We start from the raw sequence: 55,826 nt of genomic DNA on the forward strand, positions 1-55,826 counted from the left end.
GGGCCTGTATAAGCTGGTAGCTCATGTTTCAAGGCCATAACTGCATTGACACCACCCTTGAACTCTGGTTTCTCTACTGTTGGAGCGGCTTGGTCGCCTACAGTTGATACTGGACCTGTATAAGCTGGAAGCTCATGTACCAAGGCTTCAACTGCATTTACACCACCTGTAAATTCAGGTACCTCAAGCACTGGTGCTGGTTCTTCACCCTTGCTTGATTGAACCGGTTCTTCTGTCAATTCTTGATAGAAGCTCGCCAATTCATAAAACTCAGCCTTGCCACCTTCCCAGACCAGTTTAACATCTAGAAGAGAACCACTATTTCGGATAGCAAAGGTTTGGAGACTAGATGTAATAGCACCAAGATCTGTCCAACTTTCTTGACCATCCTTAAGTGTTCTCGCTTGAACTCGTGCTTTCGCTCCTTCAGGAAGGCTTGAAACAAGACGAAGATGGTTGGCATTGGTTGGTTCTGACAAGTGGTAAACCATTTCACCCTTATCATTTTCCGCCTTATAGCTAGTCAAGACTTTTCCATCTACGAGATTAGTATAGAAGTTGCCTCGGCTTTCGCCACCATTTCCTTCTACAGTTGGATCATTGATTGGTTTGACAAATTCGCCATCATTGATCACCAATTCTGTAAAGCCTACAAAACGAGCATCATAATCAGCTGTATAGAGGACACGAAGATAGTTTGCTTTGACTGGTGTTGTCAATTCACCCTCGATGTAACGATTTCCTGGCATCTTAGAATCATGTGTCCAACCATCTGTCAATGAATCATCGTGTTGGCTATTAGCCACACCATCTCCTACTGTCACAACATCTGTCCAAGTTTTACCGTCTTGGCTGACTTGGATTTTACCATCACGAAGATAGTTTTGAGTTCCGTCTTGGATGTAGGCTCTGATCTTCTTGATAGTGCGTTCGCTACCAAGTTTCAAGGTTACATGGCCATCTTTATGGGCATAGTCTGAAAACTCAACGAAGTTGTTGTACACACCATCAAACAATTGATCGAGGTTATTAATCTTACGAACATCATTACTTCCATATGTTGGATGAATGCCCATAGTTGTAGATTCTAGTTTGGTTGGTTGCACTTCTTTAGTCGTTACAAGGAGAGAAGTTGATGGAACAGCCTGTTCTTGGTCTGTTTTATTAACAAGACGAACATAACGTACCAAGTGGGTTGCGACAGATCTGTCTGTCAGCTGACTAGCTGGTGTCCATTCTTGCGCATTTACAGAGTACTCTAGACTTAGGGCTGGGTTGGCCTGGCCTTGGAGCTGGATGCTCTTGACTTGATGGATTCGGTCAAGCTTCATACCTAAATAGCTATGAGCAGGAAGTTTAGTTCCAGCTGGAATTTGAAGCTCGTAACTGCCCAAGCTATCCACTACTGGTGTTTCCTTCAAGGCATCCACGTTGGTGTCTGTTAAATCGCTATTTCCAGAACGTGTCTCAACAGAGAAGTCTTGGATACGCCACCAAAGGTCACTTGCCTTGGTATTGCGTACTCGGATGTAACGAGCATTGATAGCTCTAGTCACTTCCTTAGTTTGTTCTCCTGATAGGCGATCTAACTCTTGCCATGCAGATCCATCTGTAGAGTACTCAAGTACACCTGCGGCAAGTTTATCGCCAGTTCCTTGGCGAAGACGAACTTTAGTGACTGACTTGACTTCACCTAGGTCAAGTTGTGCCCAGGCATCTACTGGAGTCGTATTGCTGCCGTCAGCATTTGCCATCATAGCTTCTGTATTATCTTTACCATCAGTAATTTGACTTGCTGATGTTCTCAATTTATAAACTAGATTTGAGCTGAGGCTAATTGTAGCAGTTTGTTGTTTACGAGCGTTCTCTACTGGACGATTTACTGCAATCTCGCGAACTGCAAACCAGGTGTCATCACGATCTTCTGTAGCAATCATACGCACTGCTTTAGCTTTGATGTTAAGATTTTCAAACTGAACAAGTGACTCATTACCAACATAAGTTGGTTCTTTCAAACTTACCCAATTATCTTTTTCATCTTGATACTGCACTTCAGCCTTACTAAAGGTATCACGTGGATTTGCCTGAGTTCCCATAGCAAAGGTCAATGTTTGGATATCTACCGGTTTGTTAAATTTCATACCGATATAATCACCTGTCTTAATACTATTTGGTGATTTAATCAAAGCATGAGTTGCCAAGTCACCATCCGTTACTTCTGCCAAACCACCTTCTACACCTGTTCGATTGGTAATAAAGGTGCTGATGATTTGATCTGGATGCAAGACTTTTTGAACTTCAGAAGCTAGAACTTCTTTCAAGGATAGGATAAATGGACGGATATGTTGAACACCCAATTCAGCCTTTTCAAGATGGTCTACATAATGGAAGGTATGAGTTTGAGACTGTTCGTACAATTTCAAACCTTTATAGTAGCTATCCCAAAGTTTGGCTGCATCATTTGTAGCCATAGCCTCTGTTCCTGTTAGGAAGGCATCAAGGGCATTCATTTGGTCGATTGCATTATCCAACCAATAGTGGATCTGTGCAACCATTTTTTTATCACCTGATGCTTTATAAAGTTCAGCCGCTTCTTTAATCTTGGCAAATTCTGCACGCAAGGTTGCACGTTCTGCAGTTACATCCTGACCCGCTTTGAGCTTAGTCATGAAGTCTGTCAATTTTGGAGCTAATTCAACTGATTCTTCTAGTTTAACGACACGACCATCCATGTTTTGGTTAATCATATGCTTACCAAGTTCGCGGAAGGCTGCTGATACCTTGCTATCTTCAAAATGACCATTTTCAACAAAGTTGAAGGCAATGTCATTGAGTTTCTTAGCTTCTTCTTCTGACTTCCACTGTTTCCATGTATATTGAGCTCCAGCAAAGAGGGCAATCTTAGATGGTTCAGACTGTTGCATTGGATTCAACATGATCCCAGACAGCAAGCTTGGATCTACATTCGGATGAAGGAATTTCTCACCACCACCTAGAATCAAGTGTTGTTTAGAGTTATCTGTAACTGGCCAGTTCACCCAAAGTGATACTGGACGATAAGTCTTACCACCTGCAGTTAGATTGTTCTTGAGAGTTGATAGGAAGCCTTCAGAAACTTCACCCCAAATCTTACCACCCGTCAAGGTCATAGAGGTTGAACTTGGGAGATTTTCATTTAGAGATTTCAACTCTGCTTCACGTCCATTACCCCAATACTGACCTGGAACAAAGATCATTTCTTTGCGAAGTCCACTATAAGTTCCTTGCATTTCTGTCAACCAGTTGGTCATATCCTGCATCAAGCGGTTGTAGCTATTATAGCCTCCAACTGGGCTTGGTGCATCATCGGCTAGAATACCAAATTCACGGACACCCACTTTCATCAACTGAGTAAATTTAGCCTTGATGGTTGCCAAATCTTCTTGGTAATGCGCTTCATTACCAAAGCGGATACGGTTGTTCATGAATGGATGAATGGTCCAAACATAGCGAGTTTTACTTTGATTTCCGACGCGAGCAAGTTCACGAATTTCAGCTAGTTTTTCTTCTGGGTAAAGTTCACGCCATTTCTTGTTGTGGTATGGATCATCTTTTGGTGCGAAGAAGTATTGGGTCAATTTCAAATCGCCACCAAAACGCATGAGTTCAGCACGATCTGCATTAGACCATGGATTTCCATAGTAACCTTCGATGAAACCACGGTTCTTGATTTCAGCGTAATCTTCCACTGTCACATTGCGAAGAACTGGAACTTGACTTTCTTTGAGCATGTGTTTCAAGGTTGTCAAACTATAGAAGACTGCATCTGTGTCTTTTCCGACGATAGAAATCGAATTATCCTTGATGGTCAAGGCATAGGCATCAATCTTGTCAAAGAGACCTGCTGAAACCTTGGACATATTTTGCTCTGCTTGTGAACCTTGTCCATGCACTCCAAGATAAATATTAGTTGCGCCAGCAACTGCTGATTTACTAGTAGTATAGGATACTTGATTGTCCTGCAAGACACTCTTCAAGCGATTGCGAGTATAAATATCGAGTTGATTGCCCATAACCAGATTGACTTGCTTACGAAGGGCTGTGACTCCTTCTCCATAAGTCACTTTTTGTGGAGTTGGGAAAACTTTGTACTCTTTCTTGAGATAGTCTGCGCTCTTGCTAGCAGCTGCAATGCTGTCTTCACTAGCTGGTTTACTTGCAGTAAATTGATCCGCCAATTCAACTGTTCCATCACCTGTTTGCTCGACTTTTGGAGTTTCAGGTGTAGATGGTTGTTCTGGTTCTGATGTCTCTTGTCCCTCTTTGATAGGTTTCAATAGATGAACTTCAGCTGCACTTGCAAAGCCCCCAACACCTGATAGAACTTTCAACTCAACCTTGTTAGTCTGAACAGGAGCAAAGTTGACTGTTTTTTCTTGAGCGTTGTTGTCCCAGTTTCCTTCTGAAACCTTGACCATTTGGCCATCTTTTTGTGCGTAGATTTCGTAGCGAGTAACGACTCCATTTCCACCACCTGGACGTGGGAGATAAGTCAAACCATTGACTTTTTCTGCTTCTTTCAAAGTCATGGAAAGAGTGTACGGAGCAGTATCACCAGTCCATTTAGTATGCCAGAATGTATTCGGATCATTGTCAAAGGCTTTTTCAACAACTCCTTCAGTCGCTGTTCCTGGTGTTTCTTGACTAGTTGCAGAAACTGTGAAATGATCTGTTGGAATCAAACGAGGATTTACAAATGGTTTATCTGTCAACTCTGCACTATGTAAAATTCCTTTGAACCCACCGATGCTTTCAAGCGGTAGAACCAAGCTATTGTGAGCAAAGCGAGGGTAAGCTGGATTCGCGATACGTTCAATCTTCTCACCATCCACATAGAATTCCGTTGATTGTGGTTTGGTCACGATAGAGATTTGATAACGTTTATTCTTTTCGAGTTTTTTCTTGAACTGGATATGGAACTGTTCAAATTGATAAGCAAGATAGCCGTCTTTATCAGCTAGATAGATACGGTTGTCTCCACTTGTTGAGAAGGTTTGTTCACCGTCTCCAGTGACAGTTACATCAAACTTCAAGACATGACTTGGACCAACATCACCAGCCAGGCCTTCAATACTACTGTCTTTATCAAATGCTAAACCTTGATCAGATGCTTTTACTTTCTTACTTGCATAGTTTTCCACTGTTTCAGGATTGATAGTAAACAAATCACTTTGATCAATCTCTTTATCAGGATTTGACTGTGGCGCATAAGGGCTCGTTGGTAGGGTGCGTTCTGCAAAGGTCGCAGCTGCACGGTCAGATCCCCAGGTGCGTTCTGCAGTGGTTTGCATGCTCTTGAAGAAGCGTTTGAAGATATCATAAGATGTCAAACCTGTCTCATGAAGATCAATATTGTCATTCCAAACTGCGTGGCCACCACCAATTACATTTGGATTTGATGCTTCTAGAAGTGGACCATGACCTGTTCGGAAATCATTTGGTGTCCACCTATTGTATTGTGTTTCATAGTTAGCATAGTCACCATAAGCTGTTTGACGATTATCACCATTTGGTACACTATAGGTTGGAATATCTGTTATGTTGATAATCTTAGCTCCCTGAGCAATAGCTTCTTTTGGTTGCTGCCAGCCAATACTCCAGATATCAACTTCTACATCTTTCCAATCAACCGCTGTTTTACCTCGTTTCGCACTAAGCGACCCCCAAATACGAGGTGTATAGCCTTTCCCTTTAATGTATTTAATAAGGTCATTGACATAACGACGATAGCTTTCTCTGCTTCCGTAGTATTCATCCGTTCCGATATGAACAGTAGACACCCCATGAAGTGGTGCATCTGGACCATCAAGAAGTTTGTCATAAACTGATTTGACAAAAGCCAGCGTTTCATCGTATTTATTATCTAGATCGAGCATGGCTACTCGCTCTACATTATGTTTACCTCTGTAATCGCTCAGGCTACCTTGATACATGAGGTCTGGACGAACTTTGACAAATGACAGAGCATGACCTGGTGTGTCAATTTCAGGTACTAGATTGATATGCAAGGCCTTAGCAAGTTTAATCAGATTTTGCATCTCTTCTTTAGTATAGTGCTCATCTGATGTTAATTTTTGACCATTCTTACCGACAATATCTGTCTCTACACGGAAACCTGTCTTAGCATGTTCTAGAACGTACTTAAGCTCTTCTTCTTGTGTTAGGTTCTTACCTGCTAAGTGCTCTTTTAGGAAGATATAGTTATCGTTGAGGTGCAACTGCAAGTCGTTCATCTTGTAGTAAGCCATGTTGAGCATGATGTCTACAAGGGTGTCATAAGGAATAAATTTACGACCTGTATCTAGCATAAAGCCACGGTGGCTGAAACTTGGGAAATCACGAATTTCTCCATTTTGGAGATTGCTTTCCCCCATTTGAAGAAGAGTACGAGTGGCGTAGAAGGCGCCTGTGTTCGTTGCAGCTTCGATGGTAATGACACCATCTTGAATAGTGATGCCATAACCTTCCTTACCATACCCCTTATTTTCAACTTTTTTAAATTCAATTCGTTTTTGAGCCTGCTTATCACCTGTCGCAAGTTCCAATCCACGGCTTGCAAGGTCTGACTGGTAGAAGGTTGCAGCCTGATCAAAGCCTGAATCTCCTGTCGCAAGAACTGTATCTGAAGTGATAGAAGATTGACCTTCTTTTCCATACCATTGTTGAACAGCTGGTGCTACTTTTGGTTTGACACCTACACCTTCGTCCTGATGTAGCCCCTTGATGACTACTTCAAATTCTTTAGTAAAGGTATGTGAATCTTTAATTTGCTCTACCATAACCTTAACGCGTTGATCAGTCAGAGGCTTATAAATGTGATTTTGAAGGTCAATCACACCTTGTTTGTTGCTACCTATAAGACTGACTTTTCCTGGTAAAGTTGGAAGTACTAAAGATTGTCCATCCTTAGCGACTGTCAATTCCGTAACTTGGCGAATATCTGTCACTTTAGTTGGATCAGGGATATTCGAATAAGCTCGAATTTCTTGAATACCAACGTTTCTCCAGCCCATTGTGCCCGCTTGATAGTCATTGATTTCTAACTTGAGATATTTAGCTTGAATACTATTGGCTAAGTCAACTTTCTCATCTAAAACAGGTTCTCCAGTCTTGGTATGAGCTAGTTTCCATTGTTTTTCTCCACTAGCATTTACATCATCTTGACCTGCATAGTAGAGGCTCCAAGATTTGATATTTGGATCATTTTGTCCCTTGCGGACACGGCGATCCCAATCAATCTCTACATGCCTAATAAGTGTAGTTTTTGGAAGAGTTAATTCGAAAGTTGGTTTGTTAATATTTGGATTTGTTGCCCAACGAGTATCAGGATCCCCATCTACTGCCTTGTCAGCAGTAAAAGGAGTTCCAGTTTCTGAGTCGTTTGCTTGGACAGTGACACCTTCTAAGTGGTTACGATCTTCTCTATCTTCAATTTGATTTTCAACCGGTTTGATTGTAGGTGTAGCTGGTTCTACAGGTTTAGAATCTGCTTTTGGTGTTTCAACCGGCTTCAGAGTCTCAGCTGGTTTGGGAGCTGTTGGAGTTGTTGCTGGGCTTGTTTCTTCAGTTGCTGCAGGACTTGTTCCTGCAGTATTTTCATGATTTTCATCATGACCTGTATCTGCCGTCGCTTCTGATTCAGCTTTCTTTAAAACAGCTGCTAAATCATCTGGCAACTTGTCTAAAGGCTGAGCTTGTGTGATTGTTCCTTCTTTCTCAGGTGTTCCAACTGTCTCTGCAGCTTGCACTACATTTGCACCAAAGATACTAGCACCGATCATTACAGAGGCTGCACCAATTGCAAATTTTCGAATACTATAGTGACAGCGTCTTTCAAAAAAATGTCTATCCATCTTTCTCCTATTCCTTTCTCCCACTTATTACAGTAAGCGGTCTCATTTTCCATTTGAAAATGGAGAGAACCTAGAGGTTCTCTCCAACTAAGTTATTTCTGTCTGAATTCTAGTTCCTGTAAGTTATAAAATTCAGTCTTCTTTAATTTTCTTTTCGTTTTGTCGCAAGGACAGCAGCAGATAAGGCAAGACCGACGCTAGCTAGGAAGATAGCTGTATCCGATTGGCTTTCTCCCGTTTCTGGCAATCTCTTCTGCTCTTCTGTTGAAACTGAAGTTTTAGATTCTGCAAGTTTTCCTTGACCCAATTGACTAATCCGATACTCAGGTTTTTCAATAGTTGGTGCTGCTTGATCGCCTGCTGTAGCCAATAGTCCTGTGTAGGCTGGCTTTTCGTTTACCAAAGCTTCTACTGCATTAGCTCCGCCTTTGTATTCTGGCAATTCATGAACTAAGGCCTCTACTGCATTGGCGCCACCTTTGTATTCTGGAACTTCATTGACAGCTGCTTCTACTGCATTAGCGCCACCTTTATATTCTGGCAATTCATGAACTAAGGCCTCTACTGCATTGGCGCCACCTTTGTATTCCAGAACTTCATTGACAGCTGCTTCTTCACCTGCTGTTCCAACTGGTCCTTTATACTCAGGTACATCAAGAATTGGTGCTGCTTCTTCACCTGCTGTTCCAAGCGGGCCTTTATACTCAGGCAATTCAAGAATTGGTGCTGCCTCCTCACCTTTGCTACTTGTAGGAGCATCTGGTTTCACAGTCTGATCTTGTAGTTGGTTGAGATATTCTGCAAAATAGGCAACCATTCTTTCAGTCAAGAGATGGTTATCCGTAGCATATTTCATGCTAGCTACTACACTTGCTACTTCCTCTTGATTTTCTTTGCTGGTCAATTTTTGAGCTTTCGCTAAAGCTGTTTCATAACCTGACAAATCAAGAGCTGTTTCTGCCACCTGTGGACGACTAAAGATCAACTCAGCAGCGGCTTGATATTTATCCCCACCATCTCCATAAGACTTGGTACCTGTCAAAACAATTTTCTTAGCCTTAATTGTCTTACCAAAGTCAATATCTTTTGGTTTATTGTTATCTGGCCAATCAGTTGCAGTGAAAGTATGTTCTTTACCAGACTCATCTGTCACAACCAGTTTCACATCTCGCAAATTACCATTTGATCCTGATCCGCGTGGTACATAACGGAAGCCTGTGATTTCCGTCGCTTCTTTCAAGACCATAGTTGCAGGTTTACCAACATCTCCACCATTCCAAGACGTATGCCATAGACTTGATAAGTTACCATCAAAGGCATTGGCTAAATCTTCTCCCGCTTGCGCTGGAGCATTTAGACTTTCAAAGTCTTCTGCTACCAAGGCTGTTTTCTTTTGTACCAAGGCATTCTTCAGAGCGTCAATCTTAGCAATCTCAGCACGCGCTTCTTCCACGCTAATGTCATCATCTGCTTGACTGAGGTTAAAGACAGCTTCCTTCAAGGCATCCATAGATTCCTTAGTATAGTTGGTCATAGCAACCGTTGGCAAGTAGTTCTTCAGAGCATTTTCTGTCAACATCTTACCAGTTAGAGTGATTTCCTCGATTTGAAGTTTATCCATGATGAAGTCGTTGTAACCACGGAAGTTAGCATTTCCACCAGAATCTCCACGAGTATTGCTTGCGTTACCAGTTGAGTAGATACCCACCCAAGTATCGCCTGTTTCTGCACCTGTTACGAGGAAGGTTACCTTCTTGGCTTTCTTAGAATCTGTCCAAGTATTTGGTAGTTCATGCATTTCCAAATTGCTTGCTTGATTACCGCGACGACCTGACTGGAATTCTCCCTTACCGACTACAAAGGCATAGGTATTGTCAGAGCCTGCTTCGTATTCAAAGGTTACACGATAAGTCTTACCAGCTTCAAAACGGAAGTTTTGAGGAATTGTTTGGTAAACCAAGTTACGACGGCTAACTAGCCCATTTGTCTTCAATGACCAATTTCCTTCGATAACATCATCGACTTTCTTACCATTCCAATCACGTTGTGTATATGGATCATGTTTTTCAGATAAGTGAGTACGATTATCCTCAACTCCTTCGATACCACCAATTACAAATGGGAAAATACCTTGAGCGACATTTTCAAAGTCTTGTTTAAATGTTCCTTTAGCTGTATCATGATTATCTCCGTACATACTTGAATTGTTTTCAAAGGTACGAATTTCATCAAAGTAAGTTGCTTCATCACCAGCTTCACGACTCAAAGTAAGAGTGACATTTGATACATCTGAACCCGTTGTAAAGAAGGCATACATGTTTTGGAAGTAACTTGTATCATCAACTGTAGCATTGTCACGACGAGTATTATGGGCATAGGCCTTGACATAGTTAAGAGCTAGTGACTTATTGGTATAGCTAGTCACTTCTTTTTCACCAGTATTTACTGTGATACTTGCCTTAGCATTACTACGATTATCAACACCGACATAAACGGCATACTTAGTATTTGGTTTCAAGCCAGTCAGTTTCTGAGTAAGGCTGACTGTGCTCTTATTGCCTTGGATACGAAGCATTTCATTTGCGCCTTGTGATTTGACAATTTCTGCCTTAGAAACATCACCAGAAATAGTCCAGTGTTTCAAAGTTCCACTGTTAAATCCTTGGTCATAGATGTGCATGCCTTCGCTCCATGACATTTCAGGATTGGTTTGTTTTGAACGGTAGAGAACGTATGGTTGATTTGCAGTAAGATCAAGGGTAATCTTGCCATCTTTTACAGTTAATTCTTGCTCTTCTGTCTTACCTTGGTCAGTTAGCTTGTAAAGATAAACCTTACTCTTTGCCCAATCGCTAGGAAGCGTCCAAGTTGTTGCACCAGCTTGCGTATTGAAGTAGTACATCTTTTCCTTATCACTAGCAAGTTTCTTACCATTTGCATCCCAGTTCCATGGAGTCAAGTAAGCTGAACCATCTTGGATGACACGTCCATTGAGAGTCACTGTACGTTCACGGTATTGCGGGCTATTGACATCATTTGACTTACGAGTCACAACAACTTTGTTATTATCAGCATCTACCAATTCCACTCGCATTTCTGGAGTCCACTTATAAGTGCTACCGTTATCAGACATGGTGACTGGTGTACCATTTTCCCATTTACTTACAGTGAAGTGTTGGAAGTACTTGGTCATGACATCATGAGCAAATAAGTTGGTTACATAGCCATTGTAGTCACTTCTTCCTTGCCAACCTTCAAAGTCTTTCATGCTGTAGCCACCTAGAAGTGGATAGTTCGCTGCACCACCGTAACTTCTGTAATCCCCAACCCAAGAATCTTTTTGGTGGTTGCGGATAAAGCGCGTGATGGCACTGTTGATACCTTTATTAGTGTAGCCACCATAGGTCAAGTCAGCTGCCCAGTGTTGGAAGGTAGAGTCGTATTCACCACCATGACCCCACTCGATCGCAAAGCGCCAGCCTTGTTTGTTAATTTCTTTTGCAAGAACGTGAGTAGCCCAGGCACCGTTATCACCTGATTGGCCATTGCCCCAAACGTCCACATAGATAAAGTCGAGACCTTCACCAAGTTTGTTTTTCAATTCTTCCCAGCGAGCTAAGCGACCATGCGCCAAATCATAGGCAGCATCAATGTTAATACCTTGGTCTAGCCAGTTCCAACCATAACTATAGCTTCCATCTGGATTCTTACGAAGAATATTTTCGTTAAAGTATTTAGACTCAGGATAAGTTTCAGAAGCGTTGACGTGGATACCTAGATGAGCTCCATATTTCTTCGCTTTCTCAATCAAAGCCTTGAAATCTTCGACACCACCAATACGTTTACCAATATCAGCATAGTTCAAATGGCCTGAGTCATGACCTTCACTACCATAACCTTTGAGGAGAACACCTTGTCCAAGACCATCTGTATGGAGATTGATCTTCTTGATACCATCCAAGGTCATAAGGAATGGATTTTGTGCTTGAGAACCAAAGTTCATCGCGATACGGTAAGCTGTGATATCCTTGACTTTTCCCCAGCCTTGAGGGTTGTTCATGATACTACGATAAGCAATGGCACCATCTTGCCAGTCCACTTTTTTATCCGCATTAGCATCTTCAGTAATCACAACCTTAGCACTTGGAAGTTCTTTAGTGTACTCTGGGAAGACAATACCCTTATAAGCTTTTTCCCATTGCCACTCAGAACTATGAATTCCGACATAGTTGGCATTTCCAACGGTTTCTTTATAAGCCGTCAAACGGGTCCAGTCATTAGAGCCACCACCGTAACTGTTTTGAGAATTACTCCAAACACCTGCAGCAAGCTTATCTGTAGAAACAAATCCATACATGTAACCCTTAGCCAAATCCTTCATTGGATTGGTTACTTCAATATGATCATCCCCGCTGACATGCGTATTGTTTGACATAGTTGCCCCATCAAACTTAGCACCAGCTTGCTCACTAGAAACAGATACTAAAGCATTCCCGAGGAAACTAATAGTAGAGAGTAATTTTCTTTCATCGTCAATCTTTTGACCTGGAGTGACTTGATTGTGGTTGACAATCTTAGTTACATCAAAATGTAATTGATTGTCCACAACTTGCAGACGAACTGTCATATCCGCATTGATAAGATTAGCCTCATCACGGAGTTTCATTTCATATTCTGCAGTTGTTTCATTGATTTTCTTATAAGTAACCTCAGGGGTGATTTTATGGTTATTGATAAATACTTTATTGAACTGTTGAACCTGTCCAGGCAAAGTATGGCCATTCAGCGTGTATTCCTTAACACGTGGAAAGGCTTGGTCAATCACCGCTTTTAGTACTTTAGATTGGATAGTATCATAAGTCACTTTACTGTCATCTACTACCGCACCAGTTTCTTTTTCAGCAGTAGCTTCAGTATTTTGAACTCCATCCTGATTGTCAGTCTTAATATTTACAACTGTCTTTTCAGTACCATATGTACCAGCTTTAAGTAAGATTTTCTTTTCATTTTTAAGATTTTCATTAACAGCAGCTGGCAAAGTAACCGTATCAAAAAGCTTTACATCATTATTTGTTGCATTCAGCTGACCATCTGATTTTAAGCTAATAGTCAGATGATTCACTGAGCCATTTACTGGAGCTGCAACACGGCCTCCCTGATACCATGTGCTATTACCTGGTGTCTTATATTCCCAGAACCAACCTTCTTTGTCATATCCAACAAAGACATTATTATTTGTATCTTTAAATTTCAAGAAAACACCAAAACGTGATTTGCCTGTTTCAGATTCTTCTTTGAAAGTGAGATCTACATTCGCATTCCCATTCGCATCCACAGTCAATCCTTGCTTTTCAAACAAAGCTGGTTTGCTAGCATTGTCATTTTGATCTGTTGAAGATAACTTATTGTAACGAACACCATTTTCTTCACGAATAGCAACAGTCCCTTGCTGTTCTTTTCTTGCTACAGTTTGCCATTCAGGAGTGACTTCCTTTGGTGTCTCTGGCTTAGCTGTCGCTGGTTTTTCTTCTTTCGGCTTATCTGCTTTTGGCTTTTCTTCAACTGGTTTTTCAGTTTCCTCTAAATTCGCTGGTTTTGAACTAGAGATTCCCTTAATATGATCTTGAATCCATTTTAATTGAGCTGGAGAGAAAAGGATCCCTCCACTACGGACACCGACCACACCATTTTGATGAACGCCAATCAATTTACCATCCGTGTCAAAGATACCGCCACCGCTAGCACCTGGTTGTCCACCTTGATAACCAACTCCTTGAACACCTTCACCATAAGATTCAGCAAAATCCACAGCAGTGTTAATAACTGGCGCCAACTTACCAGCAGGATAGCCAAACATATTGACTTTATCCCCAACTTTCTTAACAACTGGCTTTTCAGTAACTTCAACAGGAGCATTTTCAAGAACTGTACGCAATCTCACAAGAGCCAAATCGTTCTTATAGCCCTTTAGATAACCATCTCTATCCCAGTGAATCACATCTTTTTTACTAAATTTTACATCATCTAAACCAGGGTAGGATATACTAAAAATATCGCCATCCCCTTTATCATTATCCACAACTTTACGGATATTTCCATCTTGTTGATCCTTGATAAAGTTGTGAGAAACAGTCAAAACAAGATCCTTACCAATGACAATACCACTACCTTCTCCTGATGGAGTCTTAATCTTAACAGTAGCGCCATAGTTCAATTCTCCATTTTTTGTTTTGGCAACATCTTCAGGAACTAGACTACCAGTATCTTGTGCTAATTGATCTTTATTTACCTCTTTACCATTATCAGTAGCTTTTTCAACTTTACCTTCTAATTCTTTCGGCAACTTGTCAGTAGTTTCTTTGTTTTCCTTTTCAAGAGCTAGTAACTCTTCTTCAGTTTTTGGTCCATCCGTTGTTTCAGCAGAACCTGGATTTGCTGCTGCAGCTTCCTTATCGAACTCCCGTCCATTATCGCTCGCTTTTTTATCCAAATCAGCCAGCTCACTTGGCAAATTATCTGTTGAGCCAACTGTTGGTGTGTTAGCCAATACTGGAGCCGTAGCAAAAAAACTAGCCCCAATCATAACTGAAGCAGCACCTAGTGCAAATTTACGAATGCTGTATGTACATCGTTTTTCAAAAAATCGTTTATCCATTAACTCCTGATTCCTTTCACCAATCTTCGTAAGCGTTTACATTTCTTATTCGAAAAATACTCCTTTCTATCTGAAAAGTGCAATGCTTAACGTTTATAAAAATAATTACACTTTTAATATAACAATTTTTAATAGATAAAGCAATAGAAAAGCTAGGAAAATTGCTAATTTTTTTCTTCATTCTGACAAAACCATACTCTGAAATTAAGGGGAAAATTGTCACATAATAAAAAGGATTTAGCATTCCTATCGAATGCCAAACCCTTTATCAATCAGTTTCTATAGATGATTAAAATCTATTTCACATGTTTTGCGAGTTCTTCTTGCGCTTTTTTATTGGATTCTTCTTTTTCTTTCATCCATTTATCTTGAGCTTTTTGGTATTCATCAGCAGTAACTGCCTTGTCTTGAAGTTCCAAGTATTTGTAAAGGAGCGGATCGCTTGTCCCCTTGTTACCAGAGAAGGCAAACGGCATCGTAAATGGTACCATCTTAGACAAGATTGGGCGACCAGTGAGTGATGTTGTTGGAATAATCAAGGCACTATCTGTCAACCAAGCTTGGGCTACAGCATACTTATCATAACGTTTTGCTACATCTATTGTCTCGTTTTCAGCTTCAATTACCAATTTCTCATAGTCGTTTAGACCAACCTTCTTAGCTGCAGCATTATCTGTACCAGAATCAAAGCCAAGGTAGGTTTTAGTGTTTTCACCAACTGATGGTTTGATAATATCGAGGTAAGTAGATGGATCCGCAAAGTCTGGAGTCCAACCAACATTATCTGAAATATCCCAATCTTCCCCAGCTGCTGTTTCAGCAAAGTAGGTAATATTCAAGACTTCATCTTTTTGTAGTTGTTGAATATCAATTACGACATTATCTGCACCCAAGGTTTCTTCAACCGATTGTTTGAAAGACTGTACACGTTGAACTTTTGTAGTTGCTGTCTGGTCAACTGGCATATCTAGGTGAATTGGGAATTGTACTCCCTCAGCTTGTAGAGCTGACTTAGCTTTAGCAAATTCTGCCTTGGCTTTTTCAGGATTATATAGTCCATCTTGGGCATCAGCAAGGTTCACATCCTTCCATTCATCCCCATAAGTCACCAATTTTTCTTTGACCATATCGCCAAAGTTTTTCCCATCTGCTTGGACAAATGTTGGTGGTACAAAAAGATTACGCAAAATTTTGCTTGCACCACTGGCACCGTTCACTTGTGAAGCATAGGCCGTACGATCAAAACCAAAAGCAATAGCTTGGCGGAAATCCTTGTTTAAGAGAGCCTTTTTAGTAGAGGTCTTTTGTTCGTCACTAGTCTTAGAAGTATATTTATAGGACTGGCGGTCAATATTTGTACCAACTAGATAAGTCGTAGAGTCTTGTTGGGTATAGACAATATTATCCTTCATCGTTTTTTCAAGTTCTGCGAAACTTGCACTTGTTGGATAGAGGCGGGCTGCTGTAAGGCTACCATCTTTAAAGTTTTCTGCAGGTTTGCTGGTATCTTGACCATCCCAGAATGACAATTTTATCTTATCAACATGAACATTATCCTTATCCCAGTAGTTAGGATTTTTTGCAAATTCAACGGAAGATTTAGCCACAAGAGATTTTAACAAATAAGGACCATTATACAAGATACTGCTTGGATCTGTCGCTTTAGCAAAATCATCCCCTTTTGAGTTCAAAAACTCTTCATTAACTGGTGCCAAGACACCCATTGTTGTTTTAGAATTCCAAAAACTTTCAGGTTTGTTCAAAGTGTATTGGACTGTTTGATCGTCAAGGGCTTTAATTCCAACTTGAGAAAAATCTTTATTTTCCCCTTTAGCATAAGCATCCAGACCCTTGATTGAATCTTGTACCAAGTAAAGAGCTTGTGATTTCTTATCTGTTGCATATTTAAGACCTGTTACAAAGTCTTGAGCCTTGACAGGAGCATATTCTTCACCTTCAGATGTGTACCACTTGGCATCCTGACGAATCTTATAAGTGTAGATCAAACCATCTTTAGAAACTGACCAGTCCTCTGCCATAGAGGGAACAAGATTCCCATAACGGTCATTTTCAAGCAATCCATCAATGACGTTACTAGTAATGTTTGAAGTAGCTGCCTTGCTGGTTGTCAAATAGTTGAGATTATCTGGGTCTGTCTCGTAGGTAAATGCAAAAGTCTGCTCACCTTTAGTAGCAGAACCACCAGAACAAGCCGCTAAGACACCAGCTGCTAATAAAGTGACTCCCGCAAGAGCCAATACTTTCCTTGTTTTCATAGTATCCTCCTTTGTTTTTCTATCCATTATAGACCCTTTGCAATCTATTGTCAATATATTTTTCTGAATTTTCATTTTTAGTTGTTATTTTCTGATAACTATCGAATCTTATTTCATTTTTTAATCTCTTTTTAACTATAAGAAAAGAGGGAATTCAGTAACTCCCTCATCCATCTATTTAAATCATTTTTAGATTCATTAATTGAAAGCTTGCAATGCGGAAAGAAGATAAGAACCCTCACGAATTTTTTGACCTACGGCCTTAGCATTTTTGACCAAACCCTGATACTCTTCTTGAGACAAATGTTCCAATACTTCTTCCAAGTCAAGTAAACTCTCAATACTAATTCCACACTCTTTTTCTAAGACGAAATTAGCCAAAGCAGATTGCCCCCAGACAATAATAGGGAAACCAGAAGCCAAATAAAGGGAGGCCTTGTGGGAATTATTGTATCTCAAATACTCACCAAACACTCCGCTACAAGTTTTAGAACTATCACCGTCCCAAACCAAACCAAAGCTTCCTTCTAATGCTGATGGTAGTTCATCTGGAAGAAAGGAACCAAAATAGGTTTCATTGGATAGCTTTCTAGCCTCATCAAAACCAACACCATAAAGGTTATATGCCGGTCTTGCAGGCAACTCATATAAGTAACCTGCTTTTTCTTGAGCTAAATTTCCAGCTACAATAATAGCTCCTTCCTTCGATAAATCTTCTTTATCCTGATAATTCGGGATCAGATAGTCAAAAATGCCTAAACTAACTATTTTCTTCTCAGAAATCCCCTTATCAACAAGCACTGATTTCATAACTGGATTATGAGCAATAAGACCATCAGCTTGTTTCAAAAGACTAGACTCTTGAAGATGAACACGAATCTTATGCTTCAAGGGTACTGTATCCAAATTAGCATAGCGCAAAACTTCTAAATCATGGATAATAAAGTGAACCTTCACTCGTTTACGTTGCATTCTTTTGACTAAATGAGTCGTAAAGAAACTATGATGAAGCATAGGAAATTGAATCAGTAGCTGATCCCCTTCCTTCAACTTAGAGATAGCTTTGGATAGGGCTTTGGCCTTATGTCGTTGGGCTCTAATAGTCCCCATTTGATACCAATCATCTACCATCAATAACAAAGGACTATAGCCCTCACGAACTACTATTTCTTCAACATCGTTTCGAGCCTTATTTCCCGCATTTCGTGCACCAGAATCCTTCAGAAATTCTTCTTTTAGATAATATTTCATCGATCAACTTTATCCTTCGTTATCTTATTTAAACTCTTCCTCTACAACATTTAGGGCACGTTCAATGACCACATGCATGTCGTAGTATTTATAATCGGCCAAACGTCCGCAGAAAATGACCTTATCATTCTGCGCTGCTTCTTCTTGATACTTAGCAAACATAGCATTGTTTCTCTCATCATTGATTGGATAATAAGGTTCATCTCCTCGTTTCCAATCTGCTGGGTATTCACGAGTAGTGACCGTTTTATCTTGCGTACCATACTCAAAATGTTTATGCTCAATAATACGAGTATAAGGAATTTCTCGTTCTGTATAATTAACAACGGCATTTCCTTGATAATTTTCCTCATCTAGAACTTCATGCTCAAAACGAAGACTACGGTATTCTAACTCACCATGTTTATAATCGAAATATTGGTCAATCATCCCTGTAAAGACAACTTTTTCAGCAGAAGCTTCTAATTCCTGACGATTGGCAAAAAAGTCAACTCCAAGTTCTACTTCTACATCCTTCAACATATTTTCGATGATGACATTATAGCCCCCAATTGGAATACCTTGGTAACGGTCATTGAAGTAGTTATTATCAAAAGTCAAACGAACTGGTAGACGTTTAATGATAAACGGTGGAAGGTCAGTTGCGGAACGTCCCCATTGCTTTTCAGTATATCCTTTAATCAACTTTTCATAAATATCTGGACCGATCAACTTGATAGCCTGTTCTTCCAAATTTTTCGGTTCAACGTCTTTCATGTGAGCCGTTTGCTCAGCAATCTTATCTTTGACCTCTTGAGGAGTTTTTGTCCCCCACATAGCATAGAAAGTATTCATATTGAAAGGTAGATTATAAAGGCTACCCTTGTAATTAGCCACAGGCGAGTTGATGTAGTTGTTAAATTCAGCAAATTGATTAACATAATCCCAGACTTTCTTATTAGAAGTATGGAAGATATGAGCACCATATTTATGAACATTAACACCTTCTACATTCTCACAATAGATATTCCCACCAATGTGGTCACGTTTATCAATAACTTTTACTTTTTTTCCACGCTTGGTTGCTTCATAAGCAAAAATTGCTCCAGACAAACCAGCACCAACGATTAGATAGTCGTACATATTACACCCCTTTATTTCTGAATAACTGTTGTTTTATATCTCGTAGATTTATAACTTTAAAAATCAAAATCAAACTGATATAAATTATTGCCCCCAAAATAGCAGAAAGTCCTACATTTAATACAGACGGTAAATTCAATAAGTCTTTTACAAAAAACAGAATTCCATACATCAATCCTGATGAAATCATAATTTTTATCATAGTTCCTATAATCGGAACATCTCTTAGATAAGAGCGAGTAAAGAATAACTGTATAGCCCAAACCAGAGACTCTGTTAAAACAGATACAATTGCTGCCCCTATATAGCCCAATTTGGGAAGAAAGAGAAGATTTAATCCAACACTAACAATAGCAGGAATTGTAGTTGAAAGCATGAACTCTCTATTTTTATTATGGGGAATCAAAATTTGAATCCCCATAATATTTGTCCAACCAATAAAGAACATTCTTAGAATCATAATAGCTATTGCATAGCGTGCATCTTGAAAATCTTTTCCCAGAAAAAAGTTAACAAAATCATCGTTTATAATTAACATACCTGCCATAATGGGGAAAATAACCAAATTATAAATTAGAAATGACATCTCATGCATTTTATTAACTGCTTTATGATCCCCTGATGATAAAAGATTTGAAACTCGTGGTAACATGACACTTCCCAATGAAGTCACTAGGGTCAATAAAATATTAACAAGTTTCAATGCTTGATCATAGATTCCTACATCTTTTGTTGAAGCTAAAGCTCCCAGCATTGTACGATCCAAAGTAACATAGAGCGATATGGCAATCTGAGGTAAAAACAATAAGATAACTGGCTTCAAATGCTGCTTAGCATATTCCCAATCAAAGTGCGGTTTCCCAATAAACTCTCTTGCCGGCAACCACATACTTAGTTGTCCCAACAATTCAAAAATGGTAAGCAAGAACACATATAAATATAGGTCGCTAGCTGATTTTATAAATAGAAAAATAGCAATGACGCCAACTAGTTTCACTGTAATATTTCTGACTGTAATTTTTCGAAAATCCTCTAAACCTTGGAATAGCCAAGAAATATCTAAACCTTTAGAAAGTAAACTTAATCCTAAAATATAAGCTACTGGGTTTTGCATTAACGAAAAAGTGAGACAAAGCAAAATATAGAGAGTCAGTGATAAGATGGTTGCTCCAAGTTGTAAAGTATAAATTCCCCAGAAATTTTTACGAATTGTTTTTCGATTACCAGAAATTTCCTTTGTACCATAATTGGCTACCCCCAAGGTAGCCAACAGGATAAAGTAGGTAACAATAGAATTATAATAACCATAAGTTCCTAAATCATCAGAACTAAATACTCTGGTAACATATGGAGTCGTAATAATCGGTAAAATAATGACTAATAATTGATATGAAAGATTGTATGCATAATTTTTAAGAACCTTCATAGGGAGCATATTCCTCACTTAACTACTATTATAAACGGCGAAAATTAATCTGTCCAAAAATGATGATGTTAAATAGATTAAACTTTTTTTGGTACAAAAATCACTTAACTAGCCTCAATTTAGAACCAAGGATACATATAACACAAAAACTTTAAACATCTTGATAATTATACCTATACTTACTCCAAGAAATACCCATCAATAACAATAATGGATTGTACATTAATTCAAAAAATTGTGGATCAAACATTGAGTGAAGTATCAGTACAATAAAAACAAGCATCTCAACTGTATTAAAGTGTCCTCTTTTATTTAGTTGATAGAAACTATACCAAATAACAACTAGTAGAATCACTCCATAATGCAACAAAATATTTACAAAAGATGAATCAACGTATAAATAATTATCAAAAACAGACGTAGCCCTTTGTTGCAATTCCCAATCAATTCTTTGACCAAACAGATGTACACCATATAAAGATAGTGTCTTATGTCCTAAACTTAGTCTTCCTGTCAAAGCTACGTTTAAAATTTGAAAGAGTTTACTGTTTGCGTTATAAAAATAAGTCAAAATGATAGGAATAAGAATCCCTGCAGTCAACGTAATTTTACCAATGGCATTCAGGATTTTTTGACTAACTACTTTATTTTTAAATATGTACACCAATACTAATGCTAGAATTGAAAGAAAGAAAGCTGATTTCGTATCAGTATTAACGTAAAAATAATAATTCAGTATTCCAAACAATAAAATTTCTGACAATCTGATTTTACTTTTTCTTAAATATAGATATACCAAAGTCAGATGAAATAAATAATTAGCACCGAGAGTAACATATTGGTATCCTTGGCTAAAACGGAATCGCCCTCCTAATTGAACCCTCAGCGTATTTTCAATAATGCCAAACTTTAATAGACCATATATAGAAATCATTAATAGTACTATCGAAACTGTCCAGAGAATCAAAACTTTTCTAAAATTCACATTGTTTATAGAAATAATAAATAAGATTGTTGAAATTATTGTGAGGGCATCAAAAAGCTTATGTGTTGTAATCCCGATAATTATAGCCAAGCAGAAAGCGGAAAAGAAGAATATCAGAAACTTACTCGAGTGTCTCTCTAATAGTAGTTTAAACAGAAGTATGACAATAGACACTATCATAGCAACTATTCGAAAACGATAAATTTCAGGGTATTTATAGACTAAGTTTGTTTGAGCTATAAAATTAAAAAGCAACCAAATAAAGAAAGCTGAAAAATATAATAACTCTGATAATTTTATTTTTATTTTCATATTTTTACCTAAGTTTGTTTAAATTATCCAATCTTATTTCGAATAGTGTTATACAATTTTGCAGATACGAGAAACAATATATATTTCAATTTATTTTTCCTTGTAACATTTGAATTCGGAATAACATCTTTGAAATATTGAATGTATTCTTTTCTAATTTTATTAACTTCAGCATACATATCTGAACTAAGCATAGCATGTACAATATGCAGACCATTAAAAACATAGCGAACATTCAAGGCTCTTCTCATTTCCCTATCACCTGAATAGTCTCGTTCAATATAACTTCTATTCCATTCCATTGCCTTGTAAAAATCTAAGAGACGATCACTATACTTAGAATTTACAATACTTCCTGGTCTTCGATAGTATTTATAAAGATTTAGATCACTAACAGCAATATTTTCACAGGAAGCAATATGCTCATAAGCAAGAGCTAAATCTTCATACAACATCCCATTAGGATATGGAAACCTTAATAAGATCTCTTTTTTATATAGTTTACCACCTGAATGTGTCCCAACATAATTTCCATAAAACATTTGTTCTAAAGCTGTTCTACGATCTAATTTTCCAGAATATTTCTCTCTGAAATCTCCTAGGAAATCACTATTTTCATAGTTTCTAACTTCAATCACTGGAGTTGCTACAAGATCAACTCTATACTTATCTCTAAGTTCTACTAAATATTCAATGGCTCTATGGTCATAATAATCGTCTGAATCAATGAAAACAATCCAATCTGTTGAAGATTCTTTTACCCCAGTATTGCGGGCATTGGACAATCCCCCATTTTCAATATGCAGAACTTTTATTCTGTCATCTTCTCGAGCATATTGGTCACAAATTTCTCTAGAACTATCCGTCGAACCATCATCTACTAGGATTATTTCAATATTTTTATATGTTTGTTGTCTTAGACTTTCTACACAATAACTCAAACAGTTCTCAACATTGTACACTGGTACAACAATAGAAATCTGATCCATTATGATAATCCTTCCAAAATGATACCAACAATACGCTCACAAGCTTTTCCATCTCCATATGGATTACTTGCTTTACTCATCTTGCTGTACTCTGTTTCATCTTCTAGAAGCAGTTTGAAATTAGTATAAATATTTTCTTCTTCTGTTCCTACCAATTTCAAGGTTCCTGCAGCAATTCCCTCTGGACGTTCTGTTGTATCACGCATTACCAATACTGGTTTACCTAAAGAAGGTGCTTCTTCTTGTACACCACCAGAATCTGTTAAAATCATGTAGCTTTGATTCATAAAATTATGGAAATCAATGACTTCTAGAGGTTCAATGATTTTCATACGTTCATTGTCGCCAAACACCTTACTTGCTAACTCACGAACCTTAGGATTCTTGTGAATAGGATATACGACTTTAACATCTTCAAATTCATTCAGGATACGATTAACTGCGTTAAACATATTTTCCATGGGTTGACCAAGATTTTCACGTCGATGAGCTGTCAGCATGATGAGTTTACTGTCCTTAGCCCACTCTAAAATAGGATGGTCATAATGATCTTGAACGGTTGTCTTCAAGGCATCAATAACAGTATTTCCAGTAACATAGATATTCTCTCTTCCCTCTTTTAGAAGATTCTCTTTAGCCACTTCTGTCGGAGCAAAATTGAAATCCGAAATAATTGAAGTAGTCTGACGATTGAATTCTTCAGGAAATGGACTTTGAAGATTATAAGTTCTCAATCCTGCCTCTACATGTCCAACTTTAATTCCCATGTAAAATGCAGCTAAAGCTGTCGCAAAAGTGGTTGTAGTATCCCCATGAACAAGAACAATATCTGGTTTTTCCTGCTCTAAAACTGCTTGAATTTTATCTAAAATACTTGTCGTGATTGTAAATAGTGTTTGATTTGCCTTCATAATTCCTAAATCATAATCAGGAACAACTTTAAAGACATCTAAAACCTGCTCTAACATTTCTTTATGTTGACCAGTTACACACACAAGTGTTTTGATCGAATCATTTTTCTTCAGTTCATTCACTAAGGGACACATTTTTATTGCTTCTGGACGCGTCCCAAAAACTAACATTACTTTTTTCATTTTGAATCTCCCATTAGTTTTTGATAAAATTTACGATAATTCTCTAAAAATAAAGGATAACTAAACTTCTCTTCATAATCTTTTTTAGCTTGATGAGCTAACCTTCTTCTAAGAGTTGAGTCAGTCGCCAGACTCTCAATAGCAGAAGCTAAGGCCCTAGCATCTTTGGCGGGAACCAAGAGCCCATTTTCTTTAGTAACAACTTCATTAATGCCAGGGATATCTGTCGCAACCATGGTTTTTCCATTCATAAATGCCTCAATAACATTTAGAGCCAAACCCTCAAATAATGACGAAGACACTAGGAAATCAAAACTATTAATACACTCGACTATATCCTGTCTATACCCTAAAAAAGTTATCTTATCTTCTAAATCGAGTTCTTTAACCTTAGTTTCTAATTCGGCTCTCAGCTCTCCATCCCCAACGATAAATAAACGAAGGTTTTCATCTGATATCAAAGAAATAGCATCAATCAAATAGGTCAAACCTTTTTGTTCAGATAATCTTGCAATACAGCCTAGCTTGATTCCATCAAACTTCATAATCTCATCAACTTGTCTATTTGACTGTTTCAAGATCACTCCGTTATAGATAACAGTGCTGTCTGCAACTCCCACATCATCTTTCAAATTTTGATTAACTGCTTGACCCACTGCAATACTATAGGCATTTTTCAGTGAAAATCTATATAAAGACAACTTATCTTTAAAGACATTATGAGCAGTGTAAACGTGGACTAGCTTGGGATTAATCAGTTTTAACAAACGAATATAAAAAGCTGCCATTCGATGATGCGTATGAACCAGAGTAATATCATTTGTCTTAATAATTTGATAAATAGTAAGAAGCAACTTCAACACAGTAAGAGGATTTTTGCTGTCTATATCTTGAATTTTATGATGGATAATTCCTTGGGCCTCTAATTTTGATTCCCAAAGGCCTCCTGTAGAAGCAACATGTACACTATCAAACTCATCTTTCAAATCAGAACTCAACTGGTACACGATTCTTTCCGCACCACCAATATCCATCGTTCGTGAAATATGTAAAATATTATTTTTTCGTTTTTCGTTTCTCATCTAAAACTCGCTTAATAAAGGTAACATTCCCTACAAAGTATCGTTTAAAGAGACGCTTTGGCTCATTAGCAACTCGGAACAACCACTCCAAGTTTGATTTCTGCATCCAAAGTGGGGCACGCTGAATGTGACCAGACAATACATCAAAACTACCACCTACACCCATAAAAATAGAATTCACTCCATTATCCATAAATTTTTGGATGATGTATTCTTTTTTAGGTGAAGTAATTCCAACAAATACAAAGTCGGGATTCTTTTCACGAATATCTTCCTGAATATCTTGCTCATCTTCCTCAGAAAAATAACCATTACGATGTCCAACAACTCGTAGATTTGGATACTCTTCTTTAAAATTTTGTAACATATCTTGCAAAACTTCTTCTTTAGCACCAAAAAAATACACTGAATAAGATTTTTCATCGGCTAATTTTAATAATCTTTGCATTAAATCAATTCCAGCAACTCGTTCTGGAACTTGGTAGCCCAAAAATCGAGAAGCTAGAACTACTGATGCACCATCTGCATTGATGATCTCAGACTCGTTAACTATCTTCTTAATAGCTTCATCTGATTGACATTGGTTAATCTTATCAGCGTTTACGCCCATTAAATGAAGAGGACGTTGTTCAATTACAAATTTCTCAACCTCTTGTACTGTTTCATCCATTGTTAAAGGGTCAATTCTGACCCCCATTAAATTAAAACTATTCAAATTAATCTCCCCATGTAGACTCAAAATGACCCTTACGCTCGGCTTCTTTTGGTAACTTCATGTAATCACCATATATTTTTGTTAAATATTCATCTGGGTTTGCATGGCAACTTATTTCTAAGTTCTCAAACTCTAGTAATCGTGGTTCACCGAATACTTCTTTTCTAGCAAGCTCACGTTCTCTATAGGAGCCTAATACATTACCAACTATTGAACTAGTTTCAAAATCATATTGTTTAATTAGATTTTGTAATTTGTTGTTAATAGTGGCTGTTTTTAGAAGTTTATTTAATTTCAAAACTTTTGATATACTCACAATTGCATTTTCAAAACTTCCCCGATCTCTGTCATGTAGACGATCGATTACCGAAATTTTAGAAAGTGCACGATAGAATTTGATTTTGTTTGTATGAATAAAATAATGAAAACGATCATCTGGATAACCATCCAAAGGGAAAATATCTATGAATGGACTACATAGTTCATCTCCAAATGGAATTTGTAAGGATGTATCCATAATAGAGGTATTACCTAAATTGTCATCATGAAGTCTCAAAATAACATGTTCTGGAAGTTCTTTTTTACAAATAGATAAAAATTTTTCATAATCTTTTCGAGGAATCCCTAAATCCATATCATCATCCCAAGGAATAAATCCTTTATGACGAATGGCTCCTAGCAATGTTCCTCCCAAAGCATAATATCTTAAATCATGTTTACTACAAATAGCAATAAAGTTTTTCAATAAAGATAATTCTCCTAGTTGAATTTCCCTCACTTTATTCATAAAATCACTTCGCTCCATCTCTCATAAGTACAACTTTAATAGTTTTTAGTAAAATTTCAATGTCTTTCCAAATTGTCCAATCGTCTATATAAGCTACATCTAATTTAACAACTTCATCAAAATTCTTAATCTCACTTCTACCACTAACTTGCCAAAGTCCAGTGATACCCGGTTTAAAACTCAATCGACGTTTTTGTTCAGGTGTGTATGTCTCATATTCATCAACTGTTGGCGGTCTTGTTCCCACTAGGCTCATATCTCCTTTCAGAACATTCCAAAACTGGGGAAGTTCATCCAAGCTAGTTTTACGGATAAAGCGACCAATTTTTGTAATGCGAGGATCATTGTCCATCTTAAACATACCACCCTGCATGGTATTTTTCTCCAACAATTCTCTCTTTTTATCCTCAGCATCAATACACATTGATCTAAATTTATAAAAAGTAAAATGTCGGCCGTTTTTTCCTATGCGAGTCTGGGCAAAAATAGCAGGTCCACCATCTTTTCGAATAGCTGGAACTAGAACTATACTAACTAGACCACAAATCATTAAACCAAAAATAGAACCAATAATATCTATGACACGCTTAGCAATTACATGACTATTCTTATAAAATTTCGTCGAAAAAGTAATGACATTTAGACCAGCCATCCCACGGATTTTTTTGTCACGCCCTAGATTATGGTCAAAAGCATTTAGATTAACCGTTACATCAATTCCCATCGTTTCAAAACGAGAAATAAATTCACCAATATCATATTCTTCACTAGGAAGATTGATAAACACTTCGTCCACAACTTCGTGAGTTGCAAAATTTAAAATATCTTCGACTGGTACGACTGTAATAGTATCATGTTGGAAATTAGGTTTATCTAATACACTAACTGCCACCAGTTCTCCAAAGAAATCACCCGCATCAAGTAATTTATCCATCACTTTCTCAACTCTAGATGTTGCTGTAATCAAGAATAGTTTTTTACTCCATTTCAAATTAGGAAATATCCGTTTCGAATAATACTTGATACAAATATTGACTAGATACATTAGAATCGAGTGTAAGGTTAAGAAATACACCATGCCTCGTCTAGAGATACTAAAGCGTTCTTCTAAAAAGAAATTAGAAAGACTAATTGCCAATGCAAAGAAAATGATATATTTTGTCAAGCGAACAAGTTCAATCAAACTCCCTCGTCTAAAAAAATCTTGACCGTAATCGCTAAAATAAAATACGATGTAGTGGAGAATATATAGGACAATCATTGTTGTTGAAAGAATATCTGTCTCTTTAACAAAACTAAGAGAATACCCCAGTAACACTACTATAAAACTCTGGATTACTGCCAGAGATATTTTTATCCCTTTCTCTTCCATAACTACTTCCTTAGTCTATCCCTTATTCTATCCCCTATTTTTTACCGTAAGAACCATACTCACCGTAAGAACCATATTTCTCAGCTGAAGTATTGAATTTATTTAATACAACTCCTAAAAATGGTTTATTCGTTTGTTCCAATTGACCTTTAGCCTTCTGAACATCTTTTCTGTTAGCTTCTCCTGCCGCAGTAACTAAAACAGATGCATCACATTTTTGTGTAATAATAGCTGCGTCGATTACGATACCAATAGGCGCTGTATCAACAATAATATAATCAAAATACTTGCGAAGTGTGTCAATCATAGTGCTAAAATTTTCACTTTGCAATAAAGCAGTTGGGTTGGGTGAGATAGACCCAGCTTGAACCACAAATAGATTCTCAACATTGGTATCACATAAACCATGAGATAGGTCTGTTGTTCCAGATAAAAATTCTGTCAATCCAGTAATTTTTTCACGTGACTTGAAGACACCTGACATGACAGAATTACGAATATCAGCATCTACTAACAGGGTCTTGTAACCTGCACGCGCGAATGCCCAAGCAATATTTGTAGAAGTCGTTGACTTTCCTTCACCCGGTTTTACAGAAGTGATAGAAATTACTTGTAAATTATTTCCACTCAATTGTATATTCGTACGCAAGGCATTATAGTATTCTTCCGCTTTTTTGGCCAGATCTAATTTTTTCTGTGCTATTTCTAATGTCGGCATATCTCTCTCCTATTTCAATTTATCCAGATTTGGAACAACTCCCAACAATGCAATTTGCATAACATCTTCAATATCCTCTGGACGTTTCACTCGTGTATCAACCAGTTCAACGATAAGAACAGCGATAACCATAAATGCTGTTCCTCCAAGTAGCCCGATAATTGTATTTCTACGAATATTTGGAGAAGATGGTGCTGTAGCCGGACGAGCTTCTTCAAGTGTTGTGACATCAGAAACGCGTGTGATACTGATAATCTTTTCAGCTGCTACTTCTCTCAATGAGTTAGCAATACGACTAGCTTCCTCAGGTACTTTATCATTAACGGAAATAGATACGATACGAGTATCGACTGGTACAGTTACCTTGACTTTACTAGCCAAAGCTTTTGGTGATAGATCTAATTTCAAATTAGATGTAACTTTCTCCAAAACATCTTGAGACAAAATAATTTCACGATAGTCTTTAACTAAGTATGATCCAGCTTGCAAGTCTTGGTTTGTCAAACCAGGCTTATCTCCCTGATTACGGTTGACTACATAAATCCGTGTAGTACTAGTGAACTCCGGTTTAACGACAAACGCACTATAGGCAAAAGCTAAGGCTCCAGCTACAATTGCTACCAATGCAATTAGAATTTTTCTTTTCCAAAGAATTTTAAACAGGTGAAATACATCGATTTCCATAGTATTTTGTTCTTTCATATTTTCTCCTAAATTATTTGATCCATTATAATTTTCCTAGGGTTCTCTACAAATAGCTCTTCTGCCTTGTCTATACCATACTTTTTAGAAATAATCTGACGAGCATCCTCCATGTAGGGAGGTCTACTATCTAAGTTATGCATGTCACTTGCAATGACATGAACCAGGTCTCTCTCCAAAAAATATTGGGCTCTCTTTTTCATAAATTTATAGGTTTCACCAAAGAGCTTAGGTTTTAGAACATGAGAACTATTTACTTGCGTATAGCATCCCATATCAATTAGTTCCCTAACACGTTTTTCATTGTTTTCCAACGCATCATAACGTTCAATATGAGCAATCACTGGGGTAATCCCTAACATCAAAATATTGCTTAACCCTTTATGAATATCGCGATAGGGTGTATTCATACTAAATTCAATCAAAGCATAACGACTGTTATTGAGAGTAGGAATGCGCTTGTTTTCTAATTTTTCTAGAACATCCGGAGTATAGTATATCTCTGCTCCGTAAGCAATGACCAAATCATCTGCCACTTCTTTAGCAATCTCACGAACCTTTAAAAAATTCGTCGCTATTTTTTCTTCTGGAGTCTCAAACATCCCTTTTCGACGATGGGAAGTCGAAACAATCATCCGAACTCCTTGATTATATGCTTCTATTAAAAGAGCTTTACTATCTTCTATAGACTTTGGCCCGTCATCTACATCAAAGACAATGTGAGAGTGGATATCAATCATATCATCTTCCCTCCATCACATCTTGTATCGCACTTTTAGCAGTTGCTAAACTACTATCATCGATTTCCATCATATAGAGGTTACTATCTGGCATAGCATAAGAAGGAAGTCCCATTCGACCTGTACCTTTGAGGTCTTGAGAGTTGACTTTATAACTACCACCACTCTCCAATTGAGTATTAATCAAATCTATCATCGTTTCGATAGGAATATTTGTTTGAAGGGAATCTTGCAAACCTTGAATAATATCACTATAATTTTTTAAGGCTTCAGTAGAAGTTAATTTCTGAATAATTGCTACAATAACCTTTTGTTGATTACGACCACGGTCACGATCTCCATCAGCCAACGAATAGCGTTCACGAACAAACCCAAGAGCTTGTTCAGAATCTAAATGGACATTTCCTACTGGGAAGTGGAACTTCCCGTGACGAGATGTAAACTCCTGATCATTGTATACATCTACACCACCTAAAAGGTCAATCAATTTCAAGAACGAAGTGAAGTTTAGACGAACATAGTAATTAATATCAACTCCATAAAGATTTTCCAAAGTATGAATAGAGGAGTCAACTCCATAAATACCTGCATGAGTCAACTTATCTTTTTGATTATTCCCGCCGTCAGCAATCGGAACATAAGAATCTCGAGGGGTTGTTGTCAATAGAATTTTTTTTGAATCTTGATTAACAGTCATCAAAATGTTGACATCTGAACGAGAAACTGAACTAATTGGTCCGTAAGTGTCAATACCACTCACATAGACATTGAAGGATTTGTTCTTAGAAACTTTAGGAGCAGCTACTTCTTTGGTGATATTTTTAGTGTAGATTTTCCTAATTTTTGATGCGTAATCAGGGTATTCAGATTCTATAATATTTTCAAAGACGCTATTTAAGACAATCGCTTTTGCTTCACCTGATACCAAGCTCTTATAAGCTGCAAGGTATGAGGTGCTTTGTTCAACCGTCAATTCTTTGCTCTGACTAGTTTTGATATCAGCTATCAATTTTTGAATATTATCATTATCAGTATCCGTAGGTCCTGTAACACTATCTAATTGCGTGACATTATGAACGTCACTATCTTTCAGAACAACAACACTCATTGAGTATTCTGAGTAATTTGACGTAGAATTGATATGACTAGTAAAGCCGACAAATTGTTGCAGTGCAAAAAAAGAAACTGAACTCATTAAAATAGCTAGTGTTAAAAAGAAAATTGTAAACTTTTCTGCTTTTCTATAAATGATCAAAAGCAGATTCGCTAAAGCGACCAAAATCACTACAGTTGCCGTTATGACATTCAGGTATCTAAACGCCAATATATTATGTCTAAAAATCAAGAACAGCAAAAAACCACCCAATAATACATAAATGGTTAATAAAGCTATATTAATGCTCCGCTTAACTTTACCCGAACGGGCTCTTTTTGAACGTTTATTCATAGTTTTCCCCTATATGTTGATTATCAGAATTATTATATCACAATCATGAAATAATTTCCATTTATTCCTTTTTTTATCAGCGTTTTCAATACATCTTCTAAATGCACTCCGAAGGAATAATTGTTTTTTTATAACCTGTATAGTATCTATCGCTTCCTATTTTGACATTCTCGTTTCATAGACAGAGGAATACGAATCAAAAATATAACAAACAAGGTCCCTTACGGAACCTCGCTCATCTTTATTTTACATGATTTTCTGCTTCTTTTTGAGCTTTTTCGATTGCTTTTTTGCTTTCTTGCTCCCATTTAGTCTTCGCTTCTTCATACTGTTTAGTTGTCACAGTATCTTTTTGCAGTTTCATGTACTTGTAGTTATTGCCATCACCCTTGATGCCGACCAATGAATACCCTCTTGTAAATGGTGTTACTCTGGTCACAGATGCTGTTCCACCACTTGACATAGCTGACATGATTAGAGAATTGTCAATCATCCAAGCCTGTGCTTCAGCATATTTTTCATAGCGTTTAGCTACATCTTTATTTTCACTATCTGCATCTTTGAGCATCTTGGTGTAAGTATCAAGACCCAAGCTAGCAATTTTAGCTTTATCTTCCTGAGCATCTAGACCAAAAATCTTGAGGTAGAATCCATCCTCTGCATTGAAAGGATTGAGATAAGTTGACGGATCCTGATAGTCACCTACCCAGCCATCAAAGTTCAAATCATAGTCTCGATCAGCTGGTGTCGGTGCTAAGAAGGCTACGTTATTAAAATCATCTGTTGAAAGTTGCTGAACATCAATGACAATGTTATCAGCACCTAAAACTGACTCTAGAGTCTGCTTAACAGAGTTCATGCCTGTCACAGCATTTTTACTTGTTTGATCAACAGCCACATCTAAGTGAATAGGGAAAGTCACACCTTGACTGGCCAATTCTTTTTTAGCTTCCGCAAATTTTGCTTGGGCTTTTTCTTTGTTAAAGTAGGCATCCTGAGCATCTGCCAAGTTAATACCTGACCATTCTGTTCCATAGTTTACCAATTTAGAAGCGACTACTTCTCCAAAGGTCTTGTCTCCCACTTGGACAAATGTAGGAGGTACTAGGGTGTTACGAAGGGTCTTACTAGCTGCTTCTTCCCCATTTGACTGAGCAGAATAGGCTGTGCGGTCCAAGGCAAAGTTCACTGCTTGGCGGAAGTTCTTGTTCAAGACAGCTGTCTCAGTTGACTTCTTCTGCTCATCTGTCGTTTTAGACGTATGGTTGTATGCCTTACGGTTGACGTTGAAATTGAAGTACCAAGAAGTCTTATCCTGCAAGCTATAAACGATATTATCCTTGTATTTTTCCTTGGTCTTGGCAAAGTTAGAACTATTTGGATAAACCCCAGCGATAGAATAAGCTCCACTTTCAAAGTTACGGATAGTCAATTCTTGGTCTGAACCATCAAAATATGCCAATTTTACGTGTTCAATCGATACTTTGTCATGATCGTAATAATGCGGATTTTTCACATACTCGATCGATGATTTTGATGTGAAATCTTTTAACAAATAAGGTCCACTGTAAAGAATACTATCTGGAGATAGAGTACCAAAATCTTTCCCTTTTGAATTTAGAAACTCTTCGTTTACTGGGAAAAGAATACTGTTGGTTGTTTTTGAGTTCCAGTAAGGCTCTGGGCGTGCCAAAGTATACTCAACAGTATGGTCGTCAATGGCCTTCACCCCAACCTTAGAAAAGTCAGAATCCGCTCCTGTAATATAATCATTCAAGCCCTTGATCGAGTTTTGAATCAAGTCAATGGCCTGGGATTTATTATCCACTGCATACTTGATACCTGTCACAAAATCTTGTGCCTTGACTGGGGCGTACTCTTCACCGTCAGCCGTGAACCATTTGGCATCTTTTCTCAGTTTGTAGGTATAAGTCAGGCCATCGCTTGAAACAGACCAGTCTTCTGCCAAAGATGGAACTAGGTTTCCGTGGTTGTCATTTTCAAGCAAACCATCAACTAGGTTGGTAATGATGGCTGTATTATCAGCGTAGTAGTCTAACAAGTAGTTAAATGTAGTTGGATTTCCACTAAAGGTTGATGAGTAAGTTTTTGTATCTGAACCTGATTGTCCGCAAGCAGCTAAAAGCAAAGCAGCCGCAAAGGTCAGGCCTGCGCTAAGAACACGCTTTTTTGTATTCATCTTCTTTCTCCTTTATGTTAGTTTTTATAACATAAGTTTATTTTACCAAAATAGTGGGAATTTGTAAAGTTAATTGAATTTTGAGAATGAAAGTTTATAAACTTTAGTCATAAAAAAACAAAGGATTTCTGTCTTTCATACAGTCCTCCCTTGTTTTTATACGATTTCAATTTTAAATTTTTCTGTAAAAAATATTTATAGTAATTCCACACAGAAAGCATCCCATGGAGCCAAGATTTGTTTCCCAACCGCTTCTTGCGCTACAGTGTTTTCAATCAAGACTGATTTAACTTTTCCTTCGACAGCTAGGTTTTGTTCTTCATTGGACAAATTGGCCACAACTAGGAAACGACGGTCGCCATCTTTACGAATATAGGCAAAGACCTTGTCAACTGTATCAAGCAATTCAAAGTCAGCTCGAATCAGCCAGCTGTTCTCCTTACGGATTTGAACCAACTTCTGATAGGTATAGAAAATTGAATCTGGGTTTGCCAGCGCTTCTTGAACGTTGATTTCTTCGTAGTTTGGATTGACTGCCAACCACGGTTGACCTGTTGAGAAACCAGCGTTTTTGCTTTCATCCCATTGCATTGGAGTACGGGCATTGTCACGTCCAATGACACGGATACTGTCCATGATTTCTTCCATCGGAACACCTTTTTCAAGAGCTTCACGCGCATAATTGAGGGACTCAATATCTTCTACTTGATCCAGTGTTTCAAACGGATAGTTGGTCATCCCAATCTCCTCACCTTGGTAGATATAAGGAGTCCCTCTCATGAGATGAAGCAAGATTGCAAAGGCTTTGGCAGATTTTTCACGATATTCTTGGTCATTTCCCCAGATAGAGACGATACGAGGTAGGTCATGATTGTTCCAGAAGAGGGAATTCCAACCATCCTCAACTCCTAATTCTGTCTGCCATTTGTTAAAAATCTCTTTTAACTTCCCTACATTTAACTCTTTTTGGTAGTGCCACTTAGGTTGCCCTTCCTGATACTGAAGACAGATGTGTTCAAACTGGAAGACCATTGACAATTCTTGTCCCTTTGGATCCGAGTAGAGCTTAGCAATCTCTGGCGTTGCACCCCAAGTCTCCCCTACTGTCAAGAGATCTTTGTCGCCAAAGGTTGCCTGATTCATTTCCTTGAGATAGGGGTGGAGCATAGGACCATTATTGACTACTTTCTCATCAGGAATTTTCCCAATCATATCAATGACATCCATACGGAAACCGCCAATGCCTTTATCAATCCAGAAGTTCATCATCTCATAGATTTTCTGGCGCAATTTTTCATTTTCCCAGTTGAGATCCGGCTGTTTCTTGCTGAAAAAGTGGAGATAGTATTGACCTGACTTTTCATCGTATTCCCAGGCAGATCCACTAAAGATAGAATCTAGGTCGTTGGGCTCATCTCGCCAGATATAGTAGTCACGTTCAGGACTATCAGGATTTTCACAGGCCTCGACAAACCAAGCATGTTCATCTGAGGTATGATTGACCACCAAGTCCATGATGATACGAATATCACGCTTCTCAGCTTCTGCAATCAGTTGGTCCATATCCTCCATGGTTCCGAAAATAGCTGCAATCGCTTGATAATCAGCAATATCGTAGCCATTATCATCCATAGGGCTGTCATAAACGGGAGAAAGCCAAATCGCTGTAATTCCTAGCTTGGCTAGATAGTCTAACTTACTGGTAATACCTGGCAAATCGCCAATTCCATCTCCGTTGCTGTCCATAAAACTCTTTGGATAAACTTGATAGACTACGGCATTGTGCCACCATTTTTCTTGCATCTTCTTACCTCATTATTTTAATAATCTATAGTCTATGATAGCGCTTTTCAGAATTTTGTGCAAGCGTTTGCCTAATCTTTTTGATTCCTTTTTTAACTCCATAGTTCCCTAACTTCCAATTTTTTATTATAATAGAGGTCAGAGGTAAAAAAATGAAAAAACAAGCTTTTAGTTCTGAACAATATTTGAATCTACAGCGCGACCACATCTTGGAGCGTATTAACCAATTCGACGGCAAGCTCTACTTGGAGTTTGGTGGTAAAATGTTAGAAGATTTCCACGCTGCTCGTGTCCTTCCTGGTTATGAGCCTGACAACAAAATCAAGCTCTTGCAAGAATTGAAAGAGCAGGTTGAGGTTGTGATTGCTATTAATGCTAGCAATATCGAGCATTCCAAAGCACGTGGTGACTTGGGCATTTCTTATGACCAAGAAGTTCTTCGTTTGATTGATAAATTCAATGAATTGGGAATTTTTGTTGGTTCCGTTGTCATCACACAGTACGCTGGCCAACCAGCCGCAGATGCCTTCCGCAACCAACTTGAAAAAAACGGAATTGATTCTTATCTTCATTATCCAATCAAAGGATATCCAACAGATATGGATCACATCATTTCTCCAGAAGGTATGGGGAAAAACGACTATATCAAAACCAGTCGCAACTTGATTGTCGTAACCGCTCCTGGACCTGGTTCTGGAAAATTGGCAACCTGTATGTCCAATATGTACCACGACCAAATCAATGGTATCAAGTCTGGTTACGCTAAATTTGAAACCTTCCCAGTTTGGAATCTACCCCTTCATCACCCAGTCAACTTGGCCTACGAGGCTGCCACAGCTGACCTTGATGATGTCAACATGATTGACCCCTTCCATCTCCAAACTTACGGAGAAACCACTGTCAACTACAATCGTGATATCGAGATTTTCCCAGTGCTCAAGCGCATGTTGGAACGCATTCTAGGAGAGTCTCCATACGCTTCTCCGACTGATATGGGTGTCAACATGGTTGGTTTCGCTATTACAGATAATGAGGCTGCTATTGAAGCCTCTAAACAAGAAATCATCCGCCGTTACTATCAGACTGTTCTTGATTTCAAAGCAGAGAAAGTTGGTGAAGCAGCTGTCAAGAAAATCGAGTTGCTTATGAACGACCTCGGTATCACACCTGCAGACCGTAAGGTTGCAGTTGTTGCCCGTCAAAAAGCAGAAGAAACTGGCGGACCAGCCCTAGCCCTTGAATTACCAAATGGGGAAATCGTGACTGGTAAAAACTCAGAACTCTTTGGCCCTACAGCAGCTGCTCTTATCAACGCCATCAAGAAATCAGCTGACATCGCTAAAGAAGTAAAACTAATCGAACCTGAAGTTGTTAAGCCAATCCAAGGTCTTAAAATCGATCATCTCGGCAGTCGTAATCCACGCCTGCATTCAAATGAAATTTTGATTGCACTTGCTATCACAGCTACAGAAAATCCTGATGCTGCTCGTGCTATGGAAGAACTTGGCAACCTCAAAGGAAGCGAAGCCCATTCAACCATCATCTTGACTGATGAAGACAAGAATGTCCTTCGTAAACTGGGTATCAACGTAACCTTTGACCCTTACTACCAATACGACCGTTTGTATCGTAAGTAAAGATTTCAACCTCTCCACTCTCGGAGAGGTTTTCTCTCTGTCTCAGGAGCCGGCTTTATGTTATAATGAAAGAAGAAAACTGAAAGGATTTACCATGTCAAAAGAAGTTATTGTTGAAAGTTTTGAACTTGACCACACTATTGTTAAAGCACCTTATGTCCGCTTGATTGGGGAAGAAACTGGACCAAAAGGAGACATCATCTCTAATTATGATATTCGCTTAGTGCAACCAAACGAAGACTCAATCCCTACTGCCGGCCTTCACACCATCGAGCACCTCTTGGCAAAACTCATCCGTACCCGCATTGACGGTATGATTGACTGTTCGCCATTTGGCTGTCGCACAGGCTTCCACATGATTATGTGGGGACGCCATACCAGCGCTGAGATTGCGGCAGTTATCAAGGATTCGCTCAAGGAAATCGCTGAAACTACTACTTGGGAAGATGTTCCAGGGACAACGATCGAATCTTGCGGAAACTACAAGGACCACAGCCTCTTTTCTGCTAAAGAATGGGCGAAACTCATCCTAGAACAAGGAATCTCAGATGATGCCTTTGAACGTCATGTTATTTAAACACAAAAGGAACCAGTTTTTGTCAGCTGGTTCCTTCTTTTTTATTCTCAGAATCTTGAGTTAGGCTTTTTCACGAATAACTAAACCACCATCTTCCATGTCTGCTTCCAAATGTTTGGCATCTAGATGATCCAAGTGGAAGTCTGTTACCTTATCACGAATTTGTTGTTCAACCACGCGACGGAGAGGACGAACACCCATAACTTCGTCATAGCCTTCTTCTGTGATATAGTCTTTAGCCGCTTGACTGACTACCAAATCAATGTCCTTCTTAGCCAAGGTTTGGTTGACTTCAGCCAACATCAAGTCCACAATCTTAGAAAGGTCTTCCTTCGTCAAGTGTGAGAACTCGATAACTGCGTTAAAGCGGTTAAGGAACTCTGGACGGAAGAATGGTTTCAAACGATCCATCAACTCTGGTTTATCTGCATCTTCTGTCAAGTTGGCTTCATAGCCAAATCCAGCATTTGACGTTGCAATAATGACAGTATTCTTGAAGTTCACCGTATTTCCTTGACCATCTGTCAAACGACCGTCATCCAAGACTTGGAGGAGAAGAGTGATCACTTGGGGATCAGCCTTTTCAATTTCGTCCAAGAGAATAATAGAGTAAGGATTGCGACGAACACGTTCTGTCAAGGTATTGCTATTGTCATCATATCCTACATATCCGGCTGTTGTACCGATCAATTTAGAAACGGCTGTTCGGTCACTGTATTCTGACATGTCCAAACGGATGATAGCATCTTTCGTTCCGAACATATCAAGAGCCAATTGTTTAGCCAACTCAGTCTTACCAACACCAGTAGGACCTACAAAGAGGAAGCTACCGATTGGGCGATTTCCTTCATCAAAACCAGCACGGTTACGACGGATAGCTTTTGCTACTGCTTCAACGGCCTTATCTTGACCAATAACTTTCGTCTGCAAACGATGACCCATATCTTTCAAACGTTCGATGTCCGTAGCCCCCATTTGAGATACTGGAATACCCGTCATACGTTCTACAGATTCAGCCACATCGTTGACACTTGCAGTCACTTTCATATCTTCTGTATGGTTTTCGATTTTCTTTTCCAATTCTGCGATGCGTGTTTTATAGTTTAGAGCTGCTTCAAAATCTTCTGCCTCAACTGCTTTTTCTTGCTTGTCTTTTTCCGCCTCAATTTCACGTTCAACAGCATGAACATCTGTTACTGGATGTTGTGCCGCCAAGTGAGCTGCCGTTACGTCCACAAGGTCAATAGCCTTATCTGGCAAGCTACGTTGAGGAATATACTGAACAGAATAATCCACCGCTGCTTTCAAAACTTCGTCTGGCAAGATGACATTGTGGTGTTGTTGATAGAGGTCACGAATTCCTTGAAGAATTTTAAAAGTATCCTCTGCTGAAGGAGCATTGACCTTGACTTCGTTGAAACGACGAGCAAGGGCTGCATTTTTCAAGATAGTATTACGGTATTCATCTTGAGTAGTTGCGCCAATCACTGTCAATTCTCCACGTGAAAGAGCTGGTTTCAAGATATCAGCAAGACCTTTAGACCCTTGACCATCACCTGTGCTACCAGCACCGAGAATTTGATGAATTTCATCAAAGAAGAGAATGATATTTCCCGCTTCTTTTACTTCATTGACTAGGTTTTGAACGTTTTCTTCAAAACTACCACGGTATTGAGTCCCAGCCTCAAGACCTGAGATATCAATGGAAATAATTTCTTTATTCTTAATGGCGGCTGGAACATCACCGTTTACAATAGCTTGTGCCAAACCTTCGACAACGGCTGTCTTACCAACACCTGCGTCTCCAACCAAAACAGGATTGTTCTTAGTACGGCGTGAGAGGATTTCAGATGTCTCTTGAATTTCCTTGTTTCGTCCGATAACAGGATCCAACTTGCCCTCACGCGCTTCTGCTGTCAAATTTCGACCCAGTTTAGCAAGGACACCATCTTGTTTCATACCTGAAACCTGTTGTGGCATTTGGCCATCAACGTCTGCATTTCCTGGCAATTGACCAGTTGCACGATAGTGAGCAAATTCCTCAGGTGTCACTTCACGTCCATTAATCAAGTAACGGCGATTTTCAGAACTGTATCCTCGCATACCACCCATCAATTGGTTAAATAAATCATCCATGTTGTTAAAATTATTAAAGTTGTTGTTCATATTCTTTACCTCATTTTATTATTTATTATTACTGATATTGACTATCTTTGACCTTTATTTTAAAAAATTTAGACTAGCTAAATCGCTACTCTACGTACTATTTCTGGTTTTTCTTTTTCAAGCAGGAGTAGACTATCTTTACTTCTAAAGATTTCTAGATTAAACATAGACCCCACCTCTTTCTATTTTACTTTAAATAAGTGTTCTAGTAAGGTTTTCATTTACCTTACGTTCATAATATACTACATTAGTCAAAAAAGGTCAAGATATTTGACTTTAATTGACCAATAAATTTTACAAAAAGAAGAACTAGCTTTTAACTAGTCCTTCTTTGTATTATTTTATATAATCTTAACTCAATGCATCCAAGGCATCATCCATTGAAAGAACTTCGTGGAATACACGTTGTGTCAATTCAGTTTTTTGCTCTGGAGTGAGGTATTTAGTGTTTACACAGTATCCAGAGATACGTACGATAACGTCTTCACCTGACATGATTTTTTCGTAAACATCGTTCAAGTCCATAACGTTCAAGTTAACGTGTTGTCCACCGTTTTCAAAGTAACCATCAAGGATTGTTACCAAGTTATCAACTTGTTCATCACGAGTCTTACCAAGAGCACGTGGAGAAACCTGAGTAGTCAATGAGATACCATCAGCTGCATAACTAAAGTCAAGGCTAGAAAGTGAATTCAAGTTTTGCAACCATCCACCTTTAGCTTTGTTAGATGGGTTAGCACCTGGTGAGAAGAATTCAAGTTTAGACAAGTTCACAGAACCATCTTCATTGAGGTATACACCTTTGTGGACTGGTGAGTTACCAGTTTGTTTAGAGTAAGCAACATTAGATGTGATTGTCAAAAGTGATACAGTAGCTTCTGCGTCTTTGTAAAGTTTGTGGCTACGTAGACGAGTTGTGTAAGCTTCGATCAACCATTCTGCCAATTCGTTTGAACGTGGGTCATCTTCACCCCAACGTGGATATTCACCGATTGTTTCGTAATCGTAGATGTAGCCATTTTCGTCACGGATTGGTTTAACTGTAGCGTATTTGATAGCTGACAATGTGTCAACAGTGTTGGCAAATCCACAGATACCGAATCCCATGTTGGCACGTTGTTTAGTTGGCAAGAATGCCATTTGAACAGCTTCATAGTTGTACTTATCAGTCATGTAGTGAATGATGTTCAAAGCATCTACGTAAGTATCAGTCAACCAGTCAAGAGATTTTTCAAAGTTAGCTTTAACTGATTCGAATTCAAGAACTTCGTCACGGATTGGTTCGATGTCAAATACTTTGTAGTCTTTGTGAACATCGTCGTAACCACCGTTCAAACCAGTAAGAAGGGCTTTCAATACGTTTACACGAGCACCGAAGTACTGGATGTTGTGGCGTTGTTCTTCATTTTCTGGGTCAAGCGGAGACACACAGCATGAGATACAGCTCATTTCACCATATCCGTCTTTAGCCATTGTTGTTACACCTTCGTATTGGATAGAAGAGTGTTTGTGGCTCATGTGCATACAGTAGCGACGGAAGTTGTATGGCAATTTATCAGTCCAAAGAACTGTCAAGTTTGGTTCTGGAGAGTTACCGATGTTGTCAAGAGTGTTCAAGAAACGGTAGTCCATCTTAGTAACACGGTGACGACCGTCGTTACCCATACCAGCCATAGAAGTTGTGATGAAAGTTGGGTCACCTGAGTACAATTGGTCATAAGCTTTTGTACGAGCAAATTTAACTGTACGAAGTTTCATAACAAAATCATCAACGAATTCTTGGATTTCTGATTCAGTAAATGTACCACGAGCAAGGTCACGTTCTGCAAAGATGTCCAATACGATTGGCACACGACCTAGAGATGTAGCAGCACCGTTGATAACACGGCAGACAGACATGAAGGCGATGTTAACCCATTGGATAGCTTCTTTAACGTTCATCGCTGGTTTGCGAACGTCAACTCCGTAAAGGTCACCCAAGCGAACAACTTGTTGCAATGCTTGGTATTGAAGATTGATTTCTTCACGAAGACGGATTGTTTCTTCATCGATTTCTTCGATTGCATTCCAGTCGTTTACTTTTTCTTGCATCAAGTAGTCTGCACCGTAAAGAGCAAGACGTGCGTAAACACCGATGATACGTCCGCGTGAGTATGCATCTGGAAGACCAGTTACAGTGTGAGCGTGACGAGCGCGACGAATGTTTGAAGTGTAAGCACGGAAAATACCGTCGTTAACTGTTGTTACGTATTTAGTGAAGATTTCGTGAACAGCTGGGTCTGGTTCGTATCCATTTTCCTTCAAAGTAGTTTCAGCCATACGGATACCACCTTTTGGCATGAAGTTCAATTTGAAGAGTTCGTCATTTTGGATACCGAAGATAACTTCGTTTTCTTTATCGATAAATCCTGCTGGGATATCAGCGATAGATGTTGGACGAGTGTCCATTGGGAAACGAGTTTCTTCGTAGTGAGCCTTAGTTTCTTCTACAATTTTTTTGATGTGAAGTGAACGTTCTGTTGGTCCTGCAAGGAAGCTTTCGTCTCCATCGTAAGGTGTGTAGTTAGCTTGTACGAAGCGTGATACACTTGCTTTTTCTTTCCAATCTACGCCTTTGAAGCCTTCCCAAGCTTTGTCAAAAATATCTTGTGCTTCAACAACTGTCTTAACAACCATGTTAATGTCCTCTTTTTTCTTTCTAGTAACAGTCATCTGTTACATTCATGAGACAAGTATACCATACAGTAACCGATTTCAACAAGCGAAAAATCCCTGTTTTTACACTTTCTTTTCTAAAACAGTCTATATTTCATCCCAAACTGTATTATATTTTTGAAAAAAATAAAGCCTTTTTTCTTTTTTTCAGAAAAAAGGGTATAATAAAAGAAAATAAGCAGTAATACTCAATGAAAATCAAAAAGCAAACTAGGAAGCTAGCCACAGACAGTACTTGAGTACGGCAAGGCGAAGCTGACGTGGTTTGAATTTGATTTTCGAAGAGTATAAAAAGGTGCTAGGCATGTTGATTTTCCCTTTATTAAATGATTTATCAAGAAAGATCATCCATATTGACATGGATGCCTTTTTTGCTGCGGTGGAAATCAGAGATAATCCTAAACTCAGAGGAAAACCTGTCATTATCGGCAGTGACCCTCGGCAAACAGGTGGGCGTGGTGTCGTGTCCACTTGTAGCTATGAGGCGCGCGCTTTTGGTGTCCATTCAGCCATGAGTTCCAAGGAAGCCTATGAGCGTTGCCCCCAGGCCGTCTTTATCTCAGGGAATTATGAAAAATACAAGTCTGTGGGATTCCAGATTCGAACTATCTTTAAGCGCTATACAGATTTGATTGAACCTATGAGTATTGACGAAGCCTATTTGGATGTAACAGAAAATAAACTCGGTATCAAGTCAGCGGTCAAAATTGCTCGCCTCATTCAAGAGGATATCTGGCAGGAACTTCATCTAACTGCTTCTGCCGGTGTTTCCTACAATAAATTCTTAGCTAAAATGGCCAGTGATTATCAAAAACCACATGGTTTGACAGTGATTCTACCTGACCAAGCTGAGGATTTTCTCAAACAAATGGATATTTCCAAGTTTCATGGAGTGGGAAAAAAGACAGTAGAACGTCTTCATCAAATGGGAGTTTTTACTGGCGCTGACCTACTTGAAGTCCCTGAGGTAACCCTAATAGACCGCTTTGGCAGACTGGGCTATGACCTTTATCGAAAGGCTCGAGGTATCCACAATTCCCCAGTTAAATCCAATCGCATCCGTAAATCAATTGGGAAGGAGAAAACCTATGGAAAGATTCTCCGTGTCGAGGAGGACATCAAAAAAGAGCTGACTCTCCTATCAGAAAGGGTCGCTCTCAATCTCAATCAGCAAGAAAAAGCTGGAAAAATTGTCATTTTGAAAATCCGCTACGAAGACTTTTCAACTCTTACTAAACGAAAAAGTCTGGCCCAAAAAACACAGGATGCTAGTCAGATAAGCCAAATTGCCCTGCAACTCTATGAAGAGTTAAGCGAGAAAGAAAGAGGTGTCCGCCTGCTGGGGATTACCCTGACTGGATTTTAATACTCTTCGAAAATCTCTTCAAACCACGTCAGCTCTATCTGCAACCTCAAAACAGTGTTTTGAGCAACCTGCGGCTAGCTTCCTAGTTTGCTCTTTGATTTTCATTGAGTATAAAACCTTGAAGAGCTGCCCCTTCAAGGTTTTTCTTATACAAATAAACGAACAAAGCTATAAAGTAGCAAGACACTACCAAGCACGATACGGTATTTACCGAAAAGGGTAAAGTCGTGTTTTTTCACATAACTTGTCAAGAAACGAATAGCGATCATGCTGACCGCAAAGGCGACTCCCATCGCAACCAAGAGCAAGAACAATTGTCCAAAGCTCAAGAGCTGTCCTGCTTTCACAAATTTGAAAATCTTTAATGCGCTAGCTCCAAACATAACTGGAATTCCAAGATAGAAGGTAAATTCTGTCACAACAGAACGACTAGTTCCATTCAACAAACCACCGACAATCGTTGCTCCTGAACGGCTAGTCCCTGGTAAAAGAGCAAGAACTTGGAAGAGTCCGATATAGAAGGCTGTCGTATAAGGAAGCTTGTCCAACTCTGTTACACTTGGTTCAATAGCACGAGCTTTATTTCGCTTTTCCAAATAGATAAAGGCAATCCCATAAATAATCAACATGAGAGCAACTGAAACCATATTATGGAAGTGAGTATCAAACCAATCATCAAATTTAAAGACGGCAAGCAAAGGTAAAGTGGCAACCAAGACCTTCAACCACAGTCTCCAAGTCTTACGAACTTCCTGCTTATCCTTAGTCGGTTTGAAAGGATTGAGCTTGTTAAAGTAAATCACCATAACCGCTAAAATCGCACCAAGCTGAATCACGACATTAAACATGGACATAAAAGATTCATTCTGATTTTGGTATTGGATAAACTCCTCTGCTAAAATCAAGTGACCTGTACTGGAAATCGGCAACCATTCCGTAATTCCTTCAACAATACCGAAGAAGATAGATTTTAAAATTTCAATAAGATACATAGATTACTCCTTTTTCTATCTTCCATTATAGCATATTTTTTCAGTCTGTGACATCTCTCTTTAAAAGGCACCGATACTGCCCCCGCCGCCACCTCCGGAGAAGCCACCACCAGAACTTCCATTTCCAGAAGATACGGAATAGGTACTTGCTGTGTTTGCGACATTGGCATAATGGCTCATTTGTGCTGTTGAATGATAAAACATATTGTGCCAGCCATAAGCTACATAGAGATTGATATCTGGATTTTCCACTTGAATCTGATGAACCTTCATCAAATGACTGACCTTGTCTGCATAGCCAAATAAAGTCGCATAAACCAAGAGGCGATTCCAGACCACAATACTTTCCAATTCAGCCTGATCCAATCGTGCAATCTCACGCAACATATTTTCAAAACTGGTCCAGAGATAGTATACTTCTGCTCCTGCTTCATTTAGGACACCATCACGATTATCTAATCGAAGCTTCCAATAATAGAAAACAGCCAAAACCAAACCTAGAAAACCAAGTATTGGCAAGAGGAGGTAAAGATAGCCATAAACATCCAAACTGTACAAGAACAAACCAAATCCGATAAATAGGGGCAAGATAGTCAAGACCCCCATACCCACTTGCAAGGCCTTTTCCCCACCAGTTAAAGGACGGTAGTAATCCGGAAGCCCCCAGAAGGTAACTCTATTTCTCACTCCTTCTTGCATCTCTTTCAATACTTCTTCAAAAGAAGATTTGAGCTGACGCCCCTTTGCTTGAATCCGTTTTTCATCAGAAACTTTTGCTCTACGATAAAGACTATCAGATACCTTGTAATCCGCAAACAAATTGGAAAGAGTTTCTTCTTTTTTGCCTGAAAAAGCCAGATTTAGACAGTCTTTCTCAAAACTTGACAAACCATCTTCTTTTACTAGCTTCAAACCAACTGCATCTCCTTCTGAAATGATAGAAACATTCCCACGGTCTATCACATCTAGCAAGGTAGCTTGAATAAGTTGGTCAAAGGTAAATTTACCTGCTCCTTTTGTTAGAGGACTCACTTCTTCCAAGGAGGTCGAGTAGACTGCTTCTGATAAAACCATAGGCTCTAATTCCATTGGTGGTTCATAGATACGATGATTTTTGGCATATTTGACGGAAGGAGTGGTCTTTCTTCTATAGATGAAATAGAAGCAAATACTCAATAACAAGGAGATAGAAAGTATCGAAGGGAAGACCCAAGTAACGAGTTGTTTACTTTGCTCTTTTTCTTTAAAAATCGAGTCTTCTATCTTATTAAACTCTTCTAAACGATTTCCTTTCAATCCCTGATCCCTAGCGCTAGCAAAATCAGTTCGAGGCCAGTAGGCATGCAATTCAACTCCCCGCTTAGGCGGAAGATTGTCTAAACGGATAGTATAATCAAGGTTACTCTTTTCAACCGTTCCCTCTCTAAAAAGTTTCCCTGTATGGAAAAAGAGTTTTTCAGCCCCCTTGTCTCCCCTTACATGAAATTCAAACTTTCCAATAGCTCCTGAACTATCTGTCAGAGGTTGCCAATTTAATTCAGCGATGTCATCATAAAGGAAAAGTAAATTCTTTAAGTTCCAAACGAGGTCAACTTCAACTGTGTCGCCTTCTTGACCTGAATTGTAGACTTTCACAGTATAACCATTCGCCTCTTCTGTCACTTCGCTAGTAACGTCTGTCAGTTCAGCACCGTTTTTCGAGGCCTGAACCTTTGGTTGAGGATCTATCTCAAATCCGCTAGGCATCTTGCCAGCACGTCCAAGTCCCACGATTTGCCCCTTAAAGTCCTCCTCAAACTGGTAAACTATCTTCTGTCTAAATTCTGCCGTATTGTCTGCATGAATATACAAATCTCCTTGATAAGAGTTTATCTTAAAATCAATGGCAAAAACCGAGAGTGGAAACATACAAAACAAACAAAATAACAGCAAGAAAAAAGTTTTTTTCATCAACTAAGTCCCCTTTTTTATCTTTGCTATCATTATATCATTTTTTCATAAGTAAGGGCTTACCTATGTTGAAAAATAGAGTTTTTTTCGATAAAATAGGAGGCAGTTATTTTTTAATAGATTAGAAATAGGAGAAATCATGAGAAAAATATACTTATCTATTTTCACAAGTCTCTTGCTGATGCTGGGACTTGTCAATGTTGCCCAAGCCGATGAATATTTACGCATCGGGATGGAAGCAGCATATGCTCCCTTTAACTGGACTCAGGATGATGATAGCAATGGGGCTGTCAAAATCGATGGGACTAACCAGTATGCTAACGGATACGATGTTCAAATCGCCAAGAAAATCGCTAAGGACTTAGGTAAAGAACCTTTGGTTGTTAAAACAAAGTGGGAAGGTCTAGTTCCTGCCCTTACTTCTGGTAAGATTGACATGATTATCGCAGGTATGAGTCCTACTGCCGAACGCAAACAAGAAATTGCATTTTCAAGCAGTTACTACACTAGCGAACCAGTTTTGCTTGTCAAAAAAGATTCTGCCTACGCAAGTGCTAAATCTTTGGATGACTTTAACGGTGCGAAAATCACTTCTCAACAAGGTGTCTACCTCTACGACTTGATTGCACAAATCCCGGGCGCTAAAAAAGAAACAGCCATGGGAGACTTCGCTCAAATGCGCCAAGCTCTTGAGGCTGGTGTCATCGATGCTTATGTTTCTGAACGCCCAGAAGCTCTGACTGCCGAAGCTGCTAACTCTAAGTTTAAAATGGTTCAAGTAGAACCAGGTTTCAAAACGGGGGAAGAAGATACAGCTATCGCCATTGGACTTCGTAAAGATGACAACCGTATTAGCCAAATCAATGCCAGCATTGAAACCATTTCAAAAGACGATCAAGTTGCCTTGATGGATCGTATGATCAAGGAACAACCTGCCGAAGCTACAACAACTGAAGAGACTAGCAGTAGTTTCTTTAGCCAAGTCGCTAAAATTCTTTCTGAAAACTGGCAACAACTTTTGCGTGGTGCTGGTGTCACTCTTTTAATCTCTATCGTCGGAACCATCACAGGTCTCATTATCGGCCTTGCCATTGGTGTCTTCCGTACTGCTCCTCTATCTGAGAATAAAGCCATTTATGGTCTACAAAAACTAGTCGGCTGGATCCTCAATGTCTACATTGAAATTTTCCGTGGTACACCTATGATTGTTCAATCGATGGTTATCTACTATGGAACTGCCCAAGCTTTCGGTATCAACCTTGACCGTACACTGGCTGCTATCTTCATCGTTTCGATCAACACCGGTGCCTACATGACTGAAATTGTTCGTGGTGGTATCCTAGCAGTTGACAAGGGACAATTTGAAGCCGCGACTGCTCTTGGTATGACCCATAACCAAACCATGCGTAAGATTGTCCTCCCTCAGGTAGTTCGTAACATCCTACCAGCAACTGGTAATGAATTTGTCATCAATATCAAAGATACATCTGTATTGAACGTTATCTCGGTTGTCGAACTTTACTTCTCAGGAAATACCGTAGCAACACAAACCTATCAATACTTCCAGACATTTACAATCATCGCCGTGATTTACTTTGTCCTCACCTTCACCGTAACACGTATCCTACGATTCATCGAACGCCGCATGGACATGGATACCTATACTACAGGTGCTAACCAAATGCAAACGGAGGATTTGAAATAATGACACAAGCAATCCTTGAAATTAAACACCTCAAAAAATCCTATGGACAAAACGAAGTGCTAAAAGACATTTCTCTAACTGTTCACAAGGGTGAAGTTATCTCTATCATCGGAAGCTCTGGAAGCGGAAAATCAACCTTCCTACGCTCCATTAACCTACTTGAAACTCCAACTGATGGACAAATCCTTTATCATGGACAAAACGTTCTCGAAAAAGGCTATGACCTCACACAATACCGTGAAAAGTTGGGAATGGTTTTCCAATCCTTTAACCTCTTTGAAAATCTTAACGTACTTGAAAACACAATTGTCGCTCAGACAACTGTCCTTAAACGCGAACGTACAGAAGCTGAAAAGATTGCCAAAGAAAACCTAGAAAAGGTCGGCATGGGAGAACGCTACTGGCAAGCCAAACCAAAACAACTCTCAGGTGGTCAAAAACAACGTGTAGCCATCGCTCGTGCCCTTTCAATGAATCCGGACGCCATTCTCTTTGATGAACCAACATCAGCTCTCGATCCAGAAATGGTTGGAGAAGTCCTCAAAATCATGCAAGATCTGGCTCAGGAAGGCTTGACTATGATTGTCGTAACCCACGAAATGGAATTCGCCCGTGACGTCTCTCACCGTGTTATCTTTATGGATAAGGGTGTGATTGCTGAAGAAGGCAAACCAGAAGACCTCTTCACCAATCCTAAAGAAGACCGTACAAAAGAATTCCTTCAACGCTATCTCAAATAAAAAGAAAAGGCTGCATCAACCGTGCAGTCTTTTTACTAGCCAAAAAATGAAAAGGCAGACCCTATTCAAGAATCCACCATTATCCAAAGATTAATCTTCAAATTTTTCATGATTTTTATCATAGAAATCAATTAAACCTAGAGCCGTTTCAAACGAAATATTTTTAACTTTTGCACGCCCCTGAGCTAGAGCAATGATAGACATTTCACGCGCATTCGTTTCTTTAGAGATACGGTAGCCTGTGATTTTCTTATCACGAACCCAGCCAACAACTGATTCTACTTTTTCAAAGTTTGACTTAGCCATGTCTTTCTCCTATTTTCTTATTTACGATATCTAATTGTATACGCTTTTATGCTTTTTGTCAATAAAAAAACATATATTCAATAAAATAAACGCCCTTATTTTTACTTACTATCTTATTAAAGCTGATAATATGTAGGTTTTTCATTGTCGAAAACAATTTTTATAGTTCTTTAAAATAACTGTATTATTAAATCTTATTTATGTAATAATATTCGTATTTGACAGATGCTGATTCTCGATAATCTAGACATATTCTAATCTTATTTCATATTATTTATTCCACTGTAAAACAAAAAAATTTGACAAAATAATCTTCTGCTCTAAACCATTTCTAACGAGTATTTTTCTCCTTTTAGACTTTTTCATGTCTGCACCAGCATTCAATCATTTGGTCAACTGTACCAGTTATTTACTTTATCAAGTTTACTTTTTATTTCTCCTACCCATTAAAATACAAATAGCTAGGAAACCGTAGTATTCTATGCTTCATTTTTTTACTGTTTTCATCTTACGAATATTCCATCACTCTTCTCAGTAATCTCAGTATAATAAGGCATCTCATTAGTATTGATTATTTTTTCTAATCCCTATTATATTTAGCTAAATTTCAGATTAGCTATATATAAAATAGTAGATTTCAAAAAACTCCTAACATATAACAAGTAATTTTACTCCCTTACTATAAACTGAATCAAAAAAACATAGGTACTATAATGAGTTATGATAGAAATAGCGTAATCGATTTCCTAAGTCCATAGGAATCGCCCCCTTTCTTCATCTTCATTATAGCACCTATACATCAATTGTGCAAATAATATGATATTTTTTTATTAGTCCTCAGACAAGCATATTATAGAGCGTTTCGTTACCATTTAAGTTAATATAAGCTGGATCAAAACCTTCCATTCGACGAATCAAGCCTGCATAATCATGCTTATCTGCCAAGGCAATCCCAATCAATACTGGGCCTGTCCCCTTGCTAGCTCGTTTGATATACTCAAAACGTGTGATATCATCATTTGGCCCCAAGATATCATTTACAAACTCACGCAAAGCCCCCGGACGCTGTGGAAAATTAACCACAAAGTAATGCTTGATCCCATCATAAATCAAGGCACGCTCTTCCATTTCCGGCATACGGTTGATATCATTATTTCCTCCAGAAATGATACAACAAATGGTTTTCCCCTTGATATATTCAGCCAACACCTCTAGAGAGGCGATACTAGCAGCTCCAGCAGGTTCTGCGACAATCCCTTGCTTAGAGTAGAGGTCAATCAAGGTTTCAGAAATCAATCCCTCATCGACACCTACTAAGGTTTGAACATGTTGACGAGTTGCTTCATAGGTCAACTGACCTACCTTTTGCACAGCAATCCCATCCGCAAATTTGTCAATTTCTTTGAGTTTAACAGGTCCACCAGCTTCAAAAGCAGCCTTCATGGAACGTGCTCCATTAGCCTCTACCCCAATGACTTCAATTTCTGGACTTGTTTCCTTGATATAGGTAGAAACCCCAGCAATGAGACCACCGCCGCCAACAGGGACCAAAACAGCATCAAAATCAATCGATTCTTTTCGAGCCTCTTCTAAAATCTCATAAGCAACTGTCCCTTGACCTGCCTGAACATGGGCATCATCAAAAGGATCAATAAAAGTACGATTTTCAGAAACTGTAAATTCTTGAGCTGCTTTGGCTGAGGCATCAAAAGTATCTCCAACTAATTTAATAGTCACGAAGTCCCCACCAAAAAAGCGAACTTGTCCAATTTTTTGTTGCGGAGTTGTAATTGGCATAAAAATAGTAGCAGGAATTTTCATCTCATTACAAGTATAGGCAACTCCCTGCGCATGATTCCCCGCAGAAGCACAGACTACCCCACGCTCACGCTCTTCCTTGCTGAGCTGCGAAATGGCATAATAGGCACCACGGATCTTAAAAGAACGAACACGTTGAGCATTTTCCTTTTTCAAATAAATCTTAGCACCATACTTCTCCGATAAATAATGGTCATAATCCAGTGGTGTATTAACGACCACACCATTCAAGACCTTATGAGCCTTGATTATATCTTTTGAACTTAACATCATTTTCTCCTAGACTATTTCATACTTATCTCAATCCATCCTTTTAAAAAGAGATGAATTGATTATAAAAGCGAGTTAGTCCCCCAACTCGCCTTCACCTTAATTTCTATCAATTAGTTATAGATTTTAAATGCATCATCGTCATTTTTACCAACGAATGGCATTGCTTTACGCAATTCTGCACCAACTTTTTCAATTTCAAGGTTAGCTGCTTGTTCACGGTAAGCAGTCAATTTTGGACGTCCAGCTTTATAGTCATTTACAAAGTCATTTGCAAATTTACCATTTTGGATGTCTGCCAAAACAGCTTTCATGTTTTCTTTAACTTGCTCAGTAATTACACGTGGACCTGATACATAGTCACCGTACTCAGCAGTGTTTGAAATTGATTGACGCATTTTCTTGAATCCACCTTCGTAGATCAAGTCGACGATCAATTTCATTTCGTGAAGAACTTCAAAGTAAGCCAATTCTGGAGCGTAACCTGCTTCTGTCAAGACTTCGAAACCTGCTTCGATAAGGGCAGTCAAACCACCACAAAGTACAGCTTGTTCACCAAACAAATCTTCTTCAGTTTCTTCTTTGTAAGTTGTTTCAAGAAGACCTACACGAGCTGCTCCAACACCTTTACACCAGTCCATAGCAATGTTTTTAGCATTTCCTGTTGCATCTTGATATACTGCGTAAAGAGCTGGAACACCAAATCCTTCTTCATAAGTACGACGTACCAAGTGTCCTGGTCCTTTAGGAGCACACATAAAGACATCTACATCCGCAGGAACTTTGATAAACTCAAAGTGGATATTGAAACCATGAGCAAATCCAACTGCATTTCCAGCTTCCAAGTTTGGAGCGATTTCTGCTTCGTACAATTCTTGTTGGATTTCGTCTGGTGCCAAAATCATGATAACGTCAGCCAATTTAGTTGCTTCTGCTACTGTGTAAGTGTCAAATCCATCTTCTTTTGCTTTGTCAAAAGATTTACCTGGACGTACACCGATGATGACATCACGACCTGAGTCACGCAAGTTTTGAGCATGCGCATGTCCTTGCGAACCATAACCAATAACGGCGATTTTTTTACCGTCAAGTGCTGCTACTTTAACATCTTTTTCATATTCCATTTGAACTGCCATAGTTTTTCTCTCTTTTCTATTATTTATTGCCTTTTAGGCTGGTTTAACAAATTTAAAATATTTTTATACTCAATGAAAATCAAAGAGCAAATTAGGAAGCTAGCTACAGGCTGTACTTGAGTACGGCAAGGCAAAGCTGACGTGATTTGAAGAGATTTTCGAAGATTATTAATCGCGGGTAAATCCAGTGGCACCCGTTCGAGCAATATTGCGAATACCGTATGGTCGAATGACTCGCAACAGTGCTTCGCTCTTTTCTGCATTTCCTGTCATTTGAATAGTAATCGAGCTTGGCGCTACATCTACCACCGTTGCACGGAAAGGTTGAATAATCGCTAAAATCTCAGCGCGCTTCTCGGCTGGTGCTGACATCTTAACCAAAATTACCTCGCGCTCCAAATGAGGCTTGTCTGTAATATCTCGAATGCGAATCACATCAATCTGACGATTAAGTTGCTTAATGATTTGCTCCACTTCATCATGTGAAGCTACATCAATAATAATGGTGATACGCGATACATTCGGATCTTCTGTTGCTCCAACAGAGATGCTTTCGATATTAACCTGACGACGAGATAGAACGCCAGTAAAACGATTGAGGACTCCTGAACGATTCTGTAGTTTTGCTGTTAACATTCTACGCATGGAACTTCACCCCCAACATCTCATGATTACTCTTACCAGCTGGTACCATTGGTAGCACCTGTTCCTTACGAGAAATATCTACCTCGATTAGCATAGGAACATCCTCAGTGATGACTTCAAGGTCTTGGGCCAAGGTCTCAGGATTGTCAAACTTATAGTTTTTAATTCCATAAGCTTGTGCCATCAATTGAAAATCAGGAAGAGTATCAAAGACCGACTCAGATGTTCTACCTTCATAGAAGGATTCCTGCCACTGGCGAACCATTCCAAGCGAGTGGTTGTTCAGCATAACCACCTTGATTGGCACCTTGTAAATGTTCAAAATAGCCAATTCCTGGTTAGTCATTTGGAAACCGCCATCCCCAACAAACAAGACTACTTCCTTATCTGGATTAGCAATTTTAGCTCCGATTGCTGCTGGAATTCCAAATCCCATCGTTCCCAAACCACCTGAAGTCACTAACTGACGTTCATTTTGGTAGGGATAATACTGAGCTGTCCACATTTGGTGTTGACCAACGTCTGTTACCACAATAGCATCTCCGTTAGTTAATTCACCAATTCGTTCAATAACAGCTTGCGGTTGAACTACACGCTCTTTCTTATCGTAAGAACGAACGCGGTTCTTGTCTTTAGTGACTTTCTCAATCCATTTCTCAGTATTGTTATGAACTGTCGGTTCAGCCAGCAACATTTGCAAAGCTTTCTTAGCATCTCCAACTACAGGAATATCTGCACTGATAATCTTGCCAATCTCGGCTGGGTCAATATCAATATGAGCAACCTTAGCATTCTTAGCGAAGGTCTTAGGATTCCCCGTCAAGCGGTCATCGAAACGACAACCAATACTAATCATAAAGTCCGCTTCCGTCATGGCAATATTAGCTGCAAATGACCCGTGCATGCCTCCCATTCCAAGGAAGAGTGGATGACTCGTTGCAATCGTTCCTTGTCCCAAAAGACTGGTTACCACCGGGATTTGATAGCGTTCTGCAAATTCATTTAATTCTGCAGCTGCTTCAGCATAACTAATCCCCCCACCAGCTAACAAGACTGGTTTTTTAGCCTTGGACAATTGCTTCAAAATTTTCTTGATTTGCATATCATTCGGCTCAAGAGTCGGTTGATAGCTTGGTAGGTTCACTTCTGGTGAATAAATGAAGTCTGTTTCTAAAGCAGATACGTCTTTAGGTAGGTCAATGACGACTGGCCCTGGACGGCCTGTAGTTGCGATATGAACAGCTTCCGTAATAATACGAGGGATATCAGCTGTCTCACGAACTTGGTAATTGTACTTAGTGATTGGCATGGTAATTCCCACGATGTCTGCCTCCTGAAAAGCATCTTTCCCAATCCCTGCTCGCGCAACCTGACCTGTAAAGACCAAAAGGGGAACGCTATCGCTCATGGCATCCGCAATCCCTGTAATGGCATTTGTTGCTCCTGGTCCGCTAGTGACGACGGCAACACCCAACTTTCCAGTTGATTTGGCATAACCTTCAGCTTCATGCAAACAACCTTGCTCATGGCGCCCTAGAATGTGGCGAATGCCTTTAAAATTATATATCGCATCATAAAAAGGCAAGACCGCACCACCAGGATAACCAAAGATGGTATCAATTCCTAAATCACGAAGTGTTTCCAAAACTAGGTCCGACCCCGTCTTAGGAGATTCTAAACTGATTTTCTCCATTGTTCCCCTTTCTCTTCTCTTAAAAATAACTTGTTACTATCATACCATTTTTTCAAAATTTTTCAAGAGAAAAGAAGAAATTTTCTGAATTTTCTATTTTAACGTTTATTTATGAATATTATTCTATTTTTTATAAGTTTTAAAATATAATTCACATTCTTTAGCAATTTATTTGCATTTATATTGTAAATTTCTTTAACTCATTTTTATATGAAATTTTTTTGAGCGCACTGCACGTTTGCAGAGTTAATGAAATTTATAATAACTATACAAAAAGGAAGCCACTAAGTGACTTCCTTCTAGAGTGAGGACTGATTAGTCTTCACCTTTGTTTTTCTTAATGATTTCTTCTTGTACTGACTTAGGTACATCTTCGTAGTGGTCAAATACCATCATGAATGTACCACGTCCTTGAGATGCAGAACGAAGAACTGTTGCGTAACCGAACATTTCAGCAAGTGGAACGTAAGCACGAACGATTTGGCTGTTACCGTGTGCTTCCATACCATCTACACGTCCACGACGAGCAGTTACGTGACCCA

The 55,826-nt window shown here is 38.9% G+C and carries 33 protein-coding genes and 1 pseudogene; 5 read left to right on the forward strand and 29 right to left on the reverse strand.

The window, feature by feature from the left end; translation table 11 throughout:
- The 19 genes from PAN07_RS13820 to PAN07_RS13910 form a co-directional block, all read right to left on the reverse strand.
- The coding region (locus tag PAN07_RS13820) for an SIALI-17 repeat-containing surface protein (RefSeq protein WP_269798144.1) at positions 1-7,892 on the reverse strand (7,892 nt) is incomplete at its 3' end.
- A gap of 142 nt (positions 7,893-8,034) precedes the next feature.
- Complete coding sequence (locus PAN07_RS13825; protein ID WP_269798145.1) at positions 8,035-14,547, reverse strand: SpGH101 family endo-alpha-N-acetylgalactosaminidase; 6,513 nt, start codon at positions 14,545-14,547, stop codon at positions 8,035-8,037.
- Between the two features lie 296 nt (positions 14,548-14,843).
- The gene (locus PAN07_RS13830; protein WP_084861593.1) at positions 14,844-16,823 is read right to left on the reverse strand and encodes a peptide ABC transporter substrate-binding protein; all 1,980 of its coding nucleotides are present in this window, start codon (positions 16,821-16,823) and stop codon (positions 14,844-14,846) included.
- Between the two features lie 198 nt (positions 16,824-17,021).
- On the reverse strand, positions 17,022-18,074 hold the full coding sequence (locus PAN07_RS13835) for a galactofuranosyltransferase (protein ID WP_094753622.1): 1,053 nt from the start codon (positions 18,072-18,074) through the stop codon (positions 17,022-17,024).
- Positions 18,075-18,098: 24 nt separating this feature from the next.
- The gene (glf, locus tag PAN07_RS13840) at positions 18,099-19,196 is read right to left on the reverse strand and encodes a UDP-galactopyranose mutase (RefSeq protein ID WP_094753623.1); all 1,098 of its coding nucleotides are present in this window, start codon (positions 19,194-19,196) and stop codon (positions 18,099-18,101) included.
- A gap of 1 nt (position 19,197) precedes the next feature.
- Positions 19,198-20,622, reverse strand: coding sequence for a flippase (locus tag PAN07_RS13845; RefSeq protein ID WP_094753624.1), 1,425 nt, complete (start codon positions 20,620-20,622; stop codon positions 19,198-19,200).
- Between the two features lie 151 nt (positions 20,623-20,773).
- Entirely contained in the window at positions 20,774-21,556 is a 783-nt protein-coding gene (locus tag PAN07_RS13850) for a hypothetical protein (RefSeq protein WP_269798146.1), read from the reverse strand.
- Positions 21,557-21,942: 386 nt separating this feature from the next.
- Positions 21,943-22,908 carry a glycosyltransferase family 2 protein gene (locus tag PAN07_RS13855; RefSeq protein WP_269798147.1) on the reverse strand — a complete coding sequence of 322 codons (966 nt, stop codon included), beginning with the start codon at positions 22,906-22,908 and terminating at the stop codon, positions 21,943-21,945.
- Positions 22,908-24,002 (reverse strand): UDP-N-acetylglucosamine 2-epimerase (non-hydrolyzing), encoded by a 1,095-nt coding sequence (wecB, locus tag PAN07_RS13860; RefSeq protein ID WP_269798148.1) that lies wholly within the window; start codon positions 24,000-24,002, stop codon positions 22,908-22,910. Before wecB ends, PAN07_RS13855 begins: the two co-directional genes overlap by 1 nt.
- The gene (locus PAN07_RS13865) at positions 23,999-25,084 is read right to left on the reverse strand and encodes a glycosyltransferase family 4 protein (protein WP_269798149.1); all 1,086 of its coding nucleotides are present in this window, start codon (positions 25,082-25,084) and stop codon (positions 23,999-24,001) included. Before PAN07_RS13865 ends, wecB begins: the two co-directional genes overlap by 4 nt.
- Positions 25,059-25,781, reverse strand: a complete 723-nt coding sequence (locus PAN07_RS13870) for a WecB/TagA/CpsF family glycosyltransferase (protein ID WP_029690200.1) — start codon at positions 25,779-25,781, stop codon at positions 25,059-25,061. The genes PAN07_RS13865 and PAN07_RS13870 overlap by 26 nt, the downstream gene beginning before the upstream one ends.
- A gap of 19 nt (positions 25,782-25,800) precedes the next feature.
- Entirely contained in the window at positions 25,801-26,586 is a 786-nt protein-coding gene (locus tag PAN07_RS13875) for a LicD family protein (RefSeq protein ID WP_346658464.1), read from the reverse strand.
- A 4-nt stretch (positions 26,587-26,590) separates the two neighbouring features.
- Positions 26,591-27,958, reverse strand: a complete 1,368-nt coding sequence (locus tag PAN07_RS13880; RefSeq protein WP_261045694.1) for a sugar transferase — start codon at positions 27,956-27,958, stop codon at positions 26,591-26,593.
- Between the two features lie 34 nt (positions 27,959-27,992).
- Complete coding sequence (locus PAN07_RS13885; RefSeq protein ID WP_020901549.1) at positions 27,993-28,676, reverse strand: tyrosine-protein kinase; 684 nt, start codon at positions 28,674-28,676, stop codon at positions 27,993-27,995.
- A 9-nt stretch (positions 28,677-28,685) separates the two neighbouring features.
- Positions 28,686-29,378, reverse strand: a complete 693-nt coding sequence (cpsC, locus tag PAN07_RS13890; protein ID WP_261045696.1) for a capsular polysaccharide biosynthesis protein CpsC — start codon at positions 29,376-29,378, stop codon at positions 28,686-28,688.
- 8 nt (positions 29,379-29,386) lie between these two features.
- The gene (gene cps4B / locus PAN07_RS13895) at positions 29,387-30,118 is read right to left on the reverse strand and encodes a capsular polysaccharide biosynthesis protein Cps4B (protein ID WP_269798151.1); all 732 of its coding nucleotides are present in this window, start codon (positions 30,116-30,118) and stop codon (positions 29,387-29,389) included.
- 1 nt (position 30,119) lies between these two features.
- The gene (locus PAN07_RS13900; protein WP_269798152.1) at positions 30,120-31,565 is read right to left on the reverse strand and encodes an LCP family protein; all 1,446 of its coding nucleotides are present in this window, start codon (positions 31,563-31,565) and stop codon (positions 30,120-30,122) included.
- 241 nt (positions 31,566-31,806) lie between these two features.
- A complete protein-coding gene (locus PAN07_RS13905) occupies positions 31,807-33,765 on the reverse strand; it encodes a peptide ABC transporter substrate-binding protein (RefSeq protein WP_269798153.1) in 1,959 nt (652 codons plus the stop codon).
- A 195-nt stretch (positions 33,766-33,960) separates the two neighbouring features.
- Complete coding sequence (locus tag PAN07_RS13910; RefSeq protein WP_084861577.1) at positions 33,961-35,568, reverse strand: alpha-glucosidase; 1,608 nt, start codon at positions 35,566-35,568, stop codon at positions 33,961-33,963.
- A gap of 152 nt (positions 35,569-35,720) precedes the next feature.
- Between PAN07_RS13910 and PAN07_RS13915 the strand changes: the two genes are divergently transcribed.
- Together PAN07_RS13915 and PAN07_RS13920 are read left to right on the forward strand one after the other, a co-directional pair.
- A complete protein-coding gene (locus PAN07_RS13915; RefSeq protein WP_261147296.1) occupies positions 35,721-37,205 on the forward strand; it encodes a DUF1846 domain-containing protein in 1,485 nt (494 codons plus the stop codon).
- Between the two features lie 94 nt (positions 37,206-37,299).
- The gene (locus PAN07_RS13920; protein ID WP_000032547.1) at positions 37,300-37,782 is read left to right on the forward strand and encodes an S-ribosylhomocysteine lyase; all 483 of its coding nucleotides are present in this window, start codon (positions 37,300-37,302) and stop codon (positions 37,780-37,782) included.
- A gap of 60 nt (positions 37,783-37,842) precedes the next feature.
- Here PAN07_RS13920 and PAN07_RS13925 read toward each other — a convergent pair whose 3' ends face one another.
- Positions 37,843-39,948: an ATP-dependent Clp protease ATP-binding subunit gene (locus PAN07_RS13925; RefSeq protein WP_247933469.1), complete on the reverse strand. Its 2,106-nt coding sequence runs from the start codon at positions 39,946-39,948 to the stop codon at positions 37,843-37,845.
- A gap of 351 nt (positions 39,949-40,299) precedes the next feature.
- On the reverse strand, positions 40,300-42,624 hold the full coding sequence (pflB, locus tag PAN07_RS13930; RefSeq protein WP_000260631.1) for a formate C-acetyltransferase: 2,325 nt from the start codon (positions 42,622-42,624) through the stop codon (positions 40,300-40,302).
- Between the two features lie 343 nt (positions 42,625-42,967).
- Here pflB and dinB point away from each other — a divergent pair, with 343 nt between their 5' ends.
- On the forward strand, positions 42,968-44,029 hold the full coding sequence (gene dinB, locus PAN07_RS13935; RefSeq protein WP_269798154.1) for a DNA polymerase IV: 1,062 nt from the start codon (positions 42,968-42,970) through the stop codon (positions 44,027-44,029).
- 146 nt (positions 44,030-44,175) lie between these two features.
- On the opposite strand, the gene PAN07_RS13940 is transcribed toward dinB, so the two are convergent.
- Together PAN07_RS13940 and PAN07_RS13945 are read right to left on the reverse strand one after the other, a co-directional pair.
- The gene (locus PAN07_RS13940; protein WP_049501842.1) at positions 44,176-45,021 is read right to left on the reverse strand and encodes an undecaprenyl-diphosphate phosphatase; all 846 of its coding nucleotides are present in this window, start codon (positions 45,019-45,021) and stop codon (positions 44,176-44,178) included.
- Positions 45,022-45,081: 60 nt separating this feature from the next.
- Entirely contained in the window at positions 45,082-46,971 is a 1,890-nt protein-coding gene (locus tag PAN07_RS13945) for a DUF2207 domain-containing protein (RefSeq protein ID WP_261030720.1), read from the reverse strand.
- A 139-nt stretch (positions 46,972-47,110) separates the two neighbouring features.
- Between PAN07_RS13945 and PAN07_RS13950 the strand changes: the two genes are divergently transcribed.
- Complete coding sequence (locus PAN07_RS13950) at positions 47,111-48,676, forward strand: ABC transporter substrate-binding protein/permease (RefSeq protein ID WP_033685559.1); 1,566 nt, start codon at positions 47,111-47,113, stop codon at positions 48,674-48,676.
- Positions 48,676-49,416, forward strand: coding sequence for an amino acid ABC transporter ATP-binding protein (locus tag PAN07_RS13955; RefSeq protein WP_000189477.1), 741 nt, complete (start codon positions 48,676-48,678; stop codon positions 49,414-49,416). The genes PAN07_RS13950 and PAN07_RS13955 overlap by 1 nt, the downstream gene beginning before the upstream one ends.
- A gap of 90 nt (positions 49,417-49,506) precedes the next feature.
- Here PAN07_RS13955 and PAN07_RS13960 read toward each other — a convergent pair whose 3' ends face one another.
- The 6 genes and pseudogenes from PAN07_RS13960 to fusA all read right to left on the reverse strand — a co-directional run.
- Complete coding sequence (locus PAN07_RS13960; protein WP_001130035.1) at positions 49,507-49,722, reverse strand: hypothetical protein; 216 nt, start codon at positions 49,720-49,722, stop codon at positions 49,507-49,509.
- 837 nt (positions 49,723-50,559) lie between these two features.
- A complete protein-coding gene (gene ilvA, locus PAN07_RS13965; protein WP_000952975.1) occupies positions 50,560-51,810 on the reverse strand; it encodes a threonine ammonia-lyase IlvA in 1,251 nt (416 codons plus the stop codon).
- 113 nt (positions 51,811-51,923) lie between these two features.
- A complete protein-coding gene (gene ilvC / locus PAN07_RS13970) occupies positions 51,924-52,946 on the reverse strand; it encodes a ketol-acid reductoisomerase (protein WP_000290683.1) in 1,023 nt (340 codons plus the stop codon).
- A 168-nt stretch (positions 52,947-53,114) separates the two neighbouring features.
- Positions 53,115-53,591, reverse strand: coding sequence for an acetolactate synthase small subunit (ilvN, locus tag PAN07_RS13975; RefSeq protein ID WP_001253803.1), 477 nt, complete (start codon positions 53,589-53,591; stop codon positions 53,115-53,117).
- Positions 53,584-55,284 carry an acetolactate synthase large subunit gene (locus PAN07_RS13980; RefSeq protein WP_000411735.1) on the reverse strand — a complete coding sequence of 567 codons (1,701 nt, stop codon included), beginning with the start codon at positions 55,282-55,284 and terminating at the stop codon, positions 53,584-53,586. Before PAN07_RS13980 ends, ilvN begins: the two co-directional genes overlap by 8 nt.
- Before the next feature lie 315 nt (positions 55,285-55,599).
- Positions 55,600-55,826 (reverse strand): annotated as a pseudogene (gene fusA, locus PAN07_RS13985) (elongation factor G); the annotation flags it as partial.

It is taken from the genome of Streptococcus sp. SM5 (genome assembly GCF_027497975.1).

What these genes read in the sequence shown, in the direction of transcription:
- PAN07_RS13825 (WP_269798145.1), bottom strand. Translation starts at nt 14,547, where the DNA reads ATGGATAAACGATTTTTTGAAAAACGATGTACATACAGCATTCGTAAA.
- PAN07_RS13830 (WP_084861593.1), bottom strand. Translation starts at nt 16,823, where the DNA reads ATGAAAACAAGGAAAGTATTGGCTCTTGCGGGAGTCACTTTATTAGCA.
- PAN07_RS13835 (WP_094753622.1), bottom strand. Translation starts at nt 18,074, where the DNA reads ATGAAATATTATCTAAAAGAAGAATTTCTGAAGGATTCTGGTGCACGA.
- glf (WP_094753623.1), bottom strand. Translation starts at nt 19,196, where the DNA reads ATGTACGACTATCTAATCGTTGGTGCTGGTTTGTCTGGAGCAATTTTT.
- PAN07_RS13845 (WP_094753624.1), bottom strand. Translation starts at nt 20,622, where the DNA reads ATGAAGGTTCTTAAAAATTATGCATACAATCTTTCATATCAATTATTA.
- PAN07_RS13850 (WP_269798146.1), bottom strand. Translation starts at nt 21,556, where the DNA reads ATGATTTCTATATATGGTCTATTAAAGTTTGGCATTATTGAAAATACG.
- PAN07_RS13855 (WP_269798147.1), bottom strand. Translation starts at nt 22,908, where the DNA reads ATGGATCAGATTTCTATTGTTGTACCAGTGTACAATGTTGAGAACTGT.
- wecB (WP_269798148.1), bottom strand. Translation starts at nt 24,002, where the DNA reads ATGAAAAAAGTAATGTTAGTTTTTGGGACGCGTCCAGAAGCAATAAAA.
- PAN07_RS13865 (WP_269798149.1), bottom strand. Translation starts at nt 25,084, where the DNA reads ATGAGAAACGAAAAACGAAAAAATAATATTTTACATATTTCACGAACG.
- PAN07_RS13870 (WP_029690200.1), bottom strand. Translation starts at nt 25,781, where the DNA reads ATGGGGGTCAGAATTGACCCTTTAACAATGGATGAAACAGTACAAGAG.
- PAN07_RS13875 (WP_346658464.1), bottom strand. Translation starts at nt 26,586, where the DNA reads ATGAATAAAGTGAGGGAAATTCAACTAGGAGAATTATCTTTATTGAAA.
- PAN07_RS13880 (WP_261045694.1), bottom strand. Translation starts at nt 27,958, where the DNA reads ATGGAAGAGAAAGGGATAAAAATATCTCTGGCAGTAATCCAGAGTTTT.
- PAN07_RS13885 (WP_020901549.1), bottom strand. Translation starts at nt 28,676, where the DNA reads ATGCCGACATTAGAAATAGCACAGAAAAAATTAGATCTGGCCAAAAAA.
- cpsC (WP_261045696.1), bottom strand. Translation starts at nt 29,378, where the DNA reads ATGAAAGAACAAAATACTATGGAAATCGATGTATTTCACCTGTTTAAA.
- cps4B (WP_269798151.1), bottom strand. Translation starts at nt 30,118, where the DNA reads ATGATTGATATCCACTCTCACATTGTCTTTGATGTAGATGACGGGCCA.
- PAN07_RS13900 (WP_269798152.1), bottom strand. Translation starts at nt 31,565, where the DNA reads ATGAATAAACGTTCAAAAAGAGCCCGTTCGGGTAAAGTTAAGCGGAGC.
- PAN07_RS13905 (WP_269798153.1), bottom strand. Translation starts at nt 33,765, where the DNA reads ATGAATACAAAAAAGCGTGTTCTTAGCGCAGGCCTGACCTTTGCGGCT.
- PAN07_RS13910 (WP_084861577.1), bottom strand. Translation starts at nt 35,568, where the DNA reads ATGCAAGAAAAATGGTGGCACAATGCCGTAGTCTATCAAGTTTATCCA.
- PAN07_RS13915 (WP_261147296.1), top strand. Translation starts at nt 35,721, where the DNA reads ATGAAAAAACAAGCTTTTAGTTCTGAACAATATTTGAATCTACAGCGC.
- PAN07_RS13920 (WP_000032547.1), top strand. Translation starts at nt 37,300, where the DNA reads ATGTCAAAAGAAGTTATTGTTGAAAGTTTTGAACTTGACCACACTATT.
- PAN07_RS13925 (WP_247933469.1), bottom strand. Translation starts at nt 39,948, where the DNA reads ATGAACAACAACTTTAATAATTTTAACAACATGGATGATTTATTTAAC.
- pflB (WP_000260631.1), bottom strand. Translation starts at nt 42,624, where the DNA reads ATGGTTGTTAAGACAGTTGTTGAAGCACAAGATATTTTTGACAAAGCT.
- dinB (WP_269798154.1), top strand. Translation starts at nt 42,968, where the DNA reads ATGTTGATTTTCCCTTTATTAAATGATTTATCAAGAAAGATCATCCAT.
- PAN07_RS13940 (WP_049501842.1), bottom strand. Translation starts at nt 45,021, where the DNA reads ATGTATCTTATTGAAATTTTAAAATCTATCTTCTTCGGTATTGTTGAA.
- PAN07_RS13945 (WP_261030720.1), bottom strand. Translation starts at nt 46,971, where the DNA reads ATGAAAAAAACTTTTTTCTTGCTGTTATTTTGTTTGTTTTGTATGTTT.
- PAN07_RS13950 (WP_033685559.1), top strand. Translation starts at nt 47,111, where the DNA reads ATGAGAAAAATATACTTATCTATTTTCACAAGTCTCTTGCTGATGCTG.
- PAN07_RS13955 (WP_000189477.1), top strand. Translation starts at nt 48,676, where the DNA reads ATGACACAAGCAATCCTTGAAATTAAACACCTCAAAAAATCCTATGGA.
- PAN07_RS13960 (WP_001130035.1), bottom strand. Translation starts at nt 49,722, where the DNA reads ATGGCTAAGTCAAACTTTGAAAAAGTAGAATCAGTTGTTGGCTGGGTT.
- ilvA (WP_000952975.1), bottom strand. Translation starts at nt 51,810, where the DNA reads ATGTTAAGTTCAAAAGATATAATCAAGGCTCATAAGGTCTTGAATGGT.
- ilvC (WP_000290683.1), bottom strand. Translation starts at nt 52,946, where the DNA reads ATGGCAGTTCAAATGGAATATGAAAAAGATGTTAAAGTAGCAGCACTT.
- ilvN (WP_001253803.1), bottom strand. Translation starts at nt 53,591, where the DNA reads ATGCGTAGAATGTTAACAGCAAAACTACAGAATCGTTCAGGAGTCCTC.
- PAN07_RS13980 (WP_000411735.1), bottom strand. Translation starts at nt 55,284, where the DNA reads ATGGAGAAAATCAGTTTAGAATCTCCTAAGACGGGGTCGGACCTAGTT.